The sequence below is a fragment of the Streptomyces cinerochromogenes genome (genome assembly GCF_014648635.1).
Lineage (GTDB): Bacteria > Actinomycetota > Actinomycetes > Streptomycetales > Streptomycetaceae > Streptomyces > Streptomyces cinerochromogenes.
In genome coordinates this window covers 115,344-170,358 of record NZ_BMRM01000001.1, presented here as the reverse complement: position 1 = coordinate 170,358, position 55,015 = coordinate 115,344, and the positions used below count along the sequence as shown (strand labels likewise).

General features: G+C 72.3%; 54 protein-coding genes and 1 tRNA gene (1 of these 55 running past the window's edge). 27 read left to right on the top strand and 28 right to left on the bottom strand.

Annotation, left to right across the window (positions count from 1 at the left end; genetic code table 11):
* Positions 1 to 249, top strand: partial view of a pirin family protein gene (locus IEZ20_RS00750; protein WP_189294616.1) — the final stretch only. It extends 405 nt beyond the left edge of the window; the window shows 249 of its 654 coding nt (coding positions 406-654); the start codon falls outside the window, past its left edge; the stop codon is at positions 247 to 249.
* An 86-nt stretch (positions 250 to 335) separates the two neighbouring features.
* Here IEZ20_RS00750 and IEZ20_RS00745 read toward each other — a convergent pair whose 3' ends face one another.
* The gene (locus tag IEZ20_RS00745; RefSeq protein WP_189294087.1) at positions 336 to 1,157 is read right to left on the bottom strand and encodes a serine hydrolase domain-containing protein; all 822 of its coding nucleotides are present in this window, start codon (positions 1,155 to 1,157) and stop codon (positions 336 to 338) included.
* Positions 1,158 to 1,176: 19 nt separating this feature from the next.
* Positions 1,177 to 1,653, bottom strand: coding sequence for a GNAT family N-acetyltransferase (locus tag IEZ20_RS00740; protein WP_189294086.1), 477 nt, complete (start codon positions 1,651 to 1,653; stop codon positions 1,177 to 1,179).
* A gap of 97 nt (positions 1,654 to 1,750) precedes the next feature.
* Between IEZ20_RS00740 and IEZ20_RS00735 the strand changes: the two genes are divergently transcribed.
* Positions 1,751 to 2,206 carry a MerR family transcriptional regulator gene (locus IEZ20_RS00735; protein WP_189294085.1) on the top strand — a complete coding sequence of 152 codons (456 nt, stop codon included), beginning with the start codon at positions 1,751 to 1,753 and terminating at the stop codon, positions 2,204 to 2,206.
* A 28-nt stretch (positions 2,207 to 2,234) separates the two neighbouring features.
* On the opposite strand, the gene IEZ20_RS00730 is transcribed toward IEZ20_RS00735, so the two are convergent.
* From IEZ20_RS00730 to IEZ20_RS00720, 3 genes are all read right to left on the bottom strand, one after another.
* A complete protein-coding gene (locus tag IEZ20_RS00730; RefSeq protein WP_189294084.1) occupies positions 2,235 to 3,083 on the bottom strand; it encodes a DUF4429 domain-containing protein in 849 nt (282 codons plus the stop codon).
* A 66-nt stretch (positions 3,084 to 3,149) separates the two neighbouring features.
* Complete coding sequence (locus tag IEZ20_RS00725) at positions 3,150 to 4,367, bottom strand: alpha/beta hydrolase (RefSeq protein WP_189294083.1); 1,218 nt, start codon at positions 4,365 to 4,367, stop codon at positions 3,150 to 3,152.
* Positions 4,368 to 4,471: 104 nt separating this feature from the next.
* Complete coding sequence (locus IEZ20_RS00720; RefSeq protein ID WP_189294082.1) at positions 4,472 to 5,098, bottom strand: TetR family transcriptional regulator; 627 nt, start codon at positions 5,096 to 5,098, stop codon at positions 4,472 to 4,474.
* 103 nt (positions 5,099 to 5,201) lie between these two features.
* On the opposite strand from IEZ20_RS00720, the gene IEZ20_RS00715 reads away from it, so the two are divergent.
* The gene (locus tag IEZ20_RS00715; RefSeq protein ID WP_189294081.1) at positions 5,202 to 6,821 is read left to right on the top strand and encodes an MFS transporter; all 1,620 of its coding nucleotides are present in this window, start codon (positions 5,202 to 5,204) and stop codon (positions 6,819 to 6,821) included.
* Positions 6,822 to 7,036: 215 nt separating this feature from the next.
* Positions 7,037 to 7,342 carry a small hydrophobic protein gene (locus IEZ20_RS00710; protein ID WP_189294080.1) on the top strand — a complete coding sequence of 102 codons (306 nt, stop codon included), beginning with the start codon at positions 7,037 to 7,039 and terminating at the stop codon, positions 7,340 to 7,342.
* Here IEZ20_RS00710 and IEZ20_RS00705 read toward each other — a convergent pair.
* Complete coding sequence (locus tag IEZ20_RS00705) at positions 7,296 to 8,150, bottom strand: potassium channel family protein (RefSeq protein WP_189294079.1); 855 nt, start codon at positions 8,148 to 8,150, stop codon at positions 7,296 to 7,298. The genes IEZ20_RS00710 and IEZ20_RS00705 overlap by 47 nt on opposite strands.
* A 123-nt stretch (positions 8,151 to 8,273) precedes the next feature.
* Positions 8,274 to 11,021 carry a pyruvate dehydrogenase (acetyl-transferring), homodimeric type gene (gene aceE, locus IEZ20_RS00700; protein ID WP_189294078.1) on the bottom strand — a complete coding sequence of 916 codons (2,748 nt, stop codon included), beginning with the start codon at positions 11,019 to 11,021 and terminating at the stop codon, positions 8,274 to 8,276.
* A gap of 382 nt (positions 11,022 to 11,403) precedes the next feature.
* Between aceE and IEZ20_RS00695 the strand changes: the two genes are divergently transcribed.
* The 6 genes from IEZ20_RS00695 to IEZ20_RS00670 all read left to right on the top strand — a co-directional run bounded on the left by IEZ20_RS00695 (position 11,404) and on the right by IEZ20_RS00670 (position 15,871).
* Positions 11,404 to 11,841 (top strand): DUF3052 domain-containing protein, encoded by a 438-nt coding sequence (locus IEZ20_RS00695; RefSeq protein ID WP_189294077.1) that lies wholly within the window; start codon positions 11,404 to 11,406, stop codon positions 11,839 to 11,841.
* Positions 11,842 to 11,968: 127 nt separating this feature from the next.
* A complete protein-coding gene (locus IEZ20_RS00690) occupies positions 11,969 to 12,427 on the top strand; it encodes a peroxiredoxin (RefSeq protein WP_189294076.1) in 459 nt (152 codons plus the stop codon).
* A gap of 137 nt (positions 12,428 to 12,564) precedes the next feature.
* Positions 12,565 to 13,140: a TerD family protein gene (locus tag IEZ20_RS00685; RefSeq protein ID WP_189294075.1), complete on the top strand. Its 576-nt coding sequence runs from the start codon at positions 12,565 to 12,567 to the stop codon at positions 13,138 to 13,140.
* Between the two features lie 110 nt (positions 13,141 to 13,250).
* A complete protein-coding gene (locus tag IEZ20_RS00680) occupies positions 13,251 to 13,829 on the top strand; it encodes a TerD family protein (RefSeq protein ID WP_189294074.1) in 579 nt (192 codons plus the stop codon).
* A gap of 76 nt (positions 13,830 to 13,905) precedes the next feature.
* Positions 13,906 to 15,045: a DUF475 domain-containing protein gene (locus IEZ20_RS00675; protein WP_189294073.1), complete on the top strand. Its 1,140-nt coding sequence runs from the start codon at positions 13,906 to 13,908 to the stop codon at positions 15,043 to 15,045.
* Between the two features lie 88 nt (positions 15,046 to 15,133).
* Entirely contained in the window at positions 15,134 to 15,871 is a 738-nt protein-coding gene (locus IEZ20_RS00670; RefSeq protein ID WP_189294072.1) for a TerD family protein, read from the top strand.
* Positions 15,872 to 15,887: 16 nt separating this feature from the next.
* Here the strand turns inward: IEZ20_RS00670 and IEZ20_RS00665 are convergent, their stop codons facing one another.
* Positions 15,888 to 16,613 (bottom strand): TerD family protein, encoded by a 726-nt coding sequence (locus IEZ20_RS00665; protein WP_189294071.1) that lies wholly within the window; start codon positions 16,611 to 16,613, stop codon positions 15,888 to 15,890.
* Positions 16,614 to 16,789: 176 nt separating this feature from the next.
* Here IEZ20_RS00665 and IEZ20_RS00660 point away from each other — a divergent pair, with 176 nt between their 5' ends.
* From IEZ20_RS00660 to IEZ20_RS00650, 3 genes are read left to right on the top strand one after another with little or no spacing between them, the layout of a single operon-like run.
* Positions 16,790 to 17,956: an HpcH/HpaI aldolase/citrate lyase family protein gene (locus IEZ20_RS00660; RefSeq protein ID WP_189294070.1), complete on the top strand. Its 1,167-nt coding sequence runs from the start codon at positions 16,790 to 16,792 to the stop codon at positions 17,954 to 17,956.
* Between the two features lie 27 nt (positions 17,957 to 17,983).
* Positions 17,984 to 20,437 (top strand): phosphoribosyltransferase, encoded by a 2,454-nt coding sequence (locus IEZ20_RS00655; RefSeq protein WP_189294069.1) that lies wholly within the window; start codon positions 17,984 to 17,986, stop codon positions 20,435 to 20,437.
* The gene (locus tag IEZ20_RS00650; protein ID WP_189294068.1) at positions 20,437 to 21,249 is read left to right on the top strand and encodes an HAD family hydrolase; all 813 of its coding nucleotides are present in this window, start codon (positions 20,437 to 20,439) and stop codon (positions 21,247 to 21,249) included. The genes IEZ20_RS00655 and IEZ20_RS00650 overlap by 1 nt, the downstream gene beginning before the upstream one ends.
* A gap of 18 nt (positions 21,250 to 21,267) precedes the next feature.
* Here the strand turns inward: IEZ20_RS00650 and IEZ20_RS00645 are convergent, their stop codons facing one another.
* Positions 21,268 to 21,486 carry an FmdB family zinc ribbon protein gene (locus IEZ20_RS00645; RefSeq protein WP_189294067.1) on the bottom strand — a complete coding sequence of 73 codons (219 nt, stop codon included), beginning with the start codon at positions 21,484 to 21,486 and terminating at the stop codon, positions 21,268 to 21,270.
* 495 nt (positions 21,487 to 21,981) lie between these two features.
* On the opposite strand from IEZ20_RS00645, the gene IEZ20_RS00640 reads away from it, so the two are divergent.
* The 3 genes from IEZ20_RS00640 (at position 21,982) to IEZ20_RS00630 (ending at position 26,552) form a co-directional block, all read left to right on the top strand.
* Positions 21,982 to 23,925: a transglycosylase domain-containing protein gene (locus tag IEZ20_RS00640; RefSeq protein ID WP_373303884.1), complete on the top strand. Its 1,944-nt coding sequence runs from the start codon at positions 21,982 to 21,984 to the stop codon at positions 23,923 to 23,925.
* A 43-nt stretch (positions 23,926 to 23,968) separates the two neighbouring features.
* Complete coding sequence (locus IEZ20_RS00635) at positions 23,969 to 25,261, top strand: polysaccharide deacetylase family protein (protein WP_189294065.1); 1,293 nt, start codon at positions 23,969 to 23,971, stop codon at positions 25,259 to 25,261.
* A 187-nt stretch (positions 25,262 to 25,448) separates the two neighbouring features.
* Positions 25,449 to 26,552: an amidase domain-containing protein gene (locus IEZ20_RS00630; protein WP_229895853.1), complete on the top strand. Its 1,104-nt coding sequence runs from the start codon at positions 25,449 to 25,451 to the stop codon at positions 26,550 to 26,552.
* On the opposite strand, the gene IEZ20_RS00625 is transcribed toward IEZ20_RS00630, so the two are convergent.
* The 3 genes from IEZ20_RS00625 to IEZ20_RS00615 all read right to left on the bottom strand — a co-directional run bounded on the left by IEZ20_RS00625 (position 26,540) and on the right by IEZ20_RS00615 (position 29,018).
* Positions 26,540 to 27,151, bottom strand: a complete 612-nt coding sequence (locus tag IEZ20_RS00625) for a DUF4383 domain-containing protein (RefSeq protein WP_189294063.1) — start codon at positions 27,149 to 27,151, stop codon at positions 26,540 to 26,542. The genes IEZ20_RS00630 and IEZ20_RS00625 overlap by 13 nt on opposite strands.
* An 83-nt stretch (positions 27,152 to 27,234) precedes the next feature.
* Positions 27,235 to 28,629, bottom strand: a complete 1,395-nt coding sequence (locus IEZ20_RS00620; RefSeq protein WP_189294062.1) for a coiled-coil domain-containing protein — start codon at positions 28,627 to 28,629, stop codon at positions 27,235 to 27,237.
* A gap of 158 nt (positions 28,630 to 28,787) precedes the next feature.
* Positions 28,788 to 29,018, bottom strand: coding sequence for a DUF2277 domain-containing protein (locus tag IEZ20_RS00615; protein WP_189294061.1), 231 nt, complete (start codon positions 29,016 to 29,018; stop codon positions 28,788 to 28,790).
* 94 nt (positions 29,019 to 29,112) lie between these two features.
* Between IEZ20_RS00615 and IEZ20_RS00610 the strand changes: the two genes are divergently transcribed.
* Positions 29,113 to 30,012: a ketopantoate reductase family protein gene (locus tag IEZ20_RS00610; protein ID WP_189294060.1), complete on the top strand. Its 900-nt coding sequence runs from the start codon at positions 29,113 to 29,115 to the stop codon at positions 30,010 to 30,012.
* Positions 30,013 to 30,097: 85 nt separating this feature from the next.
* Positions 30,098 to 30,439, top strand: coding sequence for a DUF8825 domain-containing protein (locus tag IEZ20_RS00605; RefSeq protein ID WP_189294059.1), 342 nt, complete (start codon positions 30,098 to 30,100; stop codon positions 30,437 to 30,439).
* 77 nt (positions 30,440 to 30,516) lie between these two features.
* On the opposite strand, the gene IEZ20_RS00600 is transcribed toward IEZ20_RS00605, so the two are convergent.
* Positions 30,517 to 30,588 (bottom strand) — tRNA-Val (locus tag IEZ20_RS00600).
* Positions 30,589 to 30,797: 209 nt separating this feature from the next.
* On the opposite strand from IEZ20_RS00600, the gene IEZ20_RS00595 reads away from it, so the two are divergent.
* Both IEZ20_RS00595 and IEZ20_RS00590 read left to right on the top strand, forming a co-directional pair.
* Positions 30,798 to 31,247, top strand: coding sequence for a DoxX family protein (locus IEZ20_RS00595; protein ID WP_189294058.1), 450 nt, complete (start codon positions 30,798 to 30,800; stop codon positions 31,245 to 31,247).
* Between the two features lie 191 nt (positions 31,248 to 31,438).
* Positions 31,439 to 32,053 carry a DedA family protein gene (locus IEZ20_RS00590; RefSeq protein WP_189294057.1) on the top strand — a complete coding sequence of 205 codons (615 nt, stop codon included), beginning with the start codon at positions 31,439 to 31,441 and terminating at the stop codon, positions 32,051 to 32,053.
* Positions 32,054 to 32,070: 17 nt separating this feature from the next.
* On the opposite strand, the gene IEZ20_RS00585 is transcribed toward IEZ20_RS00590, so the two are convergent.
* Entirely contained in the window at positions 32,071 to 32,715 is a 645-nt protein-coding gene (locus tag IEZ20_RS00585; protein WP_189294056.1) for an HNH endonuclease family protein, read from the bottom strand.
* 388 nt (positions 32,716 to 33,103) lie between these two features.
* On the opposite strand from IEZ20_RS00585, the gene IEZ20_RS00580 reads away from it, so the two are divergent.
* Positions 33,104 to 33,685 carry a TMEM165/GDT1 family protein gene (locus IEZ20_RS00580; RefSeq protein ID WP_189294055.1) on the top strand — a complete coding sequence of 194 codons (582 nt, stop codon included), beginning with the start codon at positions 33,104 to 33,106 and terminating at the stop codon, positions 33,683 to 33,685.
* A 178-nt stretch (positions 33,686 to 33,863) separates the two neighbouring features.
* A complete protein-coding gene (locus tag IEZ20_RS00575) occupies positions 33,864 to 34,532 on the top strand; it encodes an HAD family hydrolase (RefSeq protein ID WP_189294054.1) in 669 nt (222 codons plus the stop codon).
* A gap of 27 nt (positions 34,533 to 34,559) precedes the next feature.
* On the opposite strand, the gene IEZ20_RS00570 is transcribed toward IEZ20_RS00575, so the two are convergent.
* Positions 34,560 to 35,510, bottom strand: a complete 951-nt coding sequence (locus IEZ20_RS00570; RefSeq protein ID WP_189294053.1) for a peptidoglycan-binding domain-containing protein — start codon at positions 35,508 to 35,510, stop codon at positions 34,560 to 34,562.
* Between the two features lie 130 nt (positions 35,511 to 35,640).
* Here IEZ20_RS00570 and IEZ20_RS00565 point away from each other — a divergent pair, with 130 nt between their 5' ends.
* Entirely contained in the window at positions 35,641 to 37,680 is a 2,040-nt protein-coding gene (locus IEZ20_RS00565) for an MDR family MFS transporter (protein WP_189294052.1), read from the top strand.
* On the opposite strand, the gene IEZ20_RS00560 is transcribed toward IEZ20_RS00565, so the two are convergent.
* Positions 37,673 to 38,191: a GNAT family N-acetyltransferase gene (locus IEZ20_RS00560; protein ID WP_189294051.1), complete on the bottom strand. Its 519-nt coding sequence runs from the start codon at positions 38,189 to 38,191 to the stop codon at positions 37,673 to 37,675. The genes IEZ20_RS00565 and IEZ20_RS00560 overlap by 8 nt on opposite strands.
* Positions 38,192 to 38,326: 135 nt before the next feature.
* On the opposite strand from IEZ20_RS00560, the gene IEZ20_RS00555 reads away from it, so the two are divergent.
* Complete coding sequence (locus IEZ20_RS00555; protein ID WP_189294050.1) at positions 38,327 to 39,007, top strand: hypothetical protein; 681 nt, start codon at positions 38,327 to 38,329, stop codon at positions 39,005 to 39,007.
* A gap of 5 nt (positions 39,008 to 39,012) precedes the next feature.
* Positions 39,013 to 40,206, top strand: a complete 1,194-nt coding sequence (locus IEZ20_RS39445) for a hypothetical protein (protein ID WP_229895826.1) — start codon at positions 39,013 to 39,015, stop codon at positions 40,204 to 40,206.
* Here IEZ20_RS39445 and IEZ20_RS00545 read toward each other — a convergent pair.
* On the bottom strand, positions 40,195 to 40,635 hold the full coding sequence (locus IEZ20_RS00545) for a DnaJ family domain-containing protein (RefSeq protein WP_189294049.1): 441 nt from the start codon (positions 40,633 to 40,635) through the stop codon (positions 40,195 to 40,197). The genes IEZ20_RS39445 and IEZ20_RS00545 overlap by 12 nt on opposite strands.
* Before the next feature lie 111 nt (positions 40,636 to 40,746).
* Between IEZ20_RS00545 and IEZ20_RS00540 the strand changes: the two genes are divergently transcribed.
* Entirely contained in the window at positions 40,747 to 41,139 is a 393-nt protein-coding gene (locus tag IEZ20_RS00540) for an FHA domain-containing protein (protein WP_189294048.1), read from the top strand.
* Between the two features lie 23 nt (positions 41,140 to 41,162).
* Here IEZ20_RS00540 and IEZ20_RS00535 read toward each other — a convergent pair whose 3' ends face one another.
* From IEZ20_RS00535 to IEZ20_RS00520, 4 genes are all read right to left on the bottom strand, one after another.
* The gene (locus IEZ20_RS00535) at positions 41,163 to 41,834 is read right to left on the bottom strand and encodes an O-methyltransferase (RefSeq protein ID WP_189294047.1); all 672 of its coding nucleotides are present in this window, start codon (positions 41,832 to 41,834) and stop codon (positions 41,163 to 41,165) included.
* Positions 41,835 to 41,874: 40 nt separating this feature from the next.
* Positions 41,875 to 42,984, bottom strand: coding sequence for a DUF2330 domain-containing protein (locus IEZ20_RS00530; protein WP_229895825.1), 1,110 nt, complete (start codon positions 42,982 to 42,984; stop codon positions 41,875 to 41,877).
* 117 nt (positions 42,985 to 43,101) lie between these two features.
* Positions 43,102 to 44,475, bottom strand: coding sequence for a glycine betaine/L-proline transporter ProP (gene proP / locus IEZ20_RS00525; RefSeq protein ID WP_189294046.1), 1,374 nt, complete (start codon positions 44,473 to 44,475; stop codon positions 43,102 to 43,104).
* Between the two features lie 227 nt (positions 44,476 to 44,702).
* Positions 44,703 to 45,872: a steroid 3-ketoacyl-CoA thiolase gene (locus IEZ20_RS00520; RefSeq protein WP_189294045.1), complete on the bottom strand. Its 1,170-nt coding sequence runs from the start codon at positions 45,870 to 45,872 to the stop codon at positions 44,703 to 44,705.
* A 230-nt stretch (positions 45,873 to 46,102) separates the two neighbouring features.
* On the opposite strand from IEZ20_RS00520, the gene IEZ20_RS00515 reads away from it, so the two are divergent.
* On the top strand, positions 46,103 to 47,341 hold the full coding sequence (locus IEZ20_RS00515) for a cytochrome P450 (protein WP_189294044.1): 1,239 nt from the start codon (positions 46,103 to 46,105) through the stop codon (positions 47,339 to 47,341).
* A gap of 33 nt (positions 47,342 to 47,374) precedes the next feature.
* Here IEZ20_RS00515 and IEZ20_RS00510 read toward each other — a convergent pair whose 3' ends face one another.
* From IEZ20_RS00510 to IEZ20_RS00480, 7 genes are all read right to left on the bottom strand, one after another.
* Positions 47,375 to 48,061 carry a YoaK family protein gene (locus IEZ20_RS00510; RefSeq protein ID WP_189294043.1) on the bottom strand — a complete coding sequence of 229 codons (687 nt, stop codon included), beginning with the start codon at positions 48,059 to 48,061 and terminating at the stop codon, positions 47,375 to 47,377.
* Between the two features lie 207 nt (positions 48,062 to 48,268).
* On the bottom strand, positions 48,269 to 48,682 hold the full coding sequence (locus IEZ20_RS00505) for an aggregation-promoting factor C-terminal-like domain-containing protein (protein WP_189294042.1): 414 nt from the start codon (positions 48,680 to 48,682) through the stop codon (positions 48,269 to 48,271).
* A gap of 331 nt (positions 48,683 to 49,013) precedes the next feature.
* Positions 49,014 to 49,877: an ECF transporter S component gene (locus tag IEZ20_RS00500; RefSeq protein ID WP_189294041.1), complete on the bottom strand. Its 864-nt coding sequence runs from the start codon at positions 49,875 to 49,877 to the stop codon at positions 49,014 to 49,016.
* Positions 49,874 to 51,709, bottom strand: coding sequence for an ABC transporter ATP-binding protein (locus IEZ20_RS00495; RefSeq protein WP_189294040.1), 1,836 nt, complete (start codon positions 51,707 to 51,709; stop codon positions 49,874 to 49,876). The genes IEZ20_RS00500 and IEZ20_RS00495 overlap by 4 nt, the downstream gene beginning before the upstream one ends.
* Positions 51,706 to 52,803, bottom strand: coding sequence for an energy-coupling factor transporter transmembrane component T (locus tag IEZ20_RS00490; protein WP_189294039.1), 1,098 nt, complete (start codon positions 52,801 to 52,803; stop codon positions 51,706 to 51,708). Before IEZ20_RS00490 ends, IEZ20_RS00495 begins: the two co-directional genes overlap by 4 nt.
* Positions 52,790 to 53,494 carry an SCO2322 family protein gene (locus tag IEZ20_RS00485; protein ID WP_189294613.1) on the bottom strand — a complete coding sequence of 235 codons (705 nt, stop codon included), beginning with the start codon at positions 53,492 to 53,494 and terminating at the stop codon, positions 52,790 to 52,792. The genes IEZ20_RS00490 and IEZ20_RS00485 overlap by 14 nt, the downstream gene beginning before the upstream one ends.
* Before the next feature lie 26 nt (positions 53,495 to 53,520).
* The gene (locus IEZ20_RS00480; RefSeq protein ID WP_189294038.1) at positions 53,521 to 54,729 is read right to left on the bottom strand and encodes an SCO2321 family membrane protein; all 1,209 of its coding nucleotides are present in this window, start codon (positions 54,727 to 54,729) and stop codon (positions 53,521 to 53,523) included.
* Positions 54,730 to 55,015: the final 286 nt, after the last annotated feature.

Sequence of the window (55,015 nt, the reverse complement as noted above, 5' to 3'; positions counted from 1 at the left end):
CTCGCCGACGCGACGCCCTACGCGGTGCCGGCGGCGGGGGCGGCCCTGCACGTACGGCGCCTGGGAGCCGGGGAGCGCCGTGCGGTCCCGGACGCGGCGTACCTGTACGTCCACGTGGTGCGCGGCGAGGTCCGGCTGGCGGGGGAGCACCTCGGCCCGGGGGACGCGGCGCGGATCACCGGGGCCGACGGGTTGGAGGTAGCGGCGGTGACCCCGGCGGAGCTGCTGCTGTGGGAGATGGCACCGTAGCTCCGGCCGTCGTCCGGCCGCGGTCCGGCGGGGGCCGGACGCGCGCCTCTTCCGGGCGCTGAGCGGCGGGGCCGGCCCTCAGCGCCTCAGCCCCGGAGTTCCGCCAGCACCGCGTCCGTGAACGCCGGCCACGCCTCGATCGCCCAGGGCCCGAACGCCCGGTCCGTCAGGGCGACACCGGCGGCCCCGGCATCGGGGTCGATCCACAGGAACGTACCGGACTGCCCGAAATGCCCGAACGTGCGGGGCGACGACGAACTCCCCGTCCAGTGCGGGGACTTCCCGTCACGGATCTCGAAGCCCAGCCCCCAGTCGTTCGGGTTCTGGTGGCCGTACCCCGGCAGGACGCCCTTCGTCCCGGGGTACTGCACGGTCATCGCCGCCGCCACCGTCCGCGGGTCCAGCAGCCGCGGCGCCTGCACCTCCGCCGCGAACCGCAGCAGATCCTCGACCGTCGACACCCCGTCCTTCGCCGGCGACCCCTCCAGCGACGTCGACGTCATCCCCAGCGGCTCCAGCACGGCCTGCCGCAGGTACTCGGCGAACGGAATGTCCGTCGCCTTGGCGATGTGGTCCCCGAGCTGCTCGAACCCGGCGTTGGAGTACAGCCGCCGCTCCCCGGGCGCGGCCGTCACCCGGTGCTCGTCGAAGGCCAGCCCGGAGGTGTGCGCGAGCAGGTGCCGGACCGTCGACCCGGGCGGACCGGCCGGGTCGTCCAGCTCGACCGCGCCCTCCTCGTACGCCACGAGCGCCGCGTAGGCCGCCAGCGGCTTGGTGACGGAGGCGAGGCGGAAGCGGTGCCCGACGGGACCGTGCGTCCCGAGGACGGTCCCGTCGGCTCGTACGACACCCGCCGCGGCGGTGGGGACGGGCCAGTTCTCGATCAGCGCCAGGCTCTGCAACGACATGGGTCCGAGCCTATGCGGCTCACAACAGCAGCCGCATCGACGGGTCCGGATCCCGTGTGAAGCCGAGCGAGGCGTACAGCGGCTCGGCCTCCGGCGAGGCGTTGAGCAGCACGTGCCCGGCGCCCCGGGTCCGGAACCAGCCCAGCAGCTCCTCCATGCACGCGCGCGCGTACCCGCGTCTGCGGGCGTCCGGGTCGGTCGCCACGCTGAAGACGTGCCCGACCCGGCCCCGCGGGTTCCCGGCCCTGCCGATCCGGTACTCCACCGTCCCCGCCACCAGCGAGGCCAGCGCCCCGGGCCGCCCGGGGTGTTCCACGACGAACGCGGCGAAGTCCCCTTCCTCCTCCGCGAGCCGCTCCCGCAGCGCCGGCAGCGACTGCGCGTGCCACTCGGTCGATCCGGAACCTTCCGCGCTCCACAGGGAGCCGATCATCACCTGGCGCAGGCGCAGCACTTCGGCGGCGTCCTCGGGCCGGGCCCGGCGTACAAGACTCATGGGCCGCACGCTAACCAGCCGCCCCGGGCGCCGTCCTGCCGATTTCTTACCGGACCGGCTTGCCTGGAGTGCACTCCAAGGTCATAGCGTGGGGGCCATGACGGTGATGCAGACCACGCCAGCGGCCACCGAGCGCGCCACCCCCGCCGACATCTGCTCCGCCCCGCCCCGGCGCCATCCGCGCCCCGACGGCCAGGACCGCTACACGATCAGCGAGGTGGTCGCGTTCACCGGCCTCACCGCGCACACACTGCGCTGGTACGAGCGGATCGGCCTGATGCCGCACGTCGACCGCTCGCACACCGGCCAGCGCCGCTACAGCAACCGCGACCTGGACTGGCTGGACTTCGTGACCAAGCTCCGGCTGACCGGCATGCCGGTCGCGGACATGGTCCGGTACGCGGAACTGGTCAGGCAGGGCGACCAGACCTTCGCCGAACGCCGGCACCTGCTGGAGTCGACCCGCAGGGACGTGCTGAACCGCATCGCGGAACTCCACGACACCCTCGGCGTCCTCGACCGGAAGATCAGCTTCTACGCGGCGGAGGCGTGAGCACGCCGAAGGGGCGGCGGCAGCCGCGCTAGAGCTCCGCCAGCAGCTCCGCCTTCTTCGAGGAGAACTCCTCGTCGGTGACCAGCCCCGCCTGGTGCAGCTCCCCGAGATGACGGATCCGCTCGGCGATGTCGGCCGGATCACGGCGGGACACGGCCGGGGCCACCGGCACCGGCCCCCGCGACCGCACGGCGGCCAGCACCGCCGCGGCGAACGGCAGCGACTCGTGCACCGGCCCGTACCCCAGCCCGAACACCACCGACGCCGGATCCTGGTCCGGCTGCGGGGAACGGGCGGAACCCGGATCGCGCGGCACCAGCCGCAGATGCCCCTCGAAGAGTTCCGGCGACCGCCACTCCACCCCGCTCAGCCGGGCCACCGGGAAGCTCTGGTCGCCGGCCTTCCACTTCGCCGAGGACGCCCCCGTCCAGGACCAGCGGAACTGCACCGACGTGCCGTCGAAGGACGCCTTCCCGTCGTACGCCTTGAACTGCAGCGGAGCGTCGGGCGCCGCCACCAGGTGCCGCTCGGCCGGACCGGACTCGGTCAGCAGCCCCTTCAGCTCGTCGGCGTAGTACTCGGCGAGGGTCTCCCGCTCGGCCGGCAGCACCAGCCGGTAGGGGTCCGAGCCCTCCTTCAGCTGGCCGTCGGCCGCCTCCATCAGCGGATCCGCGCCGGGACGCGGCTCCAGGCGCAGGACGACCGTGCCACGCTTGCCCGGGGCGAGGCTCACCCCCTCGACCGCGGACAGCGGAATCCGGCGCTCACCGAGCGCCTGGAACAGCTTCGGTGTGCGCATCCCCCGTTCGTAACGGATGAGCACGGAGTCGGACTCGAACTCCCAGACGGCATGAAAACCCGCCAGTACGTCACCCATGCGGCTCATCGTATGCGGCACGTGCTCCTCCGTCGCCACCCGCGCAGACCGCACTTCCTGCTGTTTCTACGCGCGTCCGGCCGTCGTCGTGCCGGACAGCCCGGACCGGCACACATCGTTCTCCCGTGCGCACGTCACCTCGTCGTACGCGCCCACGCCGATGCCGGCGAGGTTGCGCAGGCTGTCCGTGCCGGGCTGGAAGTATCCGCTGTGGCCCTGGGCGTCCCGGGCCGACAGCACCCGCGCCCCGAACGCCGAGGACACCGGGTCGGCTCCGTGGCCGAGGCCGCCCAGCTCCAGGTACGGAACGTCCCGCACCCAGTCGCTGGCGTCCCGCATGGCCCACACCCGGGCCGTGGTGCCCAGGCGGGAGGCGCTGGTGGCGCGCATCCCGGGGCTCGCGGCCACCGCTATGTCGGCGACCCGGCGCGGCATCCCGCGTGCGGCCACGCCGCAGACCACCGAGCCGTAGCTGTGACAGAACATCGACACCGGGGACCGGCCGGGCAGGGCGTGCAGCAGCGCGTTCAGCCGTACGGCGCCCTCCGCGGCGCGCAGGCCGGTGGCCGCGTCCACCCCCAGCCCGTCCGGTGAGGTGTAGTCGGCCCAGGCGATCACCGCCGTACGGGTCGCGGGGCTCGCCGCGCGCTCGGCCGCGTACAGCGCCTTGGCCATGCCGACCGGCGCGCTGTACCTGCGGTTCGTCCGCTGGAAGGTGAGCAGGTCGGTGTCGACACCGGGGACGATGACCGAGATCCGCTGGGCCTTGGCGAGGTCGCCGAAGACCTCGGCGATCCGGCCCGATCCTTCCGGGTCGAAGGCCAGGATCTGCCGGCCGGGGTCCAGCAGGGACTCGTACCGGTGCATCCGCAGGCCCGCGTCCTGCTGGCCCGCGGTGCTGAGCCGGCTGTCGTGCATGCGGGCGCGCTCCACCTTGCGGGCCTGGTCCAGCGCGATGCGGTTGGCCCGGTAGCGCAGGGCGACGGGGGCGCCGTTCATGTTGCCGACCGCGAGCGGGTAGCGGTGGGCGAGACGGTCGCGCTCGTGCGGGGTGAGCGAGGCGAAGAAGCGGGCGAGGCGCGCCGGGGCGGCCTGCGGGTCCGGCAGGTGGAGGCCGTGGATGCGGCCGTGCTCCCACTCGGTGAGCGAGGCCTGCAGCGCTGTCGACTCCCGGTGGCTGCGCAGGGCGGTCCAGCCGGTGGTCGCGAGCATCACGAACACCACGGACAGCGCCAGCAGCGCGCGCCAGACGTTCAATTGCGGGGAGGTGTCGAAGGAAGTCACTGGGAGGACACACTAGGAGAACGGGAGGGTCTCGCGGTAACCGAGTGACAGGGATCACGTTTCGTCGGTCACCGAACACGGTCTCGGTGATCTCCCCAACGATCTCAGCCGGTGCGCCAGTTTCCCGTGAGCGCCGAACCCACCTGATCGAGGTACTCCGCGGTGAGCGTGCGGATCGATTCCAGGCCGAAGTCCTCGCTCGTGCACCACCGCCGCTCCGAGACACGGATCACACCGCCGAAGACGGCCACCGCCAGCCGGGGCCGCGGGTCGGTGTCCACGTCGACGCCCTCCCGTTCGGCCAGCACGCGCGCGATGGTCTCCTCCGTCGCCGCCGACCGGCGCAGATGCGCGGCGAGCAGCGCGGGCGTGGACTCGATGGTCCGGTACATGCGCAGGTACAGCTCGACCGGGACGACCGACTCCACGGTCTCGCGGATCGTGTCCCAGCCCTCCAGGAACGCCTGGCGGAGGGCCTGCATCGGCGCCTCGTGCGCAGGGCGCGCGCGTACGGCCGCGACGAAGGCCGCCTCCGTCATCTTCTGCACCGCGAGGGCCACGTCCTCCTTTCCCGCGAAGTAGCGGAAGAAGGTGCGCTGGGAGACGTCGACGGCCTCGGCGATCTCGTCGACGGTGGTCCGCTCGTACCCCTGGCTGGTGAACAGTTCGAGAGCGGCCCTCAGCAGCGACTCCCGCGTACGCCGCTTCTTGCGCTCCCGCAGCGTCTCCATGGCCTCCCTCTCCGGTGGTGGTGTCGTGTCTGGTGGTGTCGTGTCAGTAACCGACTAGTGAACTGGTTTGTCAACTGTCAGCGGCTGTCACTAACCTGAGTGTATGACTAGTCAGACCACCATCGACGCGACGGGTCCGGGGGACAAATCACCGGCCGGCCCGTCGGGGCCGCGGCCGTCCGCCGGCCTGCGCGGCCATCCGTGGCTCACCCTCATCACCGTCGCCGTAGGGGTCATGATGGTGGCCCTCGACGGCACCATCGTGGCCATCGCCAACCCGGCCATCCGCGACGACCTGAACGCGTCCTTCGCCGACGTGCAGTGGGTCTCCAACGCCTACTTCCTCGCGCTCGCGGTCACCCTGATCACCGCGGGCAAGCTCGGTGACCGCTTCGGCCACCGGCAGACCTTCCTCATCGGTGTGACCGGCTTCGCCGCCGCCTCCGGCGCCATCGGGCTGTCCGGCAGCATCGCCGCGGTCGTCACCTTCCGGGTGTTCCAGGGCCTGTTCGGCGCGCTGCTCATGCCGGCCGCGCTCGGCGTGCTGCGGGCCACCTTCCCGGCCGAGAAGCTGAACATGGCCATCGGCGTGTGGGGCATGGTGATCGGCGCGTCCACCGCGGGCGGCCCGATCCTCGGCGGTGTCCTCGTCGAACACGTCAACTGGCAGTCGGTGTTCTTCATCAACGTGCCGGTCGGTGCCCTCGCGCTACTCCTCGGCACGCTGATCCTGCTGGACCACCGGGCCGAGAACGCCCCGCGCTCCTTCGACCTGCTCGGCATCGCCCTGCTGTCCGGCGCGATGTTCTGCCTGGTCTGGGCGCTCATCAAGGCCCCGGCCTGGGGCTGGGGCGACGGCAGGACGTGGCTGTTCATCGCCGCGTCCGCGGTTCTCTTCGCCGTCTTCTCCTTCTGGGAGACGAAGGTCGCCGAACCGCTGATCCCGCTGGGCCTGTTCCGCTCGGTCGCGCTGTCCGCGGGTGTCGTCCTGATGGTGCTGATGGCCATCGCCTTCATGGGCGGCCTGTTCTTCGTGACGTTCTACCTGCAGAACGTCCACGGGATGAGCCCGGTCAAGGCCGGTGCCCACCTGCTGCCGCTCACCGGCATGATGATCATCGGCTCGCCGATCGCCGGCACCGCGATCACCAAGCTCGGCCCGCGCATCCCGCTCGCCTTCGGCATGGCGGTGACCGCGGTCGCGCTGTACGGCATGTCGACGCTGGAGGCCGACACCGGCAGCGGTGTGATGTCCCTCTGGTTCGCCCTGCTCGGCCTCGGCCTCGCGCCGGTCATGGTCGGCGCCACCGAGGTCATCGTCGGCAACGCCCCCATGGAGCTGTCCGGCGTGGCGGGCGGTCTCCAGCAGGCGGCCATGCAGATCGGCAGCAGCCTCGGTACGGCGGTGCTGGGCGCCGTGATGGCCTCCAAGGTCGACAGCGTCCTGCCGGGCAAGTGGGCGGACGCGGGGCTGCCGAAGCTGACCCCCGAGCAGCTGGACAAGGCCTCCGAGGCGGTCCAGGTCGGCGTGGCGCCCGTGACGAAGAGCATGCCGGAGCCGGTCGCCGCGAAGATCACCACCGTCGCGCACGACACGTTCCTCTCCGGCATGAGTCTCGCCTCCCTGGTCGCGGCCGGTGTCGCGCTGGTCGCCGTCCTCGTCGCGCTGTTCACCAAGCGGGGCGCGAACGCGGACGCGGGCGCGGGCGTCGGCCACATCTGAGCGGCGGAGTTCCCCTATCAGGGTGACGCCGCTCAAGATCGCTCGCCCTCGGCGCGCGCCGCAGGTCACAGTGGGTCACGTCTTCCGCAGGGCATGGGGGCGGACGGCCGCGGCGCGCGCTGCCGGAGGGGGGCAGCGCGCGCACGTCTGTCCCGGCGGAACCGGGGTACCCGCAGTCCGAAGCCGAACTGTCCGCAGACGTCAGGGAGTTGATGATGGCAGGCTTCGGGCACGGAACGCGCGGGTACCCCCGGTCACGTGGCCGGACGTGGCAACGGACCGGGCCGGACCGTGCGACGCTCGGGATCATCGGCACGATCTGCGCGGTGGCCGGCTTCTTCGCGCTGGGCATCGTGCTGGGCCCGGTGGCGATGTTCTGCGGGTGGCAGGCGATGGGCCGCACGTGGTCGAACGACCGCGACGTCCCCGCCCTGGTGGCCCTGATCCTGGGCGCGATCGACACGCTGCTGGCCATCATCGCCCTGGCGGGCGCGGCGACCTGGGGCCACGGTCTCCTGTAGCCGACAGCTCCTCCCCGCCGAGCGGAAGACGCTCCCGCGGCGGCTGCGTGGTCGCCGACCGCGCGGCTGCCCGCCCCTCCTGCGGACGCTCGGCCAGGCGGGCCACCTCCGCCCGCAGCAGGCGGACCTCCTCGGTCAGGGCCGCGATCGCCTCCGTCTGGCGGCGTTCCTCCACGTCGTCCTTCTCGAAGCGGGAGATGAACCACGCGGCGATGTTCGCGGTGACCACACCCAGCAGGGCGATCCCCGAGAGCATGAGCCCGACCGCGATCATCCGCCCGAGCCCGGTCGTCGGCGCGTGATCGCCGTACCCGACGGTCGTCATCGTCGTGAACGACCACCACACCGCGTCACCCAGCGTCCGGATGTTCCCGTGCGGTGACTCCCGCTCCACGGACAACACCGCCAGCGAGCCGAACATCAGCAAGCCGATCACGGCCCCGACGACGTACGTGGTCAGCCGGATCTGCGGAGCCATCCGCGCGCGCCGGCCCACCAGCAGCAGCGTCGACACCAGCCGCAGCAGCCGGAGCGGTTGCAGCAGCGGCAGGACCACCGCGCACAGGTCGAGCCAGTGCCGGCGCACGAAATGCTTCCGGCGGGGGGCGAGGGCCAGCCGGACCAGGTAGTCGAGGGCGAAGGCGCCCCACACCACCCACTCCACCGCCGTGCACACGGCGGTCAGGGAGTAGCCGGCGGATGCGTCGACGATCGGCACCGCGTAGGCGACGGCGAAGGCCACCGCGAGCGCCAACAACGGCCGCTGCGTGTACCGCTCCCACCTGGTCTGCGCCGACAGTTGCTCCATGCCCGTCATCGTAAAGAAACGGTAAGCATGGCGCCCCGAAAGGGGCGCGGGGAACTGCGCGGTCAACACCCACCGACCCGCAGATACCCGCGCCCCTCTGTCGGCCGAAGCCGAGCGCAGCGGTTACGCGTCGCCGCCCGCCGCCCCCGGGTCCGCCGCCGAGACGTCGAGCAGCCGGTACCGGTCGATGGCCTGCTTCAGCGCGGAGCGGTCGACCTTGCCCTCGCGTGCCAGCTCCGTCAGTACCGCCACCACGACGGACTGCGCGTCGATGTGGAAGAAGCGGCGCGCGGCGCCCCGGGTGTCGGCGAAGCCGAAGCCGTCGGCGCCGAGGGACTGGTAGGTGCCGGGCACCCAGCGCGCGATCTGGTCCGGAACCGATCGCATCCAGTCGGACACGGCCACGAACGGACCCTCCGCGCCGCTGAGCTTCCGCGTCACGTACGGCACCCGCTGCTCCTCCTCCGGATGCAGCAGGTTGTGCTCCTCGCACTCCACGGCCTCGCGGCGCAGCTCGTTCCACGAGGTCGCGGACCACACGTCCGCCTTGACGTTCCACTCCTCGGCGAGCATCCGCTGGGCCTCGAGCGCCCAGGGGACGGCCACGCCCGAGGCCATGATCTGCGCCGGGATCGAGCCGCCGGTGCCCTCGCTGATGCGGTGGACGCCCTTGACGATGCCCTCGACGTCCACGTTCGCGGGCTCGGCCGGGTGCTGGATGGGCTCGTTGTAGACGGTGAGGTAGTAGAAGACGTCCTCGCCGTGCGGGTGCTCGGGAGAGCTGCCGTACATCCGGCGCAGGCCGTCCTGCACGATGTGCGCGATCTCGTAGGCGTACGCCGGGTCGTACGCCACGCACGCCGGGTTGGTGGACGCCAGCAGCTGGGAGTGGCCGTCCGCGTGCTGGAGGCCCTCGCCGGTCAGGGTCGTACGGCCGGCGGTCGCGCCCAGGACGAATCCGCGTGCCAGCTGGTCGGCCATCTGCCAGAACTGGTCACCCGTGCGCTGGAAACCGAACATCGAGTAGAAGACGTAGACGGGGATGAGCGGTTCGCCATGGGTGGCGTACGCCGAGCCCGCCGCGATCAGCGAGGCGGTGCAGCCCGCCTCGGAGATCCCGTCGTGCAGCATCTGGCCGGTCGGCGACTCCTTGTAGGCGAGCAGCAGCTCGCGGTCGACCGACTCGTACTGCTGGCCCAGCGGGTTGTAGATCTTCGCGCTCGGGAAGAAGGAGTCCATGCCGAACGTGCGGTACTCGTCCGGCGCGATCAGCACGAACCGCTTGCCGATCTCCTTGTCCCGCATGAGGTCCTTCAGAAGCCGCACAAAGGCCATGGTCGTCGCGATGGACTGCTGGCCCGTGCCCTTCTTCACGGTCGCGTACGCCTTGTCGTCCGGCAGGGCGAGGGGCTCGGAGCGGACGACGCGGGTCGGGACGTAACCGCCGAGGCTCTTGCGGCGGTCGTGCATGTACTGGATCTCCTCCGAGTTCCGGCCCGGGTGGTAGTACGGCGGCGGGCCGGACTCCAGCTCCTTGTCGGAGATCGGCAGGTGCAGACGGTCCCGGAAGCGCTTGAGGTCGTCGACCGTCAGCTTCTTCATCTGGTGCGTGGCGTTGCGGCCCTCGAAGTTCGGGCCCAGCGTCCAGCCCTTGATCGTCTTGGCCAGGATGACCGTCGGCTGGCCCTCGTGCTCCTTGGCCGCCTTGAACGCCGCGTAGATCTTGCGGTGGTCGTGGCCGCCGCGGCCCAGGTGCAGGATCTGGTCGTCGGTCATGTTCTCGACCATGGCGCGCAGCCGGTGGTCGTCGCCGAAGAAGTGCTCGCGGATGTACGCGCCGGTCTCGGTGGCGTACGTCTGGAACTGGCCGTCCGGCGTGATGTTCATCTTGTTGACCAGGATCCCGTCCCGGTCCTGGGCGAGCAGCGGGTCCCAGGTGCGGTCCCAGATCAGCTTGATCACGTTCCAGCCGGCACCCCGGAAGACCGACTCCAGCTCCTGGATGATCTTGCCGTTGCCGCGCACCGGGCCGTCGAGGCGCTGGAGGTTGCAGTTGACCACGAAGGTCAGGTTGTCCAGGCCCTCGCGGGCGGCCAGGGTCAGCTGGCCGAGCGACTCCGGCTCGTCCATCTCGCCGTCGCCGAGGAAGGCCCACACGTGCGACTTCGAGGTGTCGGCGATGCCGCGCGCCTGCATGTAGCGGTTCATCCGCGCCTGGTAGATCGCGCCGAGCGGGCCGAGGCCCATGGAGACCGTCGGGAACTCCCAGAAGTCGGGCATCGAGCGCGGGTGCGGGTAGCTGGACAGGCCGTCCGGGTACTTCGACTTCTCCTGGCGGAAGCCGTCGAGCTGCCGCTCGGTGAGCCGGTCGAGCAGGTACGCGCGCGCGTAGATACCGGGGGAGGCGTGGCCCTGGAAGAAGACCTGGTCGCCGCCGTCGCCCTCGTCCTTGCCGCGGAAGAAGTGGTTGAAGCCGACGTCGTAGAGCGAGGCGGAGGAGGCGAAGGTGGCGATGTGGCCGCCGACGCCGATGCCCGGGCGCTGGGCGCGCGAGACCATCACGGCCGCGTTCCAGCGGGTCGCGTTCAGGATCCGGCGCTCGATCTCCTCGTTGCCCGGGAAGAACGGCTCGCTCTTGGTGGGGATCGTGTTGACGTAGTCCGTGCTGCGCATCTCGGGCACGGCCACGCGCTTCTCGCGGGCCCGCTCGATGAGGCGCAGCATGAGATAGCGGGCCCGCTCCCGGCCGCGCTCGTCGACGGCGGCGTCCAGGGAGTCGAGCCACTCCTGGGTTTCCTCGGGATCGAAGTCAGGAACCTGACTCGGAAGGCCGCCAATGATGATCGGGTTGCGATCTGATCCGGAAGCCACGCTGTTCCTTACCTGTCAGAGGGCCAGTTCCAGCACCTGCCTACACCGTTCCCCATCGTGTACCTCGGGACGGCGTACGTCATCTGTACCGGTCAAAACGCAACGATACGCCCGGGGTGTGACGTGCTTGGCAAAGTTGTTCGAGCGACGTAACCCCGGATGATTCCGAACCGTTCAAACCGGGCACATCGGTGTGATGTGGTGGGCGGGGAACCGGGATACGCTGCCAGGAGTTGCGGCGACACGGCCGGGATCGTCACCGTTTCGACGGTCCCGACGGCCGGGTACTTGCGCGATCCGTCCCGCCCGTGTGGACTACGGCCAATGCTTCGCGCACGCGCGTGGCTGAGATACTTACCAAGACATGATCAGGAGGCAACCCGTGAGCGCGACCGCGGACCACGCGGAGGAGCGGACGAACCCTGCCGCCAGGCTGGGGTTCCAGCCCGGGCAGGTGGTCCAGGAGATCGGCTACGACGACGACGTCGATCAGGAGCTCCGTGAGGCCATCGAGGAAGCCGTCGAAGGCGACCTGATGGATGAGGACTACGACGACGTGGCCGACGCCGTTGTGCTGTGGTTCCGTGACGACGACGGCGACCTGACGGATGCCCTGGTCGATGCCACCACGTACATCGAAGAGGGCGGCTCGATCCTGCTCCTCACCCCGAAGACCGGACGTTCCGGCTACGTGGAGCCGAGCGACATCCAGGACGCCGCCAAGACGGCCGGTCTGACGGCCGCCAAGAGCGTCAGCGTGGGCAAGGACTGGAGCGGCTCGCGCCTGGCGACGCCGAAGGCGACCAAGCCCAAGAAGTGATCTGAGGCCGCCCCCGGACGGGCCGGCCCCGACTCGGCCCGTCCGCGCCGTCCCGGTGACCGCTGCGTAGGGTGGGGTCCAGCGTTTGCTGTGCTCTCACCCGATCAGCCCACCGAAGGGATGCACGATGGCGATCCAGGTCGGCGACAAGGCGCCCGACTTCGAACTGAAGGACAACCACGGCCGGAGCGTGAGGCTCTCGGACTTCCGCGGCGAGAAGAACGTGGTCCTGCTCTTCTACCCCTTCGCCTTCACCGGCGTGTGCACCGGCGAGCTGTGCGAGCTGCGCGACAACCTGCCGAAGTTCGCGGACCGCGACACCCAGCTGCTCGCCGTCTCCAACGACTCCATCCACACCCTGCGCGTCTTCGCCGAGCAGGAGGGCCTGGAATACCCCCTGCTGAGCGACTTCTGGCCGCATGGCAACGTCTCGCGCGCGTACGGCGTCTTCGACGAGGACAAGGGCTGCGCCGTCCGGGGCACCTTCATCATCGACAAGGAGGGCGTCGTGCGGTGGACCGTGGTCAACGGCCTGCCGGACGCCCGTGACCTCAACGAGTACGTGAAGGCGCTCGACACTCTGTGAGCCGTCCGGGCCGACACCTGTGACGGTTCGGTTCCAGGGTCTGCGGGGGGCGGGAACCCGTCACTAGGATCGGCACGTTGATCCCATATCCGAAGCACGACGGGGCTCCCCGCCCCTGAACACCACATGGAGGACCCGTGGGAGTCAGCCTCAGCAAGGGCGGCAACGTATCGCTGACGAAGGAGGCCCCGGGCCTGACCGCGGTCATCGTCGGCCTGGGCTGGGACGTGCGCACCACGACCGGCACGGACTTCGACCTGGACGCCAGCGCGCTGCTGCTGAACAACTCCGGCAAGGTCATCAGCGACCAGCACTTCGTCTTCTTCAACAACCTCAAGAGCCCCGACGGCTCGGTCGAGCACACCGGTGACAACCTCACCGGTGAGGGCGAGGGCGACGACGAGCAGATCAAGGTCAACCTGGCCGGTGTCCCGGCCGACGTCGACAAGATCGTGTTCCCGGTGTCGATCTACGACGCCGAGAACCGCCAGCAGTCCTTCGGCCAGGTCCGCAACGCCTTCATCCGCGTCGTGAACCAGGCCGGCGGCCAGGAGATCGCCCGGTACGACCTGAGCGAGGACGCCTCCACCGAGACCGCCATGGTCTTCGGCGAGCTGTACCGGCACGGCACCGAGTGGAAGTTCCGCGCCATCGGCCAGGGCTACGCCTCGGGTCTTCGCGGTATCGCGCAGGACTTCGGCGTCAACGTCTGACGACAGGCGTGTGAGAACCGAGAGCCCTTGAGACCGGCGCCGCTCCGTTTAGGGGCGGCGCCGGACGCGCAGGACAACCAGGGAAGCACCACCAGGGGAGGACCAGCATCATGGGCGTCACACTCGCCAAGGGGGGCAACGTCTCCCTCTCCAAGGCCGCACCGAACCTCACCAACGTCATGATCGGGCTCGGCTGGGACGCGCGGTCCACCACCGGCGCCCCCTTCGACCTGGACGCCAGCGCGCTGCTGTGCGGAGCCGGCAACCGGGTGCTGGGCGACGAGTGGTTCGTCTTCTACAACCAGCTCAAGAGCCCCGACGGCTCCGTGGAGCACACCGGTGACAACCTCACCGGCGAGGGAGAGGGCGACGACGAGTCCGTCCTGGTGGACCTGGCCAAGGTGCCGCCCCAGTGCGAGAAGATCATCTTCCCGGTCTCCATCCACATGGCGGACGAGCGCGGCCAGACCTTCGGCCAGGTCTCCAACGCCTTCATCCGCGTGGTCAACCAGGCCGACGGCCAGGAACTGGCCCGCTACGACCTCAGTGAGGACGCCTCCACCGAGACCGCGATGATCTTCGGCGAGCTGTACCGGTACCAGGGCGAGTGGAAGTTCCGTGCGGTGGGTCAGGGGTACGCGTCGGGTCTGCGGGGCATCGCTCTAGACTTCGGAGTCAACGTTTCGTAAAACTCGGTACGACTCGGGGGAGACCCTCCCCCAGACTTCGTCTGGGAGGTGCCCCCACCACACGATGGGGTAGCCAGTGCTCTTGAAAACCTTCGGCTGGTCGTTCGCGGTCACCGCGCTCGGCCTGGTCGCGGCGGCGTTCTACGGGGGGTGGACCGCCTTCGGCCTCGTGGCGATCCTGGCCATCCTGGAGATCTCGCTGTCCTTCGACAACGCGGTGGTCAACGCCGGAATCCTGAAGAAGATGAACGCCTTCTGGCAGAAGATCTTCCTCACGGTCGGCGTCCTCATCGCCGTCTTCGGCATGCGGCTGGTCTTCCCCGTCGTCATCGTCGCGATCAGCGCCAAGATGGGCCCGATCGAGGCGGTCGACCTCGCGCTCAACAACAAGGACCGCTACCAGCAGCTGGTGACCGACGCCCACCCGGCGATCGCCGCGTTCGGTGGCATGTTCCTGCTGATGATCTTCCTCGACTTCATCTTCGAGGACCGGGACATCCAGTGGCTGCGCTGGATCGAGCGGCCCCTGGCCAAGCTCGGCAAGGTCGACATGCTGTCGGTCTGCATCGCCCTGATCGTCCTGCTGATCACGTCCTTCACCTTCGCCACCCACGCCCACCAGCACGGCGGCATCCACGTCGACAAGGCGCAGACCGTCCTGATCGCCGGCATCGCCGGCCTGATCACCTACATGGTCGTCGGCGGCCTGTCCGGTTACTTCGAGGACAAGCTGGAGGAAGAGGAGGAGCGCGAGCACGAGGAGGAGGAAGAGGCCGCCCGCACCGGCAAGCAGAAGTCCGCGATCGTCCTGGCCGGCCAGGCCGCGTTCTTCATGTTCCTCTACCTGGAGGTGCTGGACGCCTCCTTCTCCTTCGACGGCGTGATCGGCGCCTTCGCCGTCACCAACGACATCGTTCTGATGGCCCTCGGCCTCGGCATCGGCGCGATGTACGTCCGGTCGCTCACGGTCTACCTGGTCCGCCAGGGCACCCTCGACGACTACGTCTACCTGGAGCACGGCGCCCACTACGCCATCGGCGCCCTCGCCGTGATCCTCATGGTCACCATCCAGTACGAGATCCACGAGGTCATCACCGGCCTGGTCGGTGTCGTCCTGATCGCCTGGTCCTTCCTCTCCTCCGTCCGCCGCAACCGCGCCCTGGCCGCGGCCGGCGCGGGCAGCGACGAGAAGGCCGAGGTCTCCTCCGGGGTGTGACACCCCGGCGGGTGAGGAACGCTCTGAGCGGGGCGGCCGACACGGTCGGCCGCCCCGCCGGCGTCACAACGGGTACCTGGGGGCGGGAATGGGTTTCTTCGACGGACTGCTGGGCGGGCGCGCCGCCGACTTCGACTCGGGCAACGCCTCGACCAACGCCATCGAACTGACCAGGCGGCACCAGACGGTGTCCCTCACCAAACAGGAGGCGGCCACCGGCAACCTGCGCGTCAACCTCTCCTGGCGGATGCGCACCTCCGACTTCGACGGGAACCAGCGGCCCAGCCTGTTCCGGCACCCCTTCAAGGCGCTGAAGCCGCCGGAGATCCTGGGGCACGGACAGAGCATGGTCGACGTCGACCTCGACCTCGGCTGCCTGTACGAGCTGGCCGACGGCACCAAGGGGGTCGTACAGCCGCTCGGCGGTTACCTCGGCGACGTCAACGCGCCGCCGTACATCAAACTGAGCGGCGACGACCGGTTCGGCTCGGGGTCCGGCGAGACCATGTACGTCAACCTCGACCACCGGGACGCCATCAAACGGCTGCTGGTCTTCGTGTACATCTACGACCAGACCCCCGCCTTCGACCGTACCCACGCCATCGTCACCCTCTACCCCAGCAACGGCCCCCGCATCGAGATAGGCCTCGACGAACGCCACCCCCAGGCCCGCTCCTGCGCCGTGGTCATGATCGAGAACGTCAAGGGCGAACTGATGGTCCGCCGCGAGGTGAAGTTCGTCTACGGCTTCCAGGGCGAACTGGACCGCCTGTACGGCTGGGGGCTGCAGTGGGGCAGGGGGTACAAGACGAAGGTGGACAGGTAGGGGCGGCTCGGGCTGACTACCGGCCGATGAACTGCGGCCCCTGCGGAGGCAGCCGGAAGTACCCGTCCCCCACCACGGCCGCCGGCGCCATCGGCTGCGGATAGCCGTACGCGGGCGGCTGCGCCGGAACCGCGGACGTCGGCTGCTCCGGAGGCAACGGCGGGGACGGCGGGGACGCGATCGGCTCCTCCTCCATCTCGGACTCGTCCACCGAGATGCCGAAGTCCGTCGCGAGCCCCTTCAGCCCGTTCGAGTAGCCCTCGCCCAGCGCCCGGAACTTCCAGCCCTCCCCGCGCCGGTACAGCTCACCGCAGATCAGCGCCGTCTCCGCGCCGGTCTCCGGCTTGATGTCGAACCGGGCCAGCGGCTCGCCCTCGGCGACCGCCGCGTCGTACAGCAGGATGCACAGCGCCGGCACCCGGTCGAAGGCGACCCCGTCCGCGGAGGCGACCAGCAGGATCCGGCCGACGCCCGGCTCCACACCGGAGAGGTCTGTCTGGATCGTGTCGGTGAGCCCCTCGGTGATCCGCTTCTTGCCGAGCCGCCACACCTTCCCGGAGGGATGCCGGGGCTGGTTGTAGAAGACGAAGTCCTCGTCGGAGCGCACACGGCCGTCGGGGCCCAGCAGCAGCGCCGACACGTCCACGTCCGGTACGCCCTGCCCGGGCGTCCAGCGCAGCACGGCGCGCACCGTGGTGGCCTCCAGCGGGACGTTCGACCCCTTCAGCATCGTGTGCGTCATGCGGTCATCCTGCCCTCTCGGTCCTGGTCACGACAATGCGGGGGGCGGCCGCGCCGACAGGGGCGGGTTACCGGAAATTCACGCCCGCGGGGAACCCTCGACATGGGTCCCTACGTACTATTACCGGCCACCCTTTGCCGAACCCACGGGTCTGACTCGTACCCTGAGGGAGTCCTATGCGTCATTTCGGGCACATCGCCCCCGAGGTGCGACAGCGCCTCTTCCATCAGGAGCCGTGCGCGTTCACCGCCGACTCCCCGGCCCGGCTGCTCTCCGCGGCCCTGGGCGCCACGCTGTACAGCCCGGCCACCCGGCCCCGGCTCGCCGACGACATCGTCAAACAGGCCGGCAACGGCGTGGTCTCGATGGTGCTGTGCCTGGAGGACTCGATCGACGACGCGGACGTCGGGCCGGGCGAGGAGAACCTGGTCCGGCAGTTCGCCGAGCTGTCCGCCCGCCCCGGCGTGGAGCCGCCCCTGCTGTTCATCCGGGTCCGCGCGCCCGAGCAGATACCGGACCTGGTCCGCCGCCTCGGCCCGGCCGTGCGCCTGCTGTCCGGGTTCGTCCTGCCCAAGTTCACCGAGGAACGCGGCATCCCCTTCCTGGAGGCCCTCACCACGGCCGAGCGGGCCTGCGGCCGGCGCCTGTTCGCCATGCCCGTCCTGGAATCCCCCGAGCTGCTCTACCGCGAGTCCCGGGTGGAGACCCTGGAGGGGATCCTCCGCGCGGTCGACAAGTACCGCGACCGCGTGCTGGCCCTCCGCCTCGGCGTGACCGACTTCTGCTCCTCCTACGGCCTGCGCCGCGCCCCCGACATGACGGCCTACGACGTCCAGATCGTCGCCTCCGTGATCGCCGACGTCGTGAACATGCTCGGCCGCGCCGACGGCACCGGCTTCACCGTCACCGGGCCCGTGTGGGAGTACTTCCGCGTGTCCGAACGCATGTTCAAGCCGCAGCTGAGGCAGAGCCCCTTCCTGGAGGTGCAGGCCGCCGAGCTGCGCGCGGAGCTGATCGAACACGCCATGGACGGACTGCTCCGGGAGATCTCCCTCGACCAGGCCAACGGCCTGCTCGGCAAGACCTGCATCCACCCCTCGCACGTCCTGCCCGTCCACGCACTCTCCGTGGTCAGCCACGAGGAGTTCAGCGACGCCCAGGACATCCTGCGGCCGGAACGCGGCGGCGGGGGTGTACTCCGGTCGGCCTACACGAACAAGATGAACGAAGTGAAACCGCACCGCGCCTGGGCGGAGCGGACCCTGCTGCGCGCCGAGGTGTTCGGCGTCGCCAACGAGGACGTCGGCTTCGTGGAACTGCTCGCCGCCGGCATACCGGGCTGAACCTTTCTCCACCTCTCCAAGGAACGCATGAACAACGCAGTGAACGACGGGGTCTGGTCCGGCAGCTGGGTCGCCGAGCGGCTCGGGGTCGGGCTCGTGGGCGACGACACGCTTCCGGCGCTGCTGGGGCTCGCGCTGCGGCGCAACCCCAGGCGGGCCCACCTGCTGGTCTCGAACGTCCTCGGCAAGCACGTGCCGCAGTCGCCGGCCGTGGTGTACGAGCACGGGTTCCGGCTGGGCCGGCGGGTGGCCGCGCTGCTCGGCGGGGCCGAGGCCGGCGATGCCGTCGTCCTCGGGTACGCGGAGACCGCGACGGGGCTGGGGCACGCGGTGGCCGACGGGCTCGGTGCGGTGCCCTACCTGCACTCCACGCGGCGGCCGGTTCCCGGGGTCGCCCCCGCGGGCGGGTTCGAGGAGTCGCACTCCCACGCGACGTCGCACCTGTTGCTTCCCGAGGATCCCGGGCTGCTGGCCGGCCGAGGCCCCCTGGTGCTGGTGGACGACGAGTTCTCCACCGGCAACACCGTGCTGAACACCATCCGTGACCTGCACCGGCGGTATCCGCGCGAGCGGTACGTGGTGGTGGCGCTGGTCGACATGCGGTCGGCCGCGGACTCCGCGCGGCTGGAGCGGTTCGCGCAGGAGACCGGGGCGCGGGTGGATCTCGTCGCCGCCGCGTCCGGGACCGTACGGCTGCCGGAGGGGGTGCTGGAGAAGGGGCAGCGGCTGGTCGCGGACCACGAGTCCGCCGGGTCCGGGACCGTGGTGGCCGCAGGGGCGCGACAGCCGGGGTCCGTCACCGAGGTCGACCTGCACTGGCCCGCCGGCCTCCCCGACGGCGGGCGGCACGGCTTCACCCCCGCCCACCGGGCCCGGCTCGAGGAGGCACTGCCCGCCATGGCCGGGCGCATACGCGACGCCCTCCCCGCCGGCGCCCGGCGCGTGCTCGTCCTCGGCTTCGAGGAGCTGATGTACGCCCCGCTGCGGCTCGCCCGCCGGCTGGAGCAGGAGGTGGACGCCGAGGTGCGGTTCTCCACCACCACCCGGTCGCCCGTCCTCGCGGTGGACGACCCGGGGTACGCCATCCGCACCCGGCTGGTCTTCCCCGCCCACGACGACCCGGCCGACGGGCCCGGCGAGCGGTACGCCTACAACGTGGCCGGCGCCGGCTTCGACACCGTCGTCGCGGTGGTGGACTCCGTCGCCGACACCCCCGCCCTGCACGCACCCGACGGTCTGCTGGCCGCCCTCGCCGCGCACGTCCCGCACGTCCTGCTCGCGGTCGTACCCTCGTACGTCCCGCACGCTCCCGAAAGGCCGGTCATGCTGCCCGAGCCCCTCCGCGGCCCCGCATTCTCCTCGTACGCGCCGGAGGAGGTCGGCTGGCTGCTCCAGGACCTGTCCGGCGTGACCCTGGAGGCGCCGACCGAGGAGCGGGAGGAGGCCATCCAGAGCGGCGGTGCGCACTACGCGGAGTCGCTGCCGGTGGAGTACCAGCCCAGCGCGCAGTACCAGGAGCTGTTCCACGCGGCGCTGGAGGCGTCGGCCGCCCGGATCGCGCAGGCCGTCGGGGTGGTGACCGAGACCGTCATCGCCGAGCGGTCGCCGCGGCCGGTGCTGGTCTCCCTGGCCCGCGCGGGCACCCCGGTCGGGATCCTGATGCGCCGGTGGGCGCAGTTCCGGCACGGTCTGGAGCTTCCGCACTACGCCGTGTCGATCGTGCGCGGCCGGGGCATCGACGCCAACGCGCTGCGCTGGCTCGCCGACCGCCACGACCCCCGGGACGTCGTCTTCGTCGACGGCTGGACCGGCAAGGGCGCGATCACCCGGGAACTCGCCCGGGCCGTCGAGGAGTTCGAGGCGGCCGAGGGCGTCACCGGGTTCGACCCGGAGATCGCCGTCCTCGCCGACCCCGGCTCCTGCGTGCGCACCTACGGCACCCGGGAGGACTTCCTCATCCCCTCCGCCTGCCTCAACTCGACGGTCTCCGGCCTGGTCTCCCGTACGGTGCTGCGGGCCGACCTGGTCGGCCCGCACGACTTCCACGGCGCCAAGTTCTACCGCGAACTGGCCGGCGCGGACGTCTCCGTGGCCTTCCTCGACGCCGTCGCCGCCCGCTTCCCGGAGGTCGCCGACGCCGTCGACGGCGCGGTCAAGGAGCTGCTGGCCGCCGACCGCACCCCGACCTGGGCGGGCTGGCGGGCGGTCGAGCGGATCAGCGAGGAGTACGGGATCCACGACGTCAACCTGGTCAAGCCGGGCGTCGGCGAGACCACCCGGGTGCTGCTGCGCCGGGTGCCGTGGAAGATCCTCGCGCGCAAGGGTGCCGGCGCCGACCTGGACCACGTGCGGCTGCTCGCCGAGCAGCGCGGGGTGCCGGTGGAGGAGGCCGACGACCTGCCGTACACCTGCGTCGGCTTGATCCACCCCCGGTACACGCGGGGCGCGACGGGTGCCGACGGCAGGGCGGTGAACGTCTGATGCCGGTGCTGGTGGCGAGCGACCTCGACCGTACGCTCATCTACTCCTCCGCGGCCCTCGCGCTGATGATGCCGGACGCACGGGCGCCCCGGCTGCTGTGTGTGGAGGTCCACGAATCGAGGCCCCTGTCCTATATGACGGAGACGGCGGCCGGTCTGCTCACCGACCTGGGGGACGCGGCCGTGTTCGTGCCGACGACGACCCGGACGCGCAAGCAGTACCAGCGCATCAACCTGCCGGGCCCGCCGCCCGCGTACGCGATCTGCGCCAACGGCGGGCACCTGCTGGTGGACGGGGTCACGGACGGCGACTGGCACGCGAGCGTGCTGGCGCGGCTCGCGGACGAGTGCGCGCCGCTGGAGGAGGTCCGCGAGCACCTGCTGCGCTCCGCGGACCCGGTGTGGGTGCGCAAGCACCGGGTCGCGGAGGACCTGTTCGCCTATCTGGTGGTGGAGCGCGAGCTGCTGCCCGAGGACTGGGTGAAGGAGCTGGCGGTGTGGGCGGAGAACCGCGGCTGGACGGTGTCCCTGCAGGGCCGCAAGATCTACGCCGTCCCGAAGCCGCTCACCAAGAGCGCGGCCGTCCGCGAGGTCGCCCGGCGCACCGGTGCGGAGCTGACCCTGGCCGCCGGCGACTCCCTGCTCGACGCCGACCTGCTCCTGGCCGCCGACCGGGGCTGGCGCCCGGGCCACGGCGAACTGGCGGACACGGGCTGGACGGCCCCGCAGATCAGCGCCCTGCCGGAGCGGGGCGTACTGGCGGGGGAGCGCATCCTGCGGGAGTTCCTGAGAGCGGCGCGGCCGCCCGCGTAGGGGGCGCCCCGTGGGCGGCTACCCGCAGCACCCGCCGCCACAGCACCCGCCCCCGCCGGCCCTCGGCGCGGGCGCGGGTGTGGCGGACGTCACGCCGCCCACGGAAACAGTCGACAAAAGCTTCACCGTGTCGTCGTGCCCCGCGGGGCACGACGCGGGGGCGGCCGACTGAGCCATCGGCCGGTTGAGTTCGAACGTGTCGCCGCAGGTCCGGCAGCGGTACTCGTAGCGAGGCATGAGCCCAGGTTAGCCGTCGAGGCCCGACCAGGGGCGTCTCAATGTTTCCTGAGTGTTGCTTTCCGTCCGGCATATGTGCAGGGCATTCGAAAACGTTACTGATAATTTGTGAACGCCGTTGCGAGGATGCTCAGCTCACCCGCGCGAGCAAGACCGAGTGCGGAGGGAGACGCAGGCGTGACCGATGCGTCGCAGGGGGAAGGCGGCCCCATGGGGGATGGCCGTGGCGAGGAGCCGTTGGGCGCCGACGAGACCCTGCATCTGAGAGTCGACGCCCTCAGGGCGGACGAGACCATGCAGTTGCGCGTTCCCCCGCCCCCGGAGCCACCCGCTCCGGGCGGCGGCCGGGCCGAGCGTCGCCGTGGCGCGCGCTCCGCCGGACGGGAGCGCACCGCGACGGCGGGCGGCGCCGTCACAGCCGCGCTCGGCCCGCTCGGCCGCCTGCTCGCGACGCTCGGCCGCCTGCTGGCGCCCCTGGCCCCGTATGCCCGCCGCATGGCCCCGTATGCGCGCAGCCTCAAGCCGGTCTATCCGCGCCCCGGCCGCAGCGGCTGGCGGCGCTGGATACCCTCCTGGCGCCAGTGGCTCGGCGCCACCCTGACCTCGTTCGGTCTGCTCAGCGCGTTCCTCGTCACCGCGTACGCGATGACCGACATACCGGACAACCTCAACTCGTACGCCACACAACAGGACAACGTCTACTTCTGGTCCGACGGCACGCCCATGGCCCGCACGGGCTGGGTGCAGCGGCAGGCGATGCCGTTGAAGGACATCCCCCCGGACGTCCGCTGGGCGGTGCTCGCGGCGGAGAACGAGAGTTTCTACTCGGACCCGGGTATATCCGCCAAAGGCATCACCCGCGCGGTGTTCCGTACCCTGGGACAGGGGGACACCGAGGGTGGATCGACCATTACCCAGCAGTACGTCAAAAACGTCTACCTGACACAGAACCAGACGATAAGCCGCAAATTCACCGAGGCGATGATCGCCCTCAAGCTCGACAACAAGATGAGCAAGGACCAGATCCTGGAGGGCTATCTCAACACCAGCTGGTTCGGCCGCGGCAGCTACGGCATCCAGCGCGCCGCCCAGGCCTACTACGGCAAGGACGTCGGCAAGCTCAACGCCTCCGAGGCGGCCATGCTCGCCTCCCTGCTCAAGGGCGCCGGCCTCTACGACCCCACCCTCAACAAGGCCAACCACGCGCGGGCCGTCGAACGCTGGTCCTGGATCCTGGACCGCATGGTCAAGATCGGCAAGCTGTCGCCGCGGGAACGGGCCACGTACACGAAGTACCCCGAGCCGCTGAAGAGCAACCCGCTGTACAACACCGGTGCGCAGAGCGACTACCTGGTGGAGCTGGCGTCGCAGTACGCCAAGAAGGCCGGCCACCTCACGGACAAGCAGTTCGACCTCGGCGGCTACCAGATCTACACGACCTTCGACCGCAAGCGGGAGAAGGCCCTCACCGACGCCGTCACCAAGGCCCGCAAGAAGGCCCGGCAGGACGACCCGGCGACGGCGAGGAACGGCCACTACGGCGCCGCCTCGGTGACCGCCGACGGCCGGATCCTCGCCGTCTACGGCGGCCCGGACCACCGCAAGCAGGGCTACAACGAGTCCAACGCGACCACCGTCCCGGCCGGCACCGCCTTCACCCCGTTCGTCTACGCCGCCGGACTCGAACACGGCGTGCACACCACCCGCGACGGACCCGCCACCCCGGTCACCCCGGACAGCGTCTACAACGGCGACGACGGCGTCCCCGTCACCACCCCCGAGGGGCCGTACTGGGACCGCAGCGGCAAGAAGGTCACCGCGCACAACGACGGCGGCCGGTCCTACGGGCAGATCACCCTGCGCGAGGCCATGGCGAAGTCGGTGAACACCCCGTTCATGCAGCTCGGCATGGACGCCGGCCTGGACACGGTCCGCCGGACCGCCATCGACTCCGGACTGCTGTCCGCCAGCATGGGACCCCAGGTGCCCGCCCTGTCGCTGGGCAACTCCACGCCCAGCGCGATCCGGATGGCCAGCGGATACGCCACCTTCGCCGCCGGCGGCACCCACACCGAGCCGTACTCGGTGCGCCGGATCACCCGCAACGGCTCCCCGGTCCCGCTCGCCACCCCGCACCCCCGGCGCGCGGTCGGCACCAAGGTGGCCGAGGAGGTCACCGAGGCGCTCACCGACTCCTTCCGCACCGCCCACCCCGAGGCGGCGGCCGGCCGCTCCGGGGTGTCCGGGAAGGCCGGCACCACCGAGAAGGACACCGCCGCCTGGTACGTCGGCACGGCCGACTCCGTGTCCACCGCGATCGTCGTCTACCGGATCGACCTGGCCAGGTCCCTGGAGCCACTGCCGCTCAAGGGCCTCGCCGGAACGTCCGCCAACAGCGTCCCGTATGCCCTCTGGTCGGCAGCGACGGGTCTCGGCTGAGCCGGGTCCCGTGCACCCTCCCCTTCCGCAGAATGAGCCGCGCATGCCTCGCAAGATGTCGTCGTCAGGCCGCCGTCGAGCCCCCCGCAGCCGCAGTGCGCCCCGCGCCACCCGGCCGCAGGTCCTGACGCTGGCCGCCCTCCTCGTCGTCGCCTCGCTGGTCGCCGGGTTCCTGGCGCTGTCCGGCACGGACAGCAGCAGCACCCCCGCCGCCGCGGCCGGCAAGAAGCCCACGGCCGCGCCGAAGGCCTCCCCGACCCCGGAGTGGGACGGCAAGACGAAGATCCTCGGTGACGGCTCGACCTCCTACACGGGCCCGCAGAAGGGGCAGTTGAAGCCGGTACCGCTCAAGCCCGGTGAGAAGCCCCCGCAGTTCGTGGTCTTCTCCTGGGACGGCGCCCTGGAAGGCAGCGACCACCTGTTCTCGCACTACCGGGAGCTGGCCAAGGAGTACAACGCCCACATGACCTTCTTCCTCACGGGCATCTACCTGCTGCCCAAGAGCAAGAAGGCCCAGTACCACGGCCCCATGCACTCCCCGGGCGACGCCGCGATCGACTACGCCACCGACGACCACATCCGCACCACGCTGGAGCAGCTGGGCAAGGCCTACGAGGACGGCAACGAGATCGGCACCCACTTCAACGGCCACTTCTGCGGCGCCAAGGGCGGCGGCGACTGGAGCGTGCAGGAGTGGAAGAGCGAGATCGACCAGTTCTACTCCTTCGTGGAGCACTGGAAGACCAACACCGGCTGGAAGGACGTCCCCGCGCTGCCCTTCGACTTCAAGAAGGAGGTCGCCGGCGGCCGCGCGCCCTGCCTGGAGGGCCAGCCCAACCTGCTGAAGGCCATCAAGAGCTACGGCTGGCGCTACGACGCCAGCTCCCCGGGCGACTTCCAGATATGGCCCGGCAAGAAGAACGGCATCTGGGACTTCCCGCTCCAGCTGCTGCCGTACACGGACGACGTCCAGGCCCTGTCCATGGACTTCAACTTCCTCTACAACCAGTCCGACGGCGAGACCCAGGGCGATTCCGCCAAGTTCCCCGAGTGGGAGCGGATGACCGTCGACTCGTACATGAAGGGCTTCAACCGCGTCTACTACGGCAGCCGGGCCCCGCTGTTCATCGGCAACCACTTCGAGGACTGGAACGGCGGCATCTACATGAAGTCCATCGACCAGGTGGTCAAGAACGTCTGCACCAAGAAGGGCGTCAAGTGCGTGTCCTTCAAGGAGCTGTCCGACTGGCTCGACGCCCAGAAGCCCGAGACCCTGGCCGCCCTGCGCACCCTGGACCCGGCCCAGTCGCCGGACTGGTCGACGGTCGTCAAGTGACAAGTACGGGCAGGGGATTCCACTTGTGCAACCCCCTTCACAACCGCCGCACCCGTCGTGGCAAGATGCCCCTCGCCCGGTAGGTGTACCGGCGTAGAGGGGAACATCATTGAAATCTAGAAGACTGAGCCGTGGCCGGCGCCGTACGGCCATAGTGACCGCCGCGGCCGCCTCGGTGGTCGCGGGCGTGGCTCTGGTGCCCAACTGGAGCGCGGGCGCGGCCGTGACCGACGACCCGACGGTGGACGCGGCCACCAAGGCGACCTTCCAGCGACTGGCCGACGCGGTCTTCACCGACCGCACCCAGGCCCTCGTGGAGGGCGCCGGCAAGCAGCAGACCCGGCACACGTCCGGCTTCTCCGGCTCCGTGCGCCTGTCCGGCGGACAGACCCGCGAGGAGAAGTCCGCGGTCGACGCACTGCGCGACCGCCGCAGCCGCCTCGCCCGTCTGGGCGAGACCTACCGCGCCGGCAGCACCAAGGTCACGCTGGACGCCACCCAGGTCAAGGGCCGCCACGCCAAGGTCGCCGTCACCGAGACCACGACGCTGACCTACGACAAGGTCACCGGCAAGAGCCCGAAGACCACCGGGTTCCAGGCCCACCACGAGCTGACCTTCCGGGCCGACCAGCACGGCACCTGGCAGCTCACCGGCATCCGCGACACCGACGACGGCTACCTCGCCGTCAACCAGGTCGCCAAGCCCTCCGTCGCCAAGGTCAGGACCACCGGCGACGACGACGGCCCGCCCTCCGCGGCCCGCTCCGCCACCACCTGGCCCGCACCCGCCAACGCCAAGAACTTCTCCGCGACGGGCTACGACTACAAGGCCATGGTGGCGTACGCCCAGAAGTACTGGAACAACTACAACCCCGCCTACCCCGACTTCAACGGGCAGGGCGCCGGCGGCGACTGCACCAACTTCGTCAGCCAGGCCCTGAAGGCCGGCGGCTGGAAGCACGTACCCGGCTACACGAACGACTTCCACAAGTGGTTCGGGAACTCCGACATCCAGTCCGACTCCTTCGTCGGCGTCAACGAGTTCTCCTGGTTCGCCCTGTCCTCCAAGCGGGCCACCAGCCTCGCCAACGTCTACCAGCTGGACATCGGCGACGTGCTGCAGATGGACTTCAACCGCGACGGGTCCAAGGACCACTCGATGATCGTCACCTACCGGGACCCCCGGGGCGTGCCGTACGTGAGCTACCACTCCACCAACACCTACAACAGGTCGGTGGCCAGCCTCGTCGCCTCGTACCCGACCGCGGCGTTCTACGCCTACAGGACCTGACCCGGTCCCGGCTGCCGCGGGCCCTGCCGCCCCTGGACCTCCCCCCGCTCCGGCTGCTGCTCCTGGCGCATCCGCCGCTCCTGCGGGGAGGCCTCCGGGTGGCGGGCCCGCCAGTAGGGGTTGTCGTACGGCAGGGCATGGCCGACCCGGCCGTACATCCCGAACGTCATCAGCAACAGGCCCACGATGAAGCTGAAGAAGACGTTCTGGATCCTGAACGCCAGGAAATTGCTGTTCGTGTCCAGCAGGCCGAGGAACAGGAAGCCGTTCAGCAGGAACAGCACCCCGAGGACCATGTTCAGCGTCGACGCGAAGTTCCCGCCGATCACCATGCCGGCCAGCAGGATCGCGCCGATGCAGATCGACAGCACACTCAGCGCGCCGTTGGTGTTCAGCCCGGCGACCGCGTTCCCGCCGGTGTTGAAGAAACCGATCTGGTCCACCAGGCCGAGGATGCCGAAGACGACCAGGAACGCCCCGATCAGACCCGCACCGATGCGGTAGACCATGTTCAGCCGGTGGTCGACGGGCAGGTGGTCGTCCAGCCGCGGACGCCGCCGTTCCTCGGCCTTCCTCGAATGCACTGCGTGTGTGGCCATGTCCGCCTCCCTCGGGCGCTAGCGGAGGCCATCCGTCCCCTTCAATATCCGCTTGCCCCGCACCCCCGGCAACACGTCACGGCTCAGTGCCCGGCACCCCGCTCCTCGCGGATCCGCGCCACCACCCGCGCCACCGCCTGCCGCACCCCCTCCGTCTCGGTCAGGAAGTGCCAGTAGTCCGGATGCCGCCCCTGAAGCGTGCCGACCGCCCGCTCCAGCCGCGCCACCGCCTCGTCCAGCGGCCCGGCATGCCGCGGATCGGGAGTCGTACGCCCCGTCATCGCCAGCCGCTGGGCATCCCGGATCGCGAACCGGGTCCGCTCGATCTCCGCCTGCGGATCCTTCTGCACCGCGTTCAGCCGGCCCAGCCGGTCACCGGCCGCCGACACCGCGTCGTCCGTCGCGTTCAGCAGCGCCCGCACCGTCGACAGCAGCGAGGTGGCGTCCGGCCACCGCTGCTCGTCCCGCGCCGTCTGCGCCTCCCGCAGCTTCAGCTCCGCCTGCCGCACGTTCTCCGCCGCCAGCGCGGGCACCTGCTGCAGATCCTGCCAGCAGGCCGCCGCGAACCGGCGCCGCAGCTCGCTCAGCACCGGCTCCACCTGTCCCGCCCGGGTGGTCAGCGCCTGCGCCCGGGTCCGCAGACTCACCAGCCGGTGATCGATCTCCGCCGCCCGCTCCGGCAGCCGCTCGGCCTCCGCCCGGATCGCCCCGGCCTCCCGCTGCACCCGCTCGGCCCGCTCCAGCGTCGCCTGCACCCCGTGCTGTCCCGCGCCCTGGTTCAGCCTGGTCAGCTCCGGCGCCAGGGCCGCCAGCCGCGCCGCCAGTCCGTCCGCCCCGAGACCGCTCTCCCGTACGGCGTCCAGCGCGTTGCTCGCCGCCAGCAGCGACTGCCGGGCCCGCTCCACGGCCGGCGCCAGCCGCGCCAGCTGCGTCTCCGCCTTGCCGAGCAGCGGCCCGAGCGAATCGCCGAACCGTTCCAGCTCCTGCCGGACCCGCACCAGCTCGTCCTTGGCCGCCGTCAGCTCCGCCCGCGCCCGGGCCGCCACACCGGCCTCCAGGTCGTGCCGGTCCAGATCATGGGCGTCGACGGCCTGGATGTACCGCCGGCTGACCTCGTCGATCCGCTGCCCGAGCGCGGCGAAGTCCGAGACGGCGCGCCGGGCGGCGGGGGAGTCGTCCACCGCCGCGATCGTCTCGATCGAGATCCGCAGGTCCCGCTGCGCGGTGTCGAGTTCGTAGAACGCCGTCGCCGCCGCGTCCTTCGCGGCCTGCGCATCGGCCCGCTGGCTCTCCGCCCGCCCGCCGAACCACCGCCGGGTCCCCCCGCCGGCGAACGCGGCCGGCACCGCGAGCACGGCCACCACGGGCAGGCCCAGCAGCATCACGACGTCCCACAGCGGCGAGGCCGCACGCCGGGCCCGTACGGCGGACGACGGCGGGTACGGCTCTCTCACTGGCGTGCCCGGTGTCGCCGTCACATCCCTCTCCCGTGCCGTGCTTCGCGCTGGGTGGTGCCATTGTCCCACCTGGGTAGGACGACGACGGGGGACGGTCAGTTCACCGGGGGGCTCCTCCGGTCCGGCAGTCCGTGGGCGCGGCGAAGCCGCACGGCGCTCCGGCCCGGCCCCGCGGGGCGCTACCCGGCCCGTCTCCCCGACCGGCCCCGCACCTCCAGCCCGCCGAGCAGTTCCGCCGTCGCCTCCGCCACCGCGGCCACCGCCCGGTCGAAGGCCTCGCGGTTGTGGGCGGCGGGCGCGCGGAAGCCCGAGATCTTGCGGACGTACTGCAGCGCGGCCGCGTGGATGTCCTCGTCCGTGGCCTCACCGGGCAGCACGGGCGGACGCAGGGTCTTGATACTCCGGCACATGAGCCAAGTCTGGCGCGGGAACGCCGCCCGCTGCCATGATCGTCGCGAAGGCGGCCACCGACTTCCCGGGGCCGACCGTCGAAAGGACAACTCCATGACGCATCCGCTCACCGTGGCCGTCCTCGGCCCCGGCGGCACCGGCGGCCTGCTCGCCGCCCTGCTGTCCCGCTCCGGCCACCGTGTGATCTGCCTGGCCGGGGAGGCCACGGCCGACACCCTGCGCCGGACCGGCATCACGGTCCGCAGCCGGCAGTTCGGGGACTTCACGGCCGCCGTCGACGCGGGCACCGAGCTGCGCGAGCCGGTGGACGCCTGCCTGGTCACCGTGAAACACACCGCGCTCGACGCGGCCCTCACCCGGGTGCCGCCCGCCGCCCTCGGCGACGCCCTGCTCGTGCCGTTGCTGAACGGCGTCGAACACCCCGCCGCCCTCCGCGCCCGCTACCGTCCCGAGCTGGTGGCCCCGGCCGTGATCCGGGTGGAGTCGACGCGCGTCTCCCCGGGGGTGATCGAACACGGCAGCCCGTTCACGGAGGTCGACCTCGCCGGGGACGCCGTACCCCGCGCCCGCCTCGACGAGCTGGCCGGTCACCTCTCGGCCTCGGGGGCGACCGCCCGGGTGGCCGGGGACGAGACGGCGGCCCTGTGGGCGAAGATGGCGTTCCTCGCCCCGTTCGCCCTGCTCACCACCCGCTACGGCGTGCCGCTCGGCACGGCCCGCACCCGGCACCGGGAGGAGCTGGAGGCCCTGGTCGCCGAGACGGCCGCGGTCAGCCGCGCCTCGGGCGCCCCCGCCGACCCGGCCCAGGCCCTGGCCCGGTACGACGCGTTCCCGTCCGCGACCAGGTCGTCCATGCAGCGGGACGCCGAGGCGGGCCGACCGCTCGAACTCGACGCCATCGGCGGGGCGCTGCTGCGCGCGGCCGAGCGGCATGCCGTTCCGGTGCCGGTGACGGAACGGCTGGTGCGGGAGTTGCGGGCCGCCGGCCACTGAGAGCCGGTCACCCGTTCGGCTGAACCAGGTCTCCTGTCCTCGTTCGACCTCGCACCGGGAAATCGAACAGGCGTAGCATTGCGGCGTGGCTACGACCTATGAATTCCCCAGTGACCTCCTCGCCGGCCAGGAGGAGCTGCATCAGGTCCGGGCCGAGCTGTCGGCCCTGCTCAAGCGGCTGCCCTGGTCGGTCGAGCCGATGGACGGCTTCAGTGACGACGCCGGCTGGCGCAAGGTGGAGCGGCCCGCGTCCCCGGGCTGGACGGAGGACGAGCAGGCCGAGGTGGAGAAGCTGCGGCGGCGCGAGCACGAACTCGCGGTCTTCGTCAGCACCCACCGCTTCTGGGCCGAGGTCGCGGCGGCGGACCGGATGGAGGCCCGCTCCCGGCTGAAGCACGCCCACGAGCAGGCGGCGCAGGAGGAGTAGGAACGGAAACGGGAACGGCCCCTCGGAGGATTCTCCGAGGGGCCGCCGTCGTGCGGTGACCTCTTGTCAGGGGCCGGTGGGCGCGGACGGTTTCGAACCGCCGACATCCTGCTTGTAAGGCAGGCGCTCTACCCCTGAGCTACGCACCCGGAACAAGTCGACAGCCTACATCGCCCGGGGGGCTGTGCGGCAAACCCTGTCCAGGGCGGGGAGGGCCGCCCCCGGGGAGTAGATGTTGAACTTGCAAGCATTGATTAGGTTCGCCTAACCTGGCCTCCCGTTCGGTACCGCCGCCCCCACGACCGGTCTGCTCAGTCCCCGGCCGGTCCGACCGACACCGAAGAGGAGAAATCCCCTCATGTCCGCACGTCTCAACTCCGCTCAGCCCTATGCCATCGGGCTCTTCCGCGCCGTCCTCGGCCTGCTCTTCGCGGTGCACGGCGCCGCCTCCCTGTTCGGCGTCCTCGGTGGCGCCGCCGGCACCAACGGCGGCACGATCGCGGCCGGCACCTGGCCCGGCTGGTACGCGGCCGTGATCCAGCTGGTCGCCGGCGGCCTGGTGCTGCTCGGCCTGGGCACCCGCGGCGCCGCGCTGGTCGCCTCCGGCTCGATGGCGTACGCCTACTTCGACGTCCACCAGCAGGCCGCCCTGTGGCCCATACAGAACGGCGGTGAGCTGTCGGTCCTGTTCTGCTGGGGCTTCTTCCTGCTGGTCTTCACCGGCTCCGGCGCGTTCGGCCTGGACCGGCTCTTCGGGCGGCGCGCCGCGGCGGAGCCTTCGGCGGAGCGGCAGCCACTGGCGGCCTGACCGGCCCCGGCCCCGGGAAGCCCGCCTGACCGGAGTCCGGGGACCCGCCCGCCCGGCCCGGGAACCCCTCCCGTCCGCAGAACCCGCCCAACCCCGCCCAACCGAGCCAACCCGCCGAACCCCGGCGAACCTCCTGTCACACCCCCGGCGTACGCTGTATGGCTGTCAACGGGGGAGTGACAGGAGTCGTCGTGTTGGAGAGCGTGGGGTCGCTGGCGGCCGGACCGTGGATCTATGCCGTCGTGGCCCTGTCGGTGCTGCTCGACGTGTTCCTGCCGGTCCTGCCGAGCGGGGTGCTCGTCATCACCGCCGGCACCGCGGCCGCGGCCGGCACCGGTGCGGCGGCGGGCGGGGTGCCGCACGACGTGCCGGACATACTGGCCCTGATCCTGTCCGCCGCGACCGCCTCCGTCCTCGGTGACCTGGTGGCCTACCGCCTGGCCTGGCGGGGCGGTGAGCGGCTGGACCGGGCGATAGCCCGCTCCCGGCGGCTGACCGCCGCGCAGGAACGTCTCGGCGAGGCCCTCGCCCGGGGCGGCGGCGCGCTGGTCGTCCTCGCCCGCTTCGCCCCGGCCGGCCGCTCGGTCGTCTCCTTCTGCGCGGGCGCGGCCCACCGCCGCGCCCGCGACTTCCTGCCCTGGTCCGCGCTGGCCGGCCTGTCCTGGGCCGCCTACAGCGTGGCCCTCGGCTACTACGGCGCCCAGTGGCTGGGCGCGACCTGGCTGGCGACCGGGGTCTCGGTGGCCGCGCTGTTCGGCGCGGGCGCGGCGGCGGGCTTCCTGGTGCGCCGCCGTCCGGCTTCCTGACCGGCCGCCCGGAGGGCTCAGCAGCCGGCCAGGTAGTTCGTCAGCGCGCTCTTCTCCGCCGAGTCGACCGACAGGTTGTAGTAGTACTTCACCTGCACCCATGCCCGCACGTACGTGCAGACGTACGCCGACCGCGACGGCACCCACGTCGCCGGGTCCTGGTCGCCCTTGGCCTGGTTGACGTTGTCGGTCACGGCGATCAGCTGCGGCCGGGTCAGGTCGTTGGCGAAGGCCTGCCGCTGTGCGGTGGTCCACTTGCTCGCGCCGGAGTCCCAGGCCTCGGCCAGCGGGACGAGGTGGTCGATATCGAGGTCGGCCGCGGCGGTCCAGGTGGCGCCGTCGTACGGGGAGTACCAGCTGCCGCTGGTGGCGGCGCAGGAGGAGTCGGTGACGACGTTCGTGCCGTCCCGCTTGAGGACCGTCTCGCGGGTGTTGCAGGCGCCGCTGATGGTGATCCAGTGCGGGAAGAGGTCGCGGCTGTAGCCGGTGCGGTTCTCGGTGGCCACGGTGAGCTGGGAGAGGTAGGTGCGGGCGGTGGCGGCGCTGACCGGGGTGGGGAGGGCGGCCGAGGCGTCGGGGGAGTTGAACAGGGCGACGGAGGCGATCAGGCCGGTGAGCGCCGCGAGGATGCTCGTCCGTCGACGCGCGTAGAACCTGGGCATGCGTGAACTCCCTTGTGGGGTCGGGGTGTTGGTGCGCGAGCGAGGGAATGCTCGCGGTGCGGTGTTGCCGGGGGGTGAGCGCTCGGTAAGAAGCTAGTGACGCGTACATGTCATGACAAGGTTTACGGCAGAACCTTCACATCCCGTACGATGGGGAGCGCAGAAGGGGAGTAGCTCTTCGCCGGACCGTCGACATACTGCTCAGCGAGCCTGAGCCGGCGCCCGGAGGCGGACCGCCGAGTTCCATCCCGGTCCGCCAGCGAGACCTTCGGCAAGCAGTGCACGCCCGTGCCCTCCCGGCGCGGGCGCCGAGTGTGCTGCCGTGCCGAGGTGTCATCGCGTGACGTACCGCACTCTCGGCGGGGCAGCCCCGACCGATTGAGGAACCTTGATCAGCATCACCGTGACGGCGCTCGTCTTCGGCGTCGTCTTCCTCGCCGAGCTGCCGGACAAGACCGCGCTCGCCGGCCTCGTCCTCGGCACCCGCTACCGCGCCTCGTACGTCTTCACGGGCGTCGCCGCCGCCTTCCTGCTGCACGTCGTGCTCGCCGTGGCGGCCGGCAGCGTCCTCACCCTGCTCCCGCAGCAGATCGTGCACGCCCTCACCGGCGTCCTCTTCCTCGGCGGGGCCGCGATGCTGCTGCTGAAGAAGGACGACGGCGAGGAGGAGATCGAGAAGCCGGCCGACCAGTCCTTCTGGAAGGTCGCGGGGACCGGCTTCATGCTCATCCTCGTCGCCGAGTTCGGCGATCTCACCCAGATCATGACCGCCAACCTGGCCGCCCGCTACGACGACCCGATCTCCGTCGGCCTGGGCGCGGTGCTCGGTCTGTGGGCCGTCGCCGGACTCGGCATCGTCGGCGGAAAGGCCCTGATGAAGCGCGTACCGCTGCGGCTGATCACGCAGATCGCGGCGCTGCTGATGCTGGGCCTCGGCGTGTGGAGCCTGTGGGAGGCCGTGAGCGGCTGAGCGAACGGCGGATGAACACCGGCCGGGGTGGTGGCGGGATCACGCCCCGGTTTTGTACCGTGGAGGAACAAAGTGGCTCCCGCCCGTTTTCCCTGACCGGCGGGCGGGGCCGCCTTGTCCTTCCCGGTGTCCCCGGTCTCCCACCCGACCCGGGGCCTCTTCGTTCCTGGAGCTGCCGATGCCGGCCACCGCCACGCCCGCCGTCCTCACCGCCCGCGCCCTCCTGCTCGACATGGACGGCACCCTCGTGAACTCCGACGCCGTGGTCGAGCGCATCTGGCGGCGCTGGGCCGAGCGGCACGGGCTGGACGGCGACGAGGTGATGAAGGTCGTGCACGGCCGGCAGGGCCACGCCTCCATGGCCGTCCTGCTGCCCGGCCGGCCCGTCGAGCAGAACCTCGCCGACAACGCCCGCATGCTCGCCGAGGAGACCGCCGACACCGACGGCGTCGTGGAGATCCCCGGTGCGCGCGCGTTCCTCGCCGCGCTGGCCGGGCTCCCGCACGCGCTGGTGACCTCCGCCGACGTCGCCCTGTCCACCGCCCGCATGAACGCCGCCGGGCTGCCCCTGCCGGCCGTCCGCGTCACCGCGGAGTCGGTCGGCGCGAGCAAGCCGGATCCCGAGGGGTTCCTCAAGGGCGCCGCCGAACTGGGCGTCGACCCGGCCCACTGCGTGGTCTTCGAGGACTCCGGCGCGGGAATCGCGGCGGGGCGCTCCGCGGGGATGACCGTGGTGGGCGTCGGCCCGCGTGCCGTCCTCCACGATCCGGACGTGGCGGTGCGCGACCTCACCCAGGTCCGGGTCGAGGCATCGGCCGACGGCACGATCCGGTTGCACATCGGCTGACGGGACGATCCGGCTGCGCCCCGCAGGTCAGGGCTCCGTCGTTTCCGCCTCCAGGGCTCTCCGCGTCGCCGGGCCGTATGTGCCGAGGGTGTCGCCCGTGATGCCCCGCGCCAGCTGGTAGGTGCGGACCGCGTCCTCGACCGGACGCGTGAAGACGCCGTCGGTCCGGTCGCCGTAGAGGTTCAGCCGGCGCAGCCGCTGCTGGAGTTCGGTGACCTCCGGGCCGGTGTCGCCGCGTCGCAGTACCGGGGCCGCGGCGGGGGTGGTGCCCGGTGTGCCGGTGGCCGTCGCGGAGGGGCTCGGGGAGGCGCTGGGGGAAGGGCTGCCGGAGGAAGCGGCGGTCGGACTCGGGGACGGTGACGACGAGGGGGAGGGCGAGGCCGGGGCGGCCGGTACCGAGGGGGCCGGCGGGCGGGGGGTGACCGGGGGCGCCGGCGCCTTCGGCGGGGCGGGGGCCCGTGTCGTCGCCTCCGGGATGCCCTGCCTGACCTCCTGGGCCGCGCGGTCCCGGGCCGGTGCCTCGTACGAGAACAGGGCGGAACCGGCCACCGCCGCGACGGCCAGCGCCGTGCCCCCCACGGCCAGCAGCCCGGTACGGCGTGAGCGGCGCCGGGGCAAAGCGGCCTCGGGCGGCTCGGGGACGGCCGTGAGCGCAGTGGTCCGGGCCACCGGGGCGGGCGGTGCCGGCGGTGCGGGGGTCCGCGAGGACGGGAGAGCCCGGGGCGCCCCGGACTCATGCGTCCCCGGCTCGGGCGCCCCCCGTTCGGACGCCCCGGCCTCAGGCGCCCCGCCCGTGCCGGACACCTCCACATACGGACGTATCCGCAGCGGATCGAAGTCCTCCGCCGCTGCCGCCTCGGCCGTACGCGCCTCCCGCAGGGCCGCCGAGGCCCGCTCGGTGCAGTCGCAGGACGGGGTGTTGTCCGGCCCCCTCGGCGCACCGCACTCCGGGCACGTGGTGCCCCGCTCCTCCGTCACGCCTGTTCCCCCTCCCCTTGGGAACTTCACAGATTATGCGGATCCCCCGCACATCCGCAGGACTCAACAGGCCATAAATGGTGACACCCACCACGATGGAAGAGGTGCACCCGAGCCCCGGGAGGTCTCCATGGCCCTGGACACGCGCGACACGGCGAAGGACGCGAGCAGCGGCGAACACGTCCCGGGCAGTGTGCTGGTGCCGATCGGCGCGCTGCTGCTCGGACTTCTGCTCGCCGCCCTCGACCAGACCATCGTCGCGACCGCGCTGCCGACGATCGTCAGCGAACTCGGCGGTCTGGAGCACCTCTCCTGGGTCGTCACCGCCTATCTGCTGGCCTCGACCGCCGCGACACCGCTGTGGGGCAAACTCGGCGACCAGTACGGCCGCAAGCGGCTGTTCCAGACCGCCATCGTGATCTTCCTGATCGGCTCGGCGCTGTGCGGGGCCGCCCAGGACATGCCCCAGCTCATCGCCTTCCGGGCCCTGCAGGGGCTGGGCGGCGGCGGGCTGATGGTGCTGTCCATGGCGATCGTCGGCGATCTCGTGCCGCCCCGCGAACGCGGGCGCTACCAGGGCCTGTTCGGGGCCGTGTTCGGCGCGACCAGCGTGCTCGGACCGCTGCTCGGCGGACTGCTCACCGAGCACCTGAGCTGGCGCTGGGTCTTCTACGTCAACCTGCCCGTCGGCGTCGTCGCGCTCGCCGTGATCGCCGCCGCGCTGCGCATCCCGCGCCGCACCGCCCCGCACGTCATCGACTACCTCGGCACGTTCCTGATCGCCGCCGTCGCCACCTGCCTGGTGCTGGTCGCCTCGCTCGGCGGCACCACCTGGGCCTGGGACTCCGCGCAGATCATCGGTCTGGCCGTGCTCGGTGTCCTGCTCGCCGTGGCGTTCGTCGCCGTCGAGCGCCGGGCCGCCGAACCGGTCCTGCCGCTCAAGCTGTTCGGCATCCGCACCTTCAGCCTGGCCGCCGTCATCAGCTTCGTCGTCGGCTTCGCCATGTTCGGCGCGATGACCTACCTGCCCACCTTCCTCCAGGTCGTGCACGGCATCTCCCCGACCCTGTCCGGCGTCCACATGCTGCCCATGGTGGCCGGTCTGCTGCTGTCCTCCACGGTCTCCGGGCAGATCGTCAGCCGCACCGGCCGCTGGAAGGTCTTCCCCGTCGCCGGGACCGCCGTCACCACCCTCGGCCTGCTGCTCCTGCACCGCCTCGACGAGCACACCCCGACCGCCGTGACGAGCCTGTACTTCTTCGTGTTCGGCCTCGGCCTCGGCCTGGTCATGCAGGTCCTGGTGCTCATCGTGCAGAACGCGGTCTCCTACGAGGACCTCGGCGTCGCCACCTCCGGCGCCACCTTCTTCCGCTCCATCGGCGCCTCGTTCGGCGTGGCCGTCTTCGGCTCCGTCTTCGCGAGCCGCCTCGGCGACGAACTCGCCGCCGCCTTCCGCGGCGTACGCCTGCCGCCCGGCGCCTCCACCGACGCGCTGCGGGCCGACCCCCGGGGCATCGCCGCCCTGCCGCCCGCCCTGCGTCCGGCGGCCCTGCACGCCTACGCGTCCGCCATCACCGACGTCTTCCTGTACGCCGCGCCCGTCGCCCTCCTCGGCTTCCTGCTGGCCTGGTTCCTGAAGGAGGACCGGCTGCGCGGCTCGGTCACCGCGCCGGACGTCTCCGAGACCATCCCGCCCAACCCCGTCGAGCGTTCCTCCTACGACGAGGTGTGCCGGGCCCTGTCCGTCCTCGGCACCCGCGAGGGCCGCCGCGAGATCTACCGGACGATCACCGAACGGGCCGGGTACGACCTGCTGCCCGCCGCCAGCTGGATGCTGCTGCGGATGCGCCGCTACGGCTCGGTCGAGCCGGCCCTGCTGGCCGAGCGCAGCCCGGTCCCGCTCCAGGCGGTCATGGCCGCCGCCCGCCAGGTCGAGGAACGGCGGCTCGCCGAACGCCGGGGCCCGGACCTCGTCCTGACCGACGCGGGCCGCGAGGCCGCCGAACGGCTCGCCAAGGCCCGCGAGGAGTCCCTGGCCGAACTGCTCGGCGACTGGTGGCGGCCCGGCCGTTCCCCCGACCTGACCCACCTGGTCCGCGACCTCACCGGCGAACTCTGCGGCGCCGAACGCGAACGCCCGCACAACGGCACGGTCACCCAGGTCAGTTGACGGCCCTTGCCGGCAGCAGCTCCTTGCGGAACCAGTGTTCGGCGTACGGGTCGCTGTTGTGCGGGCCGGTCTCCGTGTAGCCGAGGCGGGTGTACAGGGCGCGGGCCTCGACCAGGTCGCTGCGGGTGTCGAGGACGACCCGCCGGGCGCCCAGTGCTCGCGCGGCGTCCTCGGCGGCGGCCACGAGCAGCGCGGCCCCGCCCCGGCCGCGCATCTCCGGCAGCACGAACACCCGGGTCAGCTCCGCGGTGTCCGCCTCCAGCAGCCGTACGCCGGCCGAACCGGCCGGTGTGCCGTCGTACCGGCCGATCAGCAGCCGCCCGCCCGGCGGGGCGAGGTCGGCGCCCGAGTGCGCGGCGATCTCCCGCTCCAGCTCCTCCGGGTCGGTGGGGTGCCCCTCGTGCAGGAGGTACCAGCGGTCGCTGACCTCCGTGTAGTACGCCCGCCACAGGGCGGCGGCGGCCGGGGAGTCGTACGGTGCCGGAGCGATCGTCCACGTCATGCCGGCCATTGTCGGGAGCCACCCGGTACCGCCCGCAACCCGTTTCGGCGGGCCCGCCACGGGCCGGGCGCCGTTTGTGGGCGGACTTCCGGGTCACCCGGACGGTGAACCGGCCAGCGGGGCCGGTCGGACCGGAGGGCAACCATGTCGACAGGCCTGATCATTCTGTTGATCGTGATCGCGGCGGTCGTGGTCCTCGGCGCAGCTGCCGCCCTGGTCGTGCGCGGGCGCGACAGGCGGGGCGGGCCCAGCCTGAAGCGGCGCTTCGGACCCGAGTACGAACGGGCCGTGGCCCTGCACGACGGGGACACCAAGGCCGCCGAACGGGAACTCGCCGAACGCCTCGAACGCCACGGCGACCTGCGGGAGCGGCCGCTGGACGGCACCGAGCGGCAGCGCTACGCGGACCGCTGGACGGCCGTGCAGGAACACTTCGTCGACTCGCCCCGGGAGGCGGTGGCCGAGGCCGACCGGCTGCTCGGTGAACTCGCCGCCGTGCGGGGCTACCCGGACGGCGGGCGGTACGAGGAGCAGCTCGCCGCGCTGTCCGTGCACCACGCCGACCACGTCGACGGCTACCGGCGCGTGCACCGGGTGGCCCGCGCGGGCGCCGAGGGCACGAGCGAGAACGGTGCGGGGACCGAGGAGCTGCGGTCGGTGCTGCTCGACGCCCGCGCCCTCTTCGACGACCTGACCAGCACCGACTCCGGCCGGCACCGGGCACCCGCCGGCACGGACCGTACGGCACCGCCCGCCGCGAGCCGCTCCCACGCCCGCTCCCACACGCCGTGGGCCCTGCACCGCAGCCGGCCGAAGGAGAGCTGAGCACCATGACGGACAGGACCAGCGGCCCCGGCGGCGACCGCCGGCGCCCGGAACGCCTCTCCCGCGGGGACGAGTGGACGCCGGAGCAGGAGTCGGGGGAGAGAGAGGAACGGGCCCCGGGCGACGCGGCCCCGGGCCGCCGGGTGCCGAGGACGCCCCGGCCGGAGGAACGCCTGCCGGGTGAACCGGGGGCACGCGAGGGCGGAGGCGGCCGGGAGCCGGGCGCGGGCCCCGGCGAAGGCGGCCGGCTGTCGGGCGGGGGAGCGGGCGGCCGCTTCCGGGACGCGGACGTGGGCGGCCCGACCCCGGGCGAGCGGGGGAGCGGACGGCTCCCGGGCTCGGCCGGTCCCGGCCGGGAAGGGCTGACCGGGGACGACCGCACCCCGCAGGACACGCCGCACCCGCCTCCGGGCCCGGCGGGCGTGACCGAGTCCGCGCTGTCCGAGTCAGGGGTGTCCGAGTCCGGGACGTCCGAGTCCGGGATCTCCGGGAACACCGGGCCGGCCCCGGGCCCCGCGGGCAGCCCCGCCTCCGGCACGTCCGAGGACACCGCCTCCCGCCGGGGCCCGGCCGCAAGCCCCGCCCCCGGAAGGCCCCACGGCTCCGAGGGCCTGCGGCCCGGCACGGAGGATCTGGGAGCCGGGACGCCCGGCACGGAAGGGCGCGGGGCTCGGACGTACGGCGGGCGGGACAGTCGCACCGCGGGCGGTGACGCGGGTGGCCCCGAGTGGGCCGGGGAGGAGGAGGGCATGATGCCGGACGACGGGCTCGGCGCACCGGCCGTCGCCGGGGCCAGCTGGCGGGAAGCCCGTACGACCGAGGGGCGTGACGCGGACGCCTGGCCGGCGCCGCCGGGCGGCCCGGCCGCATCCGGCGCCGGCGGGCAGACCACCACCGCCCCCTCCGGCGCCGGCGCCCCGCTGCTGGCGCACGAGGAGACGGACCGGTGGGAGCAGCGGCTGCGGGAGGTGACCGCGGGCTTCGTGGACCAGCCCAGGGAGGCCGTCGAGGAGGCCGACCGGACCCTGGAGGAGATCGCCAGGCGGTTCACCGAGGCCGTCACGCGCCGCCGCCGCACACTGCGGATGTCCTGGGAGGGCGGTGAGGCGCGCGGTACCGCGGCCGGCACCGACACCGAACAGCTGCGGCTCGCCCTGCGGGACTACCGGGAGCTGGCCGGGCGTCTGCTACACGGCTGACCCCGCCGCGCCCCCGTCACCCCTGGCGGCAGCCCTGCGCTGCCGCCATTCCCGTACGACCTGCTCCACGTCGTACGGCTTCCTGCCCAGCGGCGGACCGGGCGGCGGCTTGAACATCATGTCCTTGATCCGGACGTTGACGTCCTCGATGATCTTCCGGGCGATCCGTTCCGAGGGCGCCGCGTACGCCGCCTCCAGCGCGTCCTCCGCCTCCTTGCGCAGCGCCAGCGCGGGCGGCAGCACGGCCAGCCCCTCGCGCGCCAACTTCCGCTTGACCCACCACAGTTCGTCGTACGTCGACTCCACGTCCGCCGGCAGCGGCGCGCCCGCCCCCGGCAGCCGGTCGAACTCCCCGCGCCCCTGCGCGTCACGGATCTGCTTGTCCACCCAGGACTCGAACGGCACACCCGGTGGCTTTCGCTCGGTCATGGACCCATTGTGCCGGACGCGGCCCCGCCGGGCGTTTTATCATGCGGCGTCGGTACGGCACCGCGCCCGCCGCAACCCACCCGCCACCAGGACGTTTCAGGGGGAACGCTCGTGCTCGAACTCACCATGGCCACCGTCTCCGGGGCCGACACGGGCGCCACCGCCGGCATGACGATGGCCGAGGCGCCCAGTGAGCCCGGCACCGTCCTGCGGGTCGGCCGCGACGGGGGGCTGTGCCGGCTGGCCACCCCCGACGACTGGCTGTTCGTCTCCCGCGTCCACCTGGAGTTCGTGTGCGGCCCGGACGGCACCTGGCAGCTGACCTGGCTGCGCGGTTCCCAGCCCGACCCGGCGTCCGAGGTCCGGCTCGTCGTCGGACCGCACGTGCAGCCCGTCGGCTACGGCGCCACCGTCGCGTTGCCGCGCGGCGGGTCCGGTGAGATCGTCGTCCAGGACCGCACCGCGCCGCGCAGCGTCAACGTCGGCTTCTACCACGAACTCTGAGCCGGTCCCCGCCGGGCGTGGGCTCAGCCGAGCACCCGGGCCAGCGCGAACCCGTCGTAGCCCTTGCTGCCGACCGTCTGGAGCGCCGTACCGGTCAACCGCGGGTGGTTCGCGATCAGTTCCAGCGCCGCACGGGTGCCGACCACGTCCGGCTCGGTGTTGCCCGCGTCGGCCACCCGGCCGCCGCGCACCACGTTGTCCAGGACGATCACGCTGCCCGCCCGGGTGAGCCGCAGCGCCCACTCCACGTAGTGCGGGTTGTTGACCTTGTCCGCGTCGATGAAGACCAGGTCGAAGGGGGCCGGGTTCTCGTCGGCGAGCTTGGGCAGCGACTCCAGGGCCGGTCCCACCCGCACCTCCGCGATCCGGTCCAGGCCCGCGCGGGCGATGTTCCGCACGGCCACCTCGGCGTGCTTGGCGCTGTACTCCAGCGAGATCAGCCTGCCGTCCTCCGGCAGGGCACGGGCCAGCCAGATCGTGCTGTATCCGCCGAGCGTGCCGATCTCCAGGATGTTCCGGGCGCCCTGCAACTGGGCGAGGAGCTGGAGGAACTTGCCCTGTGCCGCGGTGACGGCGATGGCGGGCAGCCCGGCGGCGTCACTGTCCCGCAGGGCCGCGCGCAGCGCCTCGTCGTCCGGTGAAAGGGTGCTGATGAAGTAGTCGTCGACGTCGTCCCAGTGCTGCTGCCCGCTCATAGCGTCCGCTGCCTTTCCCGAGTGTCCTGTCCCGATGATCTCAGCCGAGCGGCGCGGGCGGGGAGACCGGTGGCGGTGGAGTCACCGGCCGGCGTGAGCGGCGTACGGCGATCAGGGCGGCCGCCGCGACGAGGACCGCCGGCGCGGCGCCGACCGCCAGCGACCAGGCGGGGATCCCGGCGACCCGGCGCAGTTCGTCCTCGTAGACCACCGGCCGGACCGGTGTGTCCGCGGCGGCCCGGCGCAGCTCGTGGTCGCCGGAGATGCGGGCGGGCTCCGGGAAGGCCTGGGTGAGCGCCGTCAGGTACGGGGTGCCGGCGGCCAGCTCGCCCAGGGCGCCCTTCCGGGTGCCGACCCGCCCGGCGAACAGCACGTGGGGCCGGGTGCCGCCGATCGCCGACCGCGTCTCCATGCGGTGCGCGGCGAGGACGTACAGGGCGAGCCACTGCGGGGTGCCGGCCAGCCGGGACAGGCGCATCGGGTAGACCGGCTCGTCGGCGGCGAAGGTGAGGTGGAGCGGGTCGAGGGCGCCGTGCAGCGGGGTGCCGCGGGTGTCCGGCACGAGGCGGACGGCGACGTACTCCCAGTGCCGGTCGACGTACGGCCTCAGGGCGGTTCTCAGCCGGCCCGGCAGGGCGAAGCCGTGGTCGTGGAGCCAGTCCTGGAGGGCGGCGGGGTCGGTGGCGGTCAGCCGGGCCACGTCGAAGGGGCCGAGCCGCTGCCGGCCGACGACACCGACGCCGGTGCCGCCGGCGGCCGGGGGCGGGGCGCCGGCGCCGGCCAGGTGGCGGTCGTCGAAGGGCCAGTCGCCGGTGCGGGGCCAGAAGTGGTACCGGGTGCGGTGGACGGGGGCGACCGCCTCGGCCAGCTGGTCGAAGAGGGCCGGGTCGCCGAGGCGGACGGTCGCCCGGTGCGGGACCGGCATGATCCACGCGGCGTGTTCGGCGTCTCCGTTGACCGTCAGCCGCATCACGATCTGCTCCCGCCGGCCGTCCCAGCGCAGCACCGACTGCTCGTCGGAGACGGAGATGCGGGTCGCCGGGCCGGGGACCATGGCGCCGCAGCCGCAGGCGTAGGCCGGGGCGACGAGCCAGGTCAGCTGGATGCCGAGGAGAGCGAGGACGACGGCGAGTATCCGGGGGCGCTTCACGGGGCTACAGACGGTGCCGGTGTGAGAACGGTTCCGGCGGCCGGGGAGCCGCGACTCTCCGGCCGCCGGAACCGCCGCGCCCACGCACCGGGCAGCCGGCCCGCACTCCCGCGGCGCCTACCGGCCTTCCACGGACGGCGCGGAGCCGGGGAGCGGCTGACCCGCCGACTCCGACATCCGCCACACCGCGACACCGCCGACGACGGCCGCGGCCATCATGTAGTAGGCGGGCATCATCATGTTCCCGGTCGCGCCGATCAGCGCCGTCACGACCAGCGGAGTCGTACCGCCGAACAGGGACACCGAGACGTTGAACCCGATGGACAGGGAGCCGTAGCGGACCCGGGTCGGGAACAGCGCGGGCAGCGCGGCCGGCATGGCCGCGGTGAAGCAGACCAGGAGCAGGCCGAGCGCGCCCATGCCCAGCCCGACGGCCAGCAGGCTGCCCTCGCGGATCAGCAGCAGCGCGGGGACGGACAGGAGCAGGAAGCCCGCGCAGCCGGCCGCGATCACCGGCCGCCGCCCGATCCGGTCGGTCAGCGCACCCGCGAACGGCTGGACGACCATCATCAGCACCATCACGCCGAGCACGACCAGCAGCCCGTGCGTCTCGTCGTACTTCAGCTCACTGGTGAGGTAGCTCGGCATGTACGACAGCAGCATGTAGTCGGTGACGTTGAAGACCAGGACCAGGCCCATGCACAGCAGCAGGGACTTCCACTGGCCCGTGACCATCTCGCGCAGCGGCACCTTCGGCCGGGCGGCCTCGGCCTTCTCGACGTCGGCGGCGAACGCCGGGGTCTCCTCCAGCTTCATCCGCAGGTACAGGCCGATGATGCCCATCGGACCGGCGATCAGGAACGGGATCCGCCAGCCCCAGGAGGTGAGGTCGTCCGACGACAGCAGGGCCGTCATCAGGGTGACCAGGCCGGCGCCGCCGATGTAGCCGACGAGCGTGCCGAACTCCAGCCAGCTGCCGAAGAAGCCGCGCTTCTTGTCCGGCGCGTACTCGGCGATGAACGTGGACGCGCCCGCGTACTCACCGCCGGTCGAGAAGCCCTGCACCAGCCGGGCGGCCAGCAGCAGGAGCGGCGCGCCGACGCCGATCGTGGCGTACGACGGGATCAGGCCGATCGCGAACGTGCCCGCCGCCATCATGATCATGGTGAGGGCGAGGACCTTCTGCCGGCCCACCCGGTCGCCGAGCGGGCCGAAGACGAGGCCTCCGAGCGGGCGGACCAGGAAGGCCGCCGCGAAGGCGCCGAAGGTGGACAGAAGCTGCGCGGTCGGGTTGCCGGACGGGAAGAAGACCTTGCCCAGGGTGACCGCGATGTAGCTGTAGACACCGAAGTCGAACCACTCCATCGCGTTGCCGAGCGCGGCCGCCTTCACGGCGCGCTTGACGAGCGCGGGGTCGGTGACGGTGACGTCGCGGGCCTTGGTGGCCCGCCGGGTCTTCTGGTGCGGGATGACGGCTGTGGCGGTCGCCAAAACGGGGCTCGCCTACCTTTCGACGGGGACAGGGACGGACCCGGGACGGCGACGGTGACGTGCTGCGGGCCGAAAATCGACCATACGGGGACTTCTGCCCCTTACGTGTCGTATGCACTTAGCTGCAGAGTGCAGCTAAATGGCGGATACGCAGGTACATCTGCCCGCTCGCCCACGGACATGCGTGTCGCTCGGTGTGATCCTTGTCGCGTCCGCCGGGGAGGGGGCTACAGCCGCTGGATGATCGTCCCGGTGGCCAGGCCGCCGCCCGCGCACATGGTGACGAGGGCGAACTCCTTGTCGGCCCGTTCCAGCTCGTGCAGGGCGGTGGTGATCAGACGGGCGCCCGTCGCGCCGACCGGGTGGCCGAGGGCGATGGCGCCGCCGTTGACGTTGACCTTCTCCAGGTTCTGGTCGAAGACCCGGGCCCAGCTCAGCACGACGGAGGCGAAGGCCTCGTTGATCTCCACCAGGTCGATGTCCTTCAGGGACATGCCCGCCTTGCCGAGGACCGCGCGGGTCGCGTCGATCGGGCCGTCCAGGTGGAAGTGCGGGTCGGCGCCCACCAGGGCCTGGGCCACGATCCTCGCCCTCGGCCTCAGCTTCAGGGCGCGGGCCATCCGCTTCGAGGCCCACATGAGCGCCGCCGCGCCGTCGGAGATCTGGGAGGAGTTGCCGGCCGTGTGGACCGCGGTCGGCATGACCGGCTTCAGGCCCGCCAGCGCCTGAGGGGACGTGTCCCGCAGCCCCTCGTCCTTGTCGACCAGGCGCCACATGCCCTGTCCGGCGTCCTGCTCCTCCTCCGTCGTCGGCACCTGCACGGCGAAGGTCTCCCGCTTGAAGCGCTCCTCGGCCCAGGCGTGGGCCGCACGCTCCTGCGACAGCAGGCCGAGCGCGTCGACGTTCTCCCGGGTCAGACCGCGGTGGCGCGCTATGCGTTCGGCCGCCTCGAACTGGTTCGGGAGGTCGACGTTCCACTCGTCGGGGAACGGCTTCCCGGGGCCGTGCTTGGAGCCGGAGCCCAGCGGCACGCGGGACATCGCCTCGACACCGCAGCTGATGCCGACGTCGATCACGCCCGCCGCGACCATGTTGGCCACCATGTGCGAGGCCTGCTGGGAGGAGCCGCACTGGCAGTCGACCGTCGTCGCCGCCGTCTCGTACGGCAGTCCCATGGCCAGCCAGGCCGTGCGCGCGGGGTTCATCGACTGCTCGCCGGCGTGGGTCACCGTGCCGCCGACGATCTGCTCGACGGCGTCGGCGGGGATGCCGGTGCGGCCGAGGAGTTCACGGTAGGTCTCGCCCAGGAGGTAGGCGGGGTGCAGGTTGGCGAGCGCGCCGCCGCGCTTGCCGATCGGGGTGCGGACGGCTTCGACGATCACGGGTTCGGCGGCCATGGGTGCGGGTCCTCTCCGAGAGGGCTCTCCTCCAGAACTAGTACGCGTTCTAGTTCTGTCCAGCAGTCTGCTGACGTGACGTCCGCCACCGCAAGGGTCTTGCAGGTGCCGGCGGAGCGATCCGTACGCCTTCCGCGCGGATCGGCGGCGCCGTACCCCTTGCTACTTGTAGAACCCGTTACTACCTTCACCGCACCCGCTGATGGACCGTCAGATGGCTGGAGTCGCCGATGTCCTGTCCAGCGCTGCCCGACGGGTTCGACCTCACCGACCCCGACCTGCTGCACCACCGTGTGCCCCTCCCGGAGTTCGCCGAGCTGCGCCGTACCGAGCCGGTCCGCTGGATCCCGCAGCCGCGCGGCGTCGCGGGCTTCGCCGACACCGGGTACTGGGCCGTGACCCGGCACGCCGACGTCCGGTACGTCTCCACGCACCCCGAACTCTTCTCCTCCTCCCTCAACACCGCGATCATCCGCTTCAACGAGCACATCCGGCGGGAGGCGATCGACGCGCAGCGGCTCATCCTGCTCAACATGGATCCACCGGAACATACGCGGGTGCGCCAGATAGTGCAGCGCGGGTTCACGCCACGCTCCATCCGCGCGCTGGAGGACCGGCTGCGGGCCCGCGCCGAGGCGATCGCCGCCGCCGCCCGCGCCCGCTCCGGGCCCTTCGACTTCGTCACCGAGGTCGCGTGCGAGCTGCCGCTCCAGGCCATCGCCGAGCTGATCGGCGTGCCGCAGGACGACCGGTCCAGGATCTTCGACTGGTCCAACAAGATGATCGCCTACGACGACCCCGAGTACGCGATCACCGAGGAGGTCGGCGCCCAGTCGGCCGCCGAGATCATCGCGTACGCCATGAACATGGCCGCCGAGCGCAAGCGGTGCCCGGCCCGGGACATCGTGACGACCCTGGTGGCGGCGGAGGACGAGGGCAACCTGAACTCCGACGAGTTCGGCTTCTTCGTGCTGATGCTGGCGGTCGCCGGCAACGAGACGACCCGCAACGCCATCACCCACGGCATGCACGCCTTCCTCACCCACCCCGGCCAGTGGGACCTCTTCCGCCGCGAGCGCCCGTCCACCACGGCCGAGGAGATCGTCCGCTGGGCGACCCCGGTCAACGCCTTCCAGCGGACGGCGACCCAGGACACCGAACTGGGCGGCGTCCTCGTGAAGAAGGGCGACCGGGTCGGGCTCTTCTACGCCTCCGCCAACCACGACCCGGAGGTCTTCACCGACCCCGACACCTTCGACATCACCCGCGACCCCAACCCCCACCTGGGCTTCGGCGGAGGCGGTCCCCACTACTGCCTCGGCAAGTCCCTCGCGGTCCTGGAGATCGACCTCATCTTCAACGCCGTCGCCGACGCGATGCCCGGCCTGCGCCTGACGGGCGACGCCCCCCGCCGGCTGCGCTCGGCGTGGATCAACGGGGTGAAGGAACTCCGGGTGACGGCCGGCTGAGCCGGGGGTGCTCCGCTGCTCCGGCCGGCCGGGTCACTCCCGTCCGGACGTCAGCATCGCCAGGGCCCCCGACACGAGTGCCGCGAGCAGGAGGGGGATGCCCGGTCCGTGGTGGCGGACCAGCCACGCGCCCAGACAGGCGCCGCCGGCCATCGCGAGGACGGAGGCCGAGCGGCGGGGGGAGCGGTGGGCCGTCGCGTCGGCGAGGCGGAACTCGGCGGCCAGGGCGGTCACGGTCATCGTCAGCACGGTGGTGGTCAGGTCGGCCACGCGCAGGGTGCGCACCGCGGCGTTGCGCAGGCCCAGGGCGTAGGCCGTGAGGGCGATCAGGGCGTACCGGGTGCCGTGTGTGTCCGGCCGGGCGAAGGCCACGGCCGCCGCGGCGCCGACCAGCACCGCCTCCGCCGTCAGGGCGAGCCGGACCCGGCGGCGGGAGCCGACGCCGAGGCGCGGGGCCGCCCGGCCGGCCGTCGCCGCGCCGAGCAGGAAGCAGCCCAGGGAAGTGGCCGTGTGCGGGACGGAGAAGCCCGGCGCGCCGGCCGCGGCGAAACCGAGGACGACCACGTTGCCGGTCATGTTGGCGGTGAAGACCCGGCTCAGGCCCAGATAGGAGACGGCGTCGATCAGGCCGCTGACCACGGTGAGCCCCAGCAGCACGGCCACCAGTCGCAGCCCGCGCTTCTCCGGGTCCCGCTCCACCGGTGGCGTCGGCGCCGTCATCGTTCCTCCGCAGGGCGTGTTCCGGCGCAGCCTGCGTCCGTCACACCGGGGGCGTGGGGGAGGACACGCGCGCCCGTGGGGAAAGAGGGGGGAAAGCAGCCCGCTCGGCGTACACACGCGCGCACCCTCGCCGAGCGGAGGCGAGGGTGCGGGTGCGGCTTCGGCGCGGGGTGGCTGTCGCGCGGGGCCGCTTCAGTGCCGGGTGGCTCAGTACCAGCCGTTGGCCTGCCAGAAGCTCCAGGCCTTCACCGGGCTGCCGTAGCGGGAGTTCATGTAGTCCAGGCCCCACTTGATCTGGGTGGCCGGGTTGGTCTTCCAGTCGGCACCGGCCGCGGACATCTTCGAACCCGGCAGCGCCTGGACCAGGCCGTAGGCGCCGGAAGAGCTGTTGGTGGCGGCGGGGTTCCAGCCGCTCTCGTGCTCGACGATCTTGCTGAAGGCGTTGAACTGCGCGGCGTCCGGGATCATCTGGTGCGCGATCGCCTGGGCGGAGGAGGCGGACGTGGTGGCGGCCTGGGCGGGCGCCGCGGTCAGCGCCATGCCGGCGGTGGCGGCGGCCACGGCGGCGGCGGTGAGGGCCTTCTTCGGGGAAGCGATGCGGCGGATGAAGGAGACGGACACGGAGAACCTCTTGCGTCGGGGACAGGGGATCGCCCGCAGGGAAGGACCACGCGCTGTGGCCGTCTGCGTCGGCCCGCGGCCCGGGTGGGCTCGTGGTGCCTGGCGACGTCCTCAAGACAAGCAGGCCCGGAAGCCGTCCGCAATGACCCCTTTTACTAGTTGTGGCCGGATAGGAGGGAAACATCTCCTCTGTGACCCACGTCGCAATCCGCAGGTCAGAAGGGGTGCATGGATGGATGTATCGGGCAAAGAGGACTACGGTCCGGCGTCGTAGGTGACGTGCGTCATGTGGGGTGCTTCACCGTCGCGCTCACAGCGGCGGTACGAGTCCTCACGCACCGGGACCGTCGAATGTGACCGCCGTCTCGAAAGCGGCCCGCCGTGTGGCCCGGCGCAGGGCCCGCAGCACCGCCGGACCGAGGACGAGGGTCAGGACGACCGTGCAGAGCGCCCGGCCCAGGTCCCAGCCGAGCGAGGTCGCGACGCAGTACGCGGCGAACCGGGCCAGGTTCACGGCGACCGGGGCACCCGCGACGAAGGAGATGCCGGACGCGGCGCCGTCCATGAAGGTCCAGCCGGCCAGGTTCATGACCGTGCCGTACGCGAAGGCCGCGAGGAAGCCGTATCCGGCGAGCACCAGCAGTTCGGCGCGACCGCGCAGCCCCCTGGCCCCGGGCAGCAGGCCCGCGCCCATCGTGAACCACCCCATCGAGAGCATCTGGAACGGCAGCCACGGCCCGACCCCGCCCGTGAGCAGCGCGGAGGCGAACATCGTCACCGAGCCCAGCGCGAACCCGAAGCCCGGGCCGAGCACCCGCCCGCTCAGCACCATCAGGAAGAACATCGGCTCGATCCCCGCCGTACCCGCGCCGATCGGCCGCAGCGCGGCGCCCGTCGCGGCCAGCACCCCCAGCATGGCCACGGCCTTCGGCCCGAGATCCGACTCCGAGATCGTCGCCGCGACGACCGCGACCAGCAGGAGGAGCAGGCCCGCGAAGAGCCACGGCGCGTCCTGCGCGTGCGCGCTCACCTGCGAGGCGGGCGGGGTGACGAAGGGCCAGCACAGGGCGGCCACACCGACCGCGCTGGTCAGCGCCAGCGCGGCGAGCGAGCGGGGGCCGAGACGGACGGCGTGGACGCGGGTAGGGGGGCCGGTGCGGGTGCGGGTGCGGGCACGGGTTCGTGTGCGGTTCATGCCAGCGCCTTCCGCACCTCGGCCACCGTCAGCCAGCGCTGCGGGGCCAGGATCTTCGTCACCTGCGGCGCGAAGGACGGGGAGGACACCACGATCTCGGCCGTCGGGCCGTCGGCGATCACCTCGCCCTCGGCGAGCAGCACCACCCGGTGGGCCAGCTCGGCCGCCAGCTCCACGTCATGCGTGGCCAGCACGATCGCGTGCCCCTCCGCCGCCAGCCCGCGCAGCACGGCGACCAGACGGGCCTTGGCCGCGTAGTCCAGGCCGCGCGTCGGCTCGTCCAGCAGGAGCAGGGGAGGGCGGGCGGTCAGCACCACGGCCAGCGCCAGCGCCAGACACTGGCCCTCCGACAGGTCCCGGGGGTGCGTGTCGTCCGCGATGCCCGGCAGCAGGCCGGACACCAGCGCCCGGCAGGTGCCGGGTGCGGCGCCCGCGTCCCGGTCGGCCGCCGTGCACTCCTCGGCGACCGTGTCCGTGTACAGCAGGTCGCGGGGGTCCTGCGGAACGAGGCCGACCTCGCGTACGAGGGTCGGTGGCGGGGTGCGGTGGGGGGTGAGCCCGCCGACGGTGACGCTGCCGGCGGTGGGGGCGAGCAGGCCGACGAGGGAGCTGAGCAGGGTGGACTTGCCGGCACCGTTGCGGCCCATGAGGGCGATGGTCTCGCCGGGGGCCACGGTGAGGTTCACGTGCCGGAGCGCCCGGACACGGTCGCGGTGGAGGGAGAGGGAGCGGACGTCGGCGATGGGGGGCCGCCGGGGTGCCGGGGCGGCGGCGGGACGGCGGCGGAAGAGGGAGCGGCGGGGGGAGGGGACGTCGGGTGCACCGTGCCGGGGCCGGCCGAGGCTGTGGCCGCTCGCCGGCGCCGGCACGGCGCCTCCCCCGGAGGGGGCACCCCCAGTGCCCACCCGTGCCGCCCCCGAGGCGCGGCGGCCCGCGGCCACGGCGGCTTCACCGCCCGCGGTCGCGGTGACCGGACCGGCCGCAGTCGCCGTAGCCACGGAACCGGTCTCCGCCCGGGCGGACAGGCGTGCTCTCAGGCCGGCGGCCCTGCGGCGGGCGTCCCGTACCGTCAGGGGCAGCGGGGACCAGCCCGCCAGCCGTCCCAGGTCCACCACCGGCGGGAAGACGGGGGAGACGGCCATCACCTCGGCCGGGGCACCGACGACCGGAGGTTCTCCGGGGCCGGGCAGCAGGACGACCCGGTCGGCGTACTGGATCACCCGCTCCAGCCGGTGTTCGGCCATGAGGACCGTCGTGCCCAGGTCGTGCACCAGACGCTGGAGCACGGCCAGCACCTCCTCGGCGGCGGCGGGGTCCAGTGCCGAGGTCGGTTCGTCCAGGACCAGGACCTGCGGGTGCGGGGTGAGGACCGAGCCGATCGCGACCCGCTGCCGCTGCCCGCCGGAGAGGGTCGCGATCGGACGGTCCCGCAGCCCGGCCAGGCCCAGCAGGTCGAGGGTCTCCTCCACCCGGCGCCGCATCACCTCCGGGGCGAGGCCCAACGACTCCATGCCGTAGGCGAGTTCGTCCTCCACGGTGTCGGTCACGAAGTGTGCGAGCGGGTCCTGGCCCACCGTGCCGACCACGTCGGCGAGGTGCCGCGGCTGGTGGGTGCGGGTGTCCCGGCCGGCCACCGTGACGCGTCCGCGCAGGGTGCCGCCCGTGAAGTGCGGGACCAGTCCGCTGACCGCGCCCAGCACGGTCGACTTGCCGACCCCGGACGGACCGGCGAGCAGCACCAGTTCGCCCTCGGGCACCTCGAAGTCCACACCGGCGACGACGGGTTCGGCGGCACCTTCGTACGTCACGCTGACATCCTCGAAGCGGATCACGGGTGCTCCCTGGGGACGAGGGCGGGCAGCAGGGCGAGCAGGACGGCGGCGGCCGGCCAGAGCGGGAGGGCGGGCGCGACGAGGGGCACGACCCCGGGGTGCAGCGCCTGCGGATCGCGGACGGAGGCGAGCGTGAGCAGCGCGGCCACCGCGGCACCGGAGCCGGTGACCAGCCAGGCGCGCGGCCCCCACGGGTCCGGGCGGTACCGCGTCCGCAGCGAGCGCCGGCCGCCCAGCCGCAGTCCGGCGAGCGCGGCGGCGACACCGGCGAGCAGGACGGGAAGCCCGTACGACCCGCCTTCCGCCGTCAGCATCCCGTACGTTCCCGCGCAGACGCCGAGCAGGCCGCCCAGGGTGAGCGCGGCCGTCGTACGGCGGACCCGGGCGGGGACCTCGGCGGTACGGCCGTAGCCGCGGGACTCCATCGCGGCGGCGAGCGCGACCGAACGCTCCAACGCGCCCTCCAGCACCGGCAGCCCGACCTGGAGCAGGCCCCGTACACCCCGGTCCGGACGGCCGCGCAGCCGGCGGGCGGCGCGCAGCCGCTGCACGTCGGCGATCAGGTGGGGCGCGAAGGTGAGGGCGACGACCACGGCGACACCGGTCTCGTACAGCGCGCCCGGCAGGGACTTGAGCAGCCGGGTGGGGCTGGCGAGGGCGTTCGCCGCGCCGACGCAGACGAGGAGGGTGGCGAGCTTCAGACCGTCGTAGGCGGCGAAGACGACCGCCTCGGCGGTGACCCGGCCACCCAGCCGGATGCCCTGCGCCCAGTGCGGGAGCGGGATCTCGGGGAGGGTGAGGAGGGTGTGGGTGCCCGGGATGGGGGAGCCGAGCGCCACCGCGAAGACGACGCGGACGAGGAGGACGGCGAGGGCGAGCTTCACGAAGGCCGTGTAGGAGCGGGCCCAGGGGGCGGGGGAGCGGTGCGTGGCCACGACGTAGCCGGAGGCGGCTATGAGGAGGCCGAGGAGGAGGGGGTTGGTGGTGCGGGTGGCGGCGGTGCCGAGCGAGACCGCCCAGAGCCACCAGGCGCCGGGGTGCAGGGTGGTACGGCGGGAGCGCCCCGGACAGCCGCGAAGGTCACCCGGACTCATCGCGCCGCCGCCGTGCCTGCCACACCGCCGCCCCCGCGAGGAGGGCGACCACCGCCGCGCCGATCGGCAGCCCCAGCGAGGGACCGCTGCCGTCGGAGCCCTTCTCCTCGGCCGCGCTCTTCCCCTCCGCCGCGCTCTTCCCCTCGGCGGCGCCCTCGGCGGCGCCCTCGGCGGAGACCTGCTCCCCGCAGCCTTCGCGCGGGTACCCGGCGATCGCGCACAGCAGGGCGTTGGTGTCGTAGCGGAGCGGCTTGGCCACGGCGGCCAGCGCGTCGGCGCTGGTCGCGTCGGCCGGCACCCGTGCGCAGGCCGTACGGCGGCCCGGCGGGGTCTCACCGGACGGGGCGTCCGCGCCCGTGCCGAAGTCGAGGACGAGGGCGACGCGTTTGCTGCCGGACGCGGCCGGCGTGTCCGCGCAGATGGTGTCGAAGTCCGCCGTACCGCGCGGCCGGCTCGCGTCCGCGGAGTCCGCGCTCACCGCGAACCGGAAGCCCTGGACCGCGCCGTCGTCGGGGCGTACGGTCGCCGGTCCCTGGGTGGCGTACGTCCAGTGGCCGCCGGTGCGCTCCCAGAAGGACCAGTAGCGGTACCCGGCGGCAGCCGCCGGGCCGGCGGAGGCGAGGAGCAACAGGATGGCGACGAGCGCGGCCGGCGCGGCGAGGACGGGCGCGGTACGGCGGACGGCGGTCACGGCCGGCGCGGTACGGCGGACTACGGTCACGGCCGGGGCTTCTTCCGGCCGCTGAGCAGGAAGCCGATGCCGATGCCGGCGACGAGACCGACACCGACGATCCACCAGACACTGCTCTTCGAGTCCTCCTCCTGCGCGGCGGGCCTGTGCGCGGCGGAGTCCATCCGCGGGGCCGGGCCGAGCGCGTTGAGGGAACCGACCAGGCTGGTGCCGTTGAAGTCGCCCGGCTGCTCGCCGATCGCGTGGGCGGCGAGGATCAGCTGGGCGTAGGCGGCCGGGCCGCTCTGGGTCGCCCAGGGTCCGGCGTTCTTCTCCAGCCAGGCGTACGCCTTCTTCGCCGGCTCGGTCCGGCCGTCCGCGGCGAGCGCGACGACGGCGTCGGCGGTGTTGCCGTAGTCGGGCTGGTCCTTGGCGCCGGGCAGGGTGGACAGGAGGTGGCCGGTCTTCGCGACGGCCGTGCCCAGGTAGGCGCCGGCGTTGTCCGCGACCTGGGCGCGGGTGAGGTGTCCGGACTCGGCGCAGGCGTCCTGGGCCGGGGCCTTGCCGGCCTCCGCGACGAAGCCCTTGCCGAGCGCGCCCAGCAGACCGGCCGCCGTCGCGTCCGCGTTGGCGAGCAGCTCGCCCTTCTTGTCCGGCTGGTAGGCGAGGGCGCCGCCGCCGTCCTGGTCGCAGGGGATGGACCAGGCGGGCAGCGCGTCGTAGGGGGACTTGCCGGACGTGCGGACGTCCGCCGGGTCGGTGCCGGCCGCGGCGAGCGCGCCGATGACGACGGAGGTGGAGTTGGTGTCGCTGGGACCGCCCGGGTAGTAGCTCCAGCCGCCGTCCTTGTTCTGCGCGGACTTCAGCCAGCCCACGGCCTTCTCCACGGCACCGCCGTGTCCGCCGGTCGCGGCCAGGGCCTGGACGGCGGCGGCCGTGCTGTTGGTGTCGGCCTTGACCTTGTCGTCGCAGGGCTTCGCGGGGGCGGCGCGGAAGGCGGCGAAGGAGCCGTTCGCGCACTGCTGTCCGGCGAGCCAGTCGACGGCCGCGGTGGCGGGCCGGTAGCCGAGCGTCCGCTGCGCGATCAGCGTGAGCGACTGCCGCCACACGCCGTCGTACGTCGGGTCGCCCTTGCCGTACAGCCCGGACGGGACCGTCACCTTCGGGGACGGGGACGGGTCGGCGGCCGTGGCGGGCGCGGCGGCGGCCAGCACGCCTACGGCGGCGAGAGCCGCGGCACTGCGGCGGACGTTCATGGTCGGCGACTGCCTCTCCTGCGGGGAGCCGGGCGGCGCACGGGTGACACCCCGGGCTGCTCGGCTCCGTAGACCTCGACGGTGCCGTGCGCGGCGGGCCGCCGACGCACGCGAGCCGGTCAACGTCCCGCCCGGGGCAGTCCGGCTCGCCGCCTGCGCGGCGGTACACGGACCGGGGCGTCCCCTGTCCGAGCGAAGTCGAGAACCTGGGGAAGGGCCGACGCCGGACTTGCACCGGCTTCCCCCCGTACGGGTGTGATGACGACCCCGCCACTTTACCGGCCGC

What these genes read in the sequence shown, in the direction of transcription:
- IEZ20_RS00555 (WP_189294050.1), top strand. Translation starts at nt 38,327, where the DNA reads ATGTCGACAGGCCTGATCATTCTGTTGATCGTGATCGCGGCGGTCGTG.
- IEZ20_RS00595 (WP_189294058.1), top strand. Translation starts at nt 30,798, where the DNA reads ATGTCCGCACGTCTCAACTCCGCTCAGCCCTATGCCATCGGGCTCTTC.
- IEZ20_RS00690 (WP_189294076.1), top strand. Translation starts at nt 11,969, where the DNA reads ATGGCGATCCAGGTCGGCGACAAGGCGCCCGACTTCGAACTGAAGGAC.
- IEZ20_RS00625 (WP_189294063.1), bottom strand. Translation starts at nt 27,151, where the DNA reads ATGGCCACACACGCAGTGCATTCGAGGAAGGCCGAGGAACGGCGGCGT.
- IEZ20_RS00515 (WP_189294044.1), top strand. Translation starts at nt 46,103, where the DNA reads ATGTCCTGTCCAGCGCTGCCCGACGGGTTCGACCTCACCGACCCCGAC.
- IEZ20_RS00720 (WP_189294082.1), bottom strand. Translation starts at nt 5,098, where the DNA reads ATGGAGACGCTGCGGGAGCGCAAGAAGCGGCGTACGCGGGAGTCGCTG.
- IEZ20_RS00650 (WP_189294068.1), top strand. Translation starts at nt 20,437, where the DNA reads ATGCCGGTGCTGGTGGCGAGCGACCTCGACCGTACGCTCATCTACTCC.
- IEZ20_RS00615 (WP_189294061.1), bottom strand. Translation starts at nt 29,018, where the DNA reads ATGTGCCGGAGTATCAAGACCCTGCGTCCGCCCGTGCTGCCCGGTGAG.
- IEZ20_RS00710 (WP_189294080.1), top strand. Translation starts at nt 7,037, where the DNA reads ATGGCAGGCTTCGGGCACGGAACGCGCGGGTACCCCCGGTCACGTGGC.
- IEZ20_RS00660 (WP_189294070.1), top strand. Translation starts at nt 16,790, where the DNA reads ATGCGTCATTTCGGGCACATCGCCCCCGAGGTGCGACAGCGCCTCTTC.
- IEZ20_RS00575 (WP_189294054.1), top strand. Translation starts at nt 33,864, where the DNA reads ATGCCGGCCACCGCCACGCCCGCCGTCCTCACCGCCCGCGCCCTCCTG.
- IEZ20_RS00545 (WP_189294049.1), bottom strand. Translation starts at nt 40,635, where the DNA reads ATGACCGAGCGAAAGCCACCGGGTGTGCCGTTCGAGTCCTGGGTGGAC.
- IEZ20_RS00535 (WP_189294047.1), bottom strand. Translation starts at nt 41,834, where the DNA reads ATGAGCGGGCAGCAGCACTGGGACGACGTCGACGACTACTTCATCAGC.
- IEZ20_RS00565 (WP_189294052.1), top strand. Translation starts at nt 35,641, where the DNA reads ATGGCCCTGGACACGCGCGACACGGCGAAGGACGCGAGCAGCGGCGAA.
- IEZ20_RS00635 (WP_189294065.1), top strand. Translation starts at nt 23,969, where the DNA reads ATGCCTCGCAAGATGTCGTCGTCAGGCCGCCGTCGAGCCCCCCGCAGC.
- IEZ20_RS00730 (WP_189294084.1), bottom strand. Translation starts at nt 3,083, where the DNA reads ATGGGTGACGTACTGGCGGGTTTTCATGCCGTCTGGGAGTTCGAGTCC.
- IEZ20_RS00480 (WP_189294038.1), bottom strand. Translation starts at nt 54,729, where the DNA reads ATGAACGTCCGCCGCAGTGCCGCGGCTCTCGCCGCCGTAGGCGTGCTG.
- IEZ20_RS39445 (WP_229895826.1), top strand. Translation starts at nt 39,013, where the DNA reads ATGACGGACAGGACCAGCGGCCCCGGCGGCGACCGCCGGCGCCCGGAA.
- IEZ20_RS00520 (WP_189294045.1), bottom strand. Translation starts at nt 45,872, where the DNA reads ATGGCCGCCGAACCCGTGATCGTCGAAGCCGTCCGCACCCCGATCGGC.
- IEZ20_RS00745 (WP_189294087.1), bottom strand. Translation starts at nt 1,157, where the DNA reads ATGTCGTTGCAGAGCCTGGCGCTGATCGAGAACTGGCCCGTCCCCACC.
- IEZ20_RS00640 (WP_373303884.1), top strand. Translation starts at nt 21,982, where the DNA reads ATGGCCCCGTATGCGCGCAGCCTCAAGCCGGTCTATCCGCGCCCCGGC.
- IEZ20_RS00560 (WP_189294051.1), bottom strand. Translation starts at nt 38,191, where the DNA reads ATGGCCGGCATGACGTGGACGATCGCTCCGGCACCGTACGACTCCCCG.
- IEZ20_RS00670 (WP_189294072.1), top strand. Translation starts at nt 15,134, where the DNA reads ATGGGTTTCTTCGACGGACTGCTGGGCGGGCGCGCCGCCGACTTCGAC.
- IEZ20_RS00735 (WP_189294085.1), top strand. Translation starts at nt 1,751, where the DNA reads ATGACGGTGATGCAGACCACGCCAGCGGCCACCGAGCGCGCCACCCCC.
- IEZ20_RS00680 (WP_189294074.1), top strand. Translation starts at nt 13,251, where the DNA reads ATGGGCGTCACACTCGCCAAGGGGGGCAACGTCTCCCTCTCCAAGGCC.
- IEZ20_RS00500 (WP_189294041.1), bottom strand. Translation starts at nt 49,877, where the DNA reads ATGAACCGCACACGAACCCGTGCCCGCACCCGCACCCGCACCGGCCCC.
- IEZ20_RS00510 (WP_189294043.1), bottom strand. Translation starts at nt 48,061, where the DNA reads ATGACGGCGCCGACGCCACCGGTGGAGCGGGACCCGGAGAAGCGCGGG.
- IEZ20_RS00490 (WP_189294039.1), bottom strand. Translation starts at nt 52,803, where the DNA reads ATGAGTCCGGGTGACCTTCGCGGCTGTCCGGGGCGCTCCCGCCGTACC.
- IEZ20_RS00665 (WP_189294071.1), bottom strand. Translation starts at nt 16,613, where the DNA reads ATGACGCACACGATGCTGAAGGGGTCGAACGTCCCGCTGGAGGCCACC.
- IEZ20_RS00705 (WP_189294079.1), bottom strand. Translation starts at nt 8,150, where the DNA reads ATGGAGCAACTGTCGGCGCAGACCAGGTGGGAGCGGTACACGCAGCGG.
- IEZ20_RS00715 (WP_189294081.1), top strand. Translation starts at nt 5,202, where the DNA reads ATGACTAGTCAGACCACCATCGACGCGACGGGTCCGGGGGACAAATCA.
- IEZ20_RS00645 (WP_189294067.1), bottom strand. Translation starts at nt 21,486, where the DNA reads ATGCCTCGCTACGAGTACCGCTGCCGGACCTGCGGCGACACGTTCGAA.
- IEZ20_RS00610 (WP_189294060.1), top strand. Translation starts at nt 29,113, where the DNA reads ATGACGCATCCGCTCACCGTGGCCGTCCTCGGCCCCGGCGGCACCGGC.
- IEZ20_RS00655 (WP_189294069.1), top strand. Translation starts at nt 17,984, where the DNA reads ATGAACAACGCAGTGAACGACGGGGTCTGGTCCGGCAGCTGGGTCGCC.
- IEZ20_RS00740 (WP_189294086.1), bottom strand. Translation starts at nt 1,653, where the DNA reads ATGAGTCTTGTACGCCGGGCCCGGCCCGAGGACGCCGCCGAAGTGCTG.
- IEZ20_RS00585 (WP_189294056.1), bottom strand. Translation starts at nt 32,715, where the DNA reads ATGCCCAGGTTCTACGCGCGTCGACGGACGAGCATCCTCGCGGCGCTC.